This is a genomic window from Paenibacillus sp. GCM10027630 (genome assembly GCF_042676305.1).
Classification (GTDB): domain Bacteria; phylum Bacillota; class Bacilli; order Paenibacillales; family NBRC-103111; genus Paenibacillus_S.
Genome location: NZ_JBHTGY010000098.1, coordinates 288,357 through 345,509, shown reverse-complemented (window position 1 = coordinate 345,509; position 57,153 = coordinate 288,357). Strand labels below are relative to the sequence as shown.

The 57,153-nt window shown below is 45.4% G+C and carries 48 protein-coding genes (1 of these 48 cut by a window edge); 38 read left to right on the top strand and 10 right to left on the bottom strand.

Annotation, left to right across the window (positions count from 1 at the left end; translation table 11 throughout):
* Positions 1-650: 650 nt before the first annotated feature.
* Positions 651-2,909 carry an FAD-dependent oxidoreductase gene (locus tag ACFQ0C_RS39110; protein ID WP_379375368.1) on the bottom strand — a complete coding sequence of 753 codons (2,259 nt, stop codon included), beginning with the start codon at positions 2,907-2,909 and terminating at the stop codon, positions 651-653.
* Positions 2,910-3,081: 172 nt separating this feature from the next.
* Here ACFQ0C_RS39110 and ACFQ0C_RS39105 point away from each other — a divergent pair, with 172 nt between their 5' ends.
* The 15 genes from ACFQ0C_RS39105 (at position 3,082) to ACFQ0C_RS39035 (ending at position 21,753) form a co-directional block, all read left to right on the top strand.
* Positions 3,082-3,870 carry a helix-turn-helix transcriptional regulator gene (locus tag ACFQ0C_RS39105; RefSeq protein ID WP_379375366.1) on the top strand — a complete coding sequence of 263 codons (789 nt, stop codon included), beginning with the start codon at positions 3,082-3,084 and terminating at the stop codon, positions 3,868-3,870.
* A 56-nt stretch (positions 3,871-3,926) separates the two neighbouring features.
* Positions 3,927-5,195: a nickel pincer cofactor-dependent isomerase, group 22 gene (locus ACFQ0C_RS39100; RefSeq protein WP_379375364.1), complete on the top strand. Its 1,269-nt coding sequence runs from the start codon at positions 3,927-3,929 to the stop codon at positions 5,193-5,195.
* 79 nt (positions 5,196-5,274) lie between these two features.
* Positions 5,275-7,578 carry a helix-turn-helix domain-containing protein gene (locus ACFQ0C_RS39095; RefSeq protein ID WP_379375362.1) on the top strand — a complete coding sequence of 768 codons (2,304 nt, stop codon included), beginning with the start codon at positions 5,275-5,277 and terminating at the stop codon, positions 7,576-7,578.
* A 306-nt stretch (positions 7,579-7,884) separates the two neighbouring features.
* Complete coding sequence (locus tag ACFQ0C_RS39090; RefSeq protein ID WP_379375390.1) at positions 7,885-8,775, top strand: ABC transporter permease; 891 nt, start codon at positions 7,885-7,887, stop codon at positions 8,773-8,775.
* Between the two features lie 25 nt (positions 8,776-8,800).
* The gene (locus ACFQ0C_RS39085; protein ID WP_258213214.1) at positions 8,801-9,697 is read left to right on the top strand and encodes a carbohydrate ABC transporter permease; all 897 of its coding nucleotides are present in this window, start codon (positions 8,801-8,803) and stop codon (positions 9,695-9,697) included.
* Between the two features lie 67 nt (positions 9,698-9,764).
* Positions 9,765-11,441 (top strand): ABC transporter substrate-binding protein, encoded by a 1,677-nt coding sequence (locus tag ACFQ0C_RS39080; protein ID WP_258213213.1) that lies wholly within the window; start codon positions 9,765-9,767, stop codon positions 11,439-11,441.
* Between the two features lie 122 nt (positions 11,442-11,563).
* A complete protein-coding gene (locus tag ACFQ0C_RS39075) occupies positions 11,564-12,832 on the top strand; it encodes an alpha-L-fucosidase (RefSeq protein WP_379375359.1) in 1,269 nt (422 codons plus the stop codon).
* Between the two features lie 44 nt (positions 12,833-12,876).
* Positions 12,877-13,950, top strand: coding sequence for a Gfo/Idh/MocA family protein (locus ACFQ0C_RS39070; protein WP_379375357.1), 1,074 nt, complete (start codon positions 12,877-12,879; stop codon positions 13,948-13,950).
* A 155-nt stretch (positions 13,951-14,105) separates the two neighbouring features.
* Entirely contained in the window at positions 14,106-14,951 is an 846-nt protein-coding gene (locus ACFQ0C_RS39065; RefSeq protein ID WP_258213210.1) for an AraC family transcriptional regulator, read from the top strand.
* 330 nt (positions 14,952-15,281) lie between these two features.
* Positions 15,282-15,503 (top strand): hypothetical protein, encoded by a 222-nt coding sequence (locus ACFQ0C_RS39060; RefSeq protein ID WP_379375355.1) that lies wholly within the window; start codon positions 15,282-15,284, stop codon positions 15,501-15,503.
* Positions 15,504-15,734: 231 nt separating this feature from the next.
* On the top strand, positions 15,735-16,733 hold the full coding sequence (locus tag ACFQ0C_RS39055) for a hydroxyacid dehydrogenase (RefSeq protein WP_379375354.1): 999 nt from the start codon (positions 15,735-15,737) through the stop codon (positions 16,731-16,733).
* A gap of 70 nt (positions 16,734-16,803) precedes the next feature.
* Positions 16,804-17,616 (top strand): sugar phosphate isomerase/epimerase family protein, encoded by an 813-nt coding sequence (locus tag ACFQ0C_RS39050; RefSeq protein WP_379375352.1) that lies wholly within the window; start codon positions 16,804-16,806, stop codon positions 17,614-17,616.
* A gap of 19 nt (positions 17,617-17,635) precedes the next feature.
* Positions 17,636-18,724, top strand: a complete 1,089-nt coding sequence (locus tag ACFQ0C_RS39045) for a Gfo/Idh/MocA family protein (protein WP_379375350.1) — start codon at positions 17,636-17,638, stop codon at positions 18,722-18,724.
* A gap of 1,164 nt (positions 18,725-19,888) precedes the next feature.
* Positions 19,889-20,269: an SET domain-containing protein gene (locus ACFQ0C_RS39040; RefSeq protein WP_258213202.1), complete on the top strand. Its 381-nt coding sequence runs from the start codon at positions 19,889-19,891 to the stop codon at positions 20,267-20,269.
* 32 nt (positions 20,270-20,301) lie between these two features.
* Positions 20,302-21,753: a PstS family phosphate ABC transporter substrate-binding protein gene (locus ACFQ0C_RS39035; RefSeq protein ID WP_379375348.1), complete on the top strand. Its 1,452-nt coding sequence runs from the start codon at positions 20,302-20,304 to the stop codon at positions 21,751-21,753.
* 118 nt (positions 21,754-21,871) lie between these two features.
* Here the strand turns inward: ACFQ0C_RS39035 and ACFQ0C_RS39030 are convergent, their stop codons facing one another.
* Together ACFQ0C_RS39030 and ACFQ0C_RS39025 are read right to left on the bottom strand one after the other, a co-directional pair.
* The gene (locus ACFQ0C_RS39030; RefSeq protein ID WP_379375346.1) at positions 21,872-22,969 is read right to left on the bottom strand and encodes a glycine-rich domain-containing protein; all 1,098 of its coding nucleotides are present in this window, start codon (positions 22,967-22,969) and stop codon (positions 21,872-21,874) included.
* 42 nt (positions 22,970-23,011) lie between these two features.
* Positions 23,012-23,341, bottom strand: coding sequence for a winged helix-turn-helix transcriptional regulator (locus tag ACFQ0C_RS39025; protein WP_379375344.1), 330 nt, complete (start codon positions 23,339-23,341; stop codon positions 23,012-23,014).
* 141 nt (positions 23,342-23,482) lie between these two features.
* On the opposite strand from ACFQ0C_RS39025, the gene ACFQ0C_RS39020 reads away from it, so the two are divergent.
* Positions 23,483-24,346, top strand: coding sequence for an NmrA/HSCARG family protein (locus ACFQ0C_RS39020; protein WP_379375342.1), 864 nt, complete (start codon positions 23,483-23,485; stop codon positions 24,344-24,346).
* Between the two features lie 89 nt (positions 24,347-24,435).
* On the opposite strand, the gene ACFQ0C_RS39015 is transcribed toward ACFQ0C_RS39020, so the two are convergent.
* Together ACFQ0C_RS39015 and ACFQ0C_RS39010 are read right to left on the bottom strand one after the other, a co-directional pair.
* Entirely contained in the window at positions 24,436-25,146 is a 711-nt protein-coding gene (locus ACFQ0C_RS39015) for a cyclase family protein (protein ID WP_379375340.1), read from the bottom strand.
* A 75-nt stretch (positions 25,147-25,221) separates the two neighbouring features.
* A complete protein-coding gene (locus ACFQ0C_RS39010) occupies positions 25,222-26,385 on the bottom strand; it encodes an iron-containing alcohol dehydrogenase (RefSeq protein WP_379375338.1) in 1,164 nt (387 codons plus the stop codon).
* A 157-nt stretch (positions 26,386-26,542) separates the two neighbouring features.
* Between ACFQ0C_RS39010 and ACFQ0C_RS39005 the strand changes: the two genes are divergently transcribed.
* The 18 genes from ACFQ0C_RS39005 to ACFQ0C_RS38920 all read left to right on the top strand — a co-directional run bounded on the left by ACFQ0C_RS39005 (position 26,543) and on the right by ACFQ0C_RS38920 (position 46,394).
* The gene (locus ACFQ0C_RS39005; protein ID WP_379375336.1) at positions 26,543-27,277 is read left to right on the top strand and encodes an SDR family NAD(P)-dependent oxidoreductase; all 735 of its coding nucleotides are present in this window, start codon (positions 26,543-26,545) and stop codon (positions 27,275-27,277) included.
* A 20-nt stretch (positions 27,278-27,297) separates the two neighbouring features.
* Complete coding sequence (locus ACFQ0C_RS39000; RefSeq protein WP_379375334.1) at positions 27,298-27,921, top strand: SGNH/GDSL hydrolase family protein; 624 nt, start codon at positions 27,298-27,300, stop codon at positions 27,919-27,921.
* Between the two features lie 382 nt (positions 27,922-28,303).
* On the top strand, positions 28,304-29,257 hold the full coding sequence (locus tag ACFQ0C_RS38995; RefSeq protein WP_379375332.1) for an ABC transporter permease: 954 nt from the start codon (positions 28,304-28,306) through the stop codon (positions 29,255-29,257).
* Positions 29,247-30,194, top strand: coding sequence for an iron chelate uptake ABC transporter family permease subunit (locus ACFQ0C_RS38990; RefSeq protein WP_258213193.1), 948 nt, complete (start codon positions 29,247-29,249; stop codon positions 30,192-30,194). The genes ACFQ0C_RS38995 and ACFQ0C_RS38990 overlap by 11 nt, the downstream gene beginning before the upstream one ends.
* The gene (locus ACFQ0C_RS38985) at positions 30,191-30,949 is read left to right on the top strand and encodes an iron ABC transporter ATP-binding protein (RefSeq protein ID WP_379375330.1); all 759 of its coding nucleotides are present in this window, start codon (positions 30,191-30,193) and stop codon (positions 30,947-30,949) included. The genes ACFQ0C_RS38990 and ACFQ0C_RS38985 overlap by 4 nt, the downstream gene beginning before the upstream one ends.
* A 75-nt stretch (positions 30,950-31,024) precedes the next feature.
* Positions 31,025-32,014 (top strand): siderophore ABC transporter substrate-binding protein, encoded by a 990-nt coding sequence (locus ACFQ0C_RS38980; RefSeq protein WP_379375328.1) that lies wholly within the window; start codon positions 31,025-31,027, stop codon positions 32,012-32,014.
* A 168-nt stretch (positions 32,015-32,182) separates the two neighbouring features.
* Positions 32,183-33,196 (top strand): hydroxyacid dehydrogenase, encoded by a 1,014-nt coding sequence (locus ACFQ0C_RS38975; RefSeq protein WP_379375326.1) that lies wholly within the window; start codon positions 32,183-32,185, stop codon positions 33,194-33,196.
* A 128-nt stretch (positions 33,197-33,324) separates the two neighbouring features.
* Positions 33,325-34,002 (top strand): FadR/GntR family transcriptional regulator, encoded by a 678-nt coding sequence (locus ACFQ0C_RS38970; RefSeq protein WP_379375324.1) that lies wholly within the window; start codon positions 33,325-33,327, stop codon positions 34,000-34,002.
* 103 nt (positions 34,003-34,105) lie between these two features.
* A complete protein-coding gene (locus ACFQ0C_RS38965) occupies positions 34,106-36,298 on the top strand; it encodes a dihydroxy-acid dehydratase domain-containing protein (protein ID WP_379375322.1) in 2,193 nt (730 codons plus the stop codon).
* A gap of 37 nt (positions 36,299-36,335) precedes the next feature.
* Complete coding sequence (locus ACFQ0C_RS38960) at positions 36,336-37,271, top strand: U32 family peptidase (protein ID WP_379375320.1); 936 nt, start codon at positions 36,336-36,338, stop codon at positions 37,269-37,271.
* Positions 37,272-37,402: 131 nt separating this feature from the next.
* Positions 37,403-38,422, top strand: a complete 1,020-nt coding sequence (locus ACFQ0C_RS38955; protein WP_379375318.1) for a Gfo/Idh/MocA family protein — start codon at positions 37,403-37,405, stop codon at positions 38,420-38,422.
* Positions 38,423-38,587: 165 nt separating this feature from the next.
* The gene (locus ACFQ0C_RS38950; RefSeq protein WP_379375316.1) at positions 38,588-39,346 is read left to right on the top strand and encodes a response regulator transcription factor; all 759 of its coding nucleotides are present in this window, start codon (positions 38,588-38,590) and stop codon (positions 39,344-39,346) included.
* A complete protein-coding gene (locus tag ACFQ0C_RS38945; RefSeq protein ID WP_379375314.1) occupies positions 39,343-41,055 on the top strand; it encodes a sensor histidine kinase in 1,713 nt (570 codons plus the stop codon). The genes ACFQ0C_RS38950 and ACFQ0C_RS38945 overlap by 4 nt, the downstream gene beginning before the upstream one ends.
* Before the next feature lie 449 nt (positions 41,056-41,504).
* Positions 41,505-42,455 (top strand): ABC transporter permease, encoded by a 951-nt coding sequence (locus ACFQ0C_RS38940; protein ID WP_379375312.1) that lies wholly within the window; start codon positions 41,505-41,507, stop codon positions 42,453-42,455.
* 29 nt (positions 42,456-42,484) lie between these two features.
* Positions 42,485-43,378, top strand: a complete 894-nt coding sequence (locus tag ACFQ0C_RS38935; RefSeq protein WP_379375310.1) for a carbohydrate ABC transporter permease — start codon at positions 42,485-42,487, stop codon at positions 43,376-43,378.
* A 28-nt stretch (positions 43,379-43,406) separates the two neighbouring features.
* Positions 43,407-44,996, top strand: coding sequence for a type 2 periplasmic-binding domain-containing protein (locus ACFQ0C_RS38930; RefSeq protein WP_379375308.1), 1,590 nt, complete (start codon positions 43,407-43,409; stop codon positions 44,994-44,996).
* Positions 44,997-45,035: 39 nt separating this feature from the next.
* Complete coding sequence (locus ACFQ0C_RS38925; RefSeq protein WP_379375306.1) at positions 45,036-45,998, top strand: Gfo/Idh/MocA family protein; 963 nt, start codon at positions 45,036-45,038, stop codon at positions 45,996-45,998.
* Between the two features lie 48 nt (positions 45,999-46,046).
* Positions 46,047-46,394, top strand: a complete 348-nt coding sequence (locus tag ACFQ0C_RS38920; protein ID WP_379375304.1) for a cupin domain-containing protein — start codon at positions 46,047-46,049, stop codon at positions 46,392-46,394.
* 542 nt (positions 46,395-46,936) lie between these two features.
* On the opposite strand, the gene ACFQ0C_RS38915 is transcribed toward ACFQ0C_RS38920, so the two are convergent.
* From ACFQ0C_RS38915 to ACFQ0C_RS38895, 5 genes are all read right to left on the bottom strand, one after another.
* The gene (locus ACFQ0C_RS38915; protein ID WP_379375388.1) at positions 46,937-47,860 is read right to left on the bottom strand and encodes an AEC family transporter; all 924 of its coding nucleotides are present in this window, start codon (positions 47,858-47,860) and stop codon (positions 46,937-46,939) included.
* A 38-nt stretch (positions 47,861-47,898) separates the two neighbouring features.
* Positions 47,899-48,741, bottom strand: a complete 843-nt coding sequence (locus tag ACFQ0C_RS38910; RefSeq protein WP_379375302.1) for a sugar phosphate isomerase/epimerase family protein — start codon at positions 48,739-48,741, stop codon at positions 47,899-47,901.
* Between the two features lie 91 nt (positions 48,742-48,832).
* Positions 48,833-49,987 carry an MFS transporter gene (locus ACFQ0C_RS38905; RefSeq protein ID WP_379375386.1) on the bottom strand — a complete coding sequence of 385 codons (1,155 nt, stop codon included), beginning with the start codon at positions 49,985-49,987 and terminating at the stop codon, positions 48,833-48,835.
* Positions 49,988-50,084: 97 nt separating this feature from the next.
* The gene (locus ACFQ0C_RS38900) at positions 50,085-50,834 is read right to left on the bottom strand and encodes an MBL fold metallo-hydrolase (protein WP_379375300.1); all 750 of its coding nucleotides are present in this window, start codon (positions 50,832-50,834) and stop codon (positions 50,085-50,087) included.
* Positions 50,835-50,954: 120 nt separating this feature from the next.
* Complete coding sequence (locus ACFQ0C_RS38895) at positions 50,955-51,371, bottom strand: Lrp/AsnC family transcriptional regulator (protein ID WP_379375384.1); 417 nt, start codon at positions 51,369-51,371, stop codon at positions 50,955-50,957.
* A gap of 374 nt (positions 51,372-51,745) precedes the next feature.
* Here ACFQ0C_RS38895 and ACFQ0C_RS38890 point away from each other — a divergent pair, with 374 nt between their 5' ends.
* From ACFQ0C_RS38890 to ACFQ0C_RS38875, 4 genes are all read left to right on the top strand, one after another.
* The gene (locus tag ACFQ0C_RS38890; protein WP_379375298.1) at positions 51,746-53,401 is read left to right on the top strand and encodes a response regulator; all 1,656 of its coding nucleotides are present in this window, start codon (positions 51,746-51,748) and stop codon (positions 53,399-53,401) included.
* Between the two features lie 18 nt (positions 53,402-53,419).
* A complete protein-coding gene (locus ACFQ0C_RS38885; RefSeq protein WP_379375296.1) occupies positions 53,420-55,261 on the top strand; it encodes a cache domain-containing sensor histidine kinase in 1,842 nt (613 codons plus the stop codon).
* Between the two features lie 236 nt (positions 55,262-55,497).
* The gene (locus ACFQ0C_RS38880; RefSeq protein ID WP_379375294.1) at positions 55,498-56,466 is read left to right on the top strand and encodes an ABC transporter permease; all 969 of its coding nucleotides are present in this window, start codon (positions 55,498-55,500) and stop codon (positions 56,464-56,466) included.
* Between the two features lie 15 nt (positions 56,467-56,481).
* Positions 56,482-57,153: the 5' portion of a carbohydrate ABC transporter permease gene (locus ACFQ0C_RS38875; protein WP_379375292.1), read on the top strand. Its footprint extends 204 nt past the window's final position; only the first 672 of its 876 coding nucleotides appear in the window; the start codon lies at positions 56,482-56,484; its stop codon lies off the right edge, out of view.

Here is a 57,153-nt window from a genome sequence, read left to right as displayed (position 1 = left end):
ATCTCTTTGATTAGAGCGAAACATAGACATCACCACTTTCCAACTTATTTACTATATTATATCAAATTAACGCGGTGAATTGGTGAATTATATTAAAGAAAAAAAGACTGCCGAGACTTTCTCGACAGCCTGAAATCCTCACGCTAATCCAGCGTGGATATCGCCTGAAATCAATCTAACTGGAAAAACTAACTCTAATAGAGGTGAAATGGTCGATATCAGCCAAAATACGTAAAATTAGCATGAGGAATTCTAGCTATAAGACTTGGAACGCTATTTTCGGAATAACTAACTTGACATTTTCCTGATAATTGCACGGAGTGCGCCAGACTGCCCTGCAATGCCGTAACCGAACCATGAACCATGAACCACAAGTCATGAACCACAAGCCACAAGCCACGTGCCACGAAGCATGAACCACGAACCATGAACCATGAACCACGAACCACGAACCACGAACTCGATACCCGCGATGAGCACGCGCTGGAAAGCGACCTCATCTTATTCATCTCTAAGAATACATAAGAATGTGCAAAAGAGCCTTCAACTTTTAAAGTGGAATTGAGGGCTCTTTTGCTACCATCTATTCAGGATAAAATGGTGGAGGGGTTGTCTCAAAATGTCTTTTGGGACAGTCCCTTTCACGTAAGTCAGGAATAGACGCGGATCTCAATCAACTCGGCGCTCGGACTCCCATTGGTCGCCTCTGCTACAACACGCAGCCTGGATACCTGCACAGCACTGTTCAAGCGGTGAACGCGCTTGCGCTTGTGATTGTTTGTCTCCCGATGCAATACACTCCATGCCTGATCGCTATCTATCCATGCTTCAATGCGGTAATCGCGTACCAGCTCAGGAATGACCTCAAATTCAGTTCGGTGATGATGCAGATTGATCAGATCCTCGTTTACGTCATCGTTAAAGGTCAGGTGGACTTCACCAACAGTAACCGTATCTTGCCAAGTCAGCTCAACCCATGCCTCAATTCCAGCTGAAAGAGGTTCAGACATCCATAGATGCGGCCCTCCATATGGACGCAAGTAGCCATCAACAACGTTCTCAGCAGCAAACGCGGAAGTTTGAGGGAAAGCTCTGAAGCAGAATGGCTTGCGTACCAGCTTGCGCATGCTCCACAGAACAACGGGTTGATCGTGATGGTGATCCTCCAGCTCCTTCACCGTTCGAGCATCGGCGCCACGTTGGAACCCCAGGATACCGCTGAGCGGAGCTTTGGAGAGATACAATGAAATCGCAGGGTTTGCCTTGATGACAATGAATGCGTTCTGTGATTTCTCCGGCTTCCAATCCAAGGCCACTGAGACCCATTGGTTTTCACCTGCGGATACCTCAACTGTGCCGCTGACCTGAAGTGTATGCGGTACATAGTTCTCCGCGCGTCCGGTGCTCCACACCTCGACCTCCAGCGTCCCATCCACAGCTGCATCAATCAACAGCTCCAGCTTCTCCAGCGCCGTTGAAACCGGCATCAGCAAGCCGGCATCATGGTCCAGCGGGTACGTTTCCGCCGGCTCTTCCACTGAGAGCAGCTGCCGCGTGCTTGATGCGGTAACAGACGCTGCCGTCCGCGCCAGATCGCTAGCGTCAGCTCCCGCCAGACCAAGCACCGATGCATCCTGCCGCAGCAGTGTTTGATGCAGCTCCGCCAAATGCCGCTGATACACGCCTCGGGGCGTTGTGCCATGCTGGACGGCAAGCGCCGCTCCCGTACCTGCGGCCTCGCCGATTACCGCGCATGTTGCCATAACCCGCGTTGTTCCAAAGGCAACGTGGGAAGCGCTTATATTCCGCCCGGCAAATAGCAGGTTGGACACGTTGATCGAATATAACGAGCGGAAGGGGATATGGTAGCTGCCATCCATATGCATGTGCTTGGAGCCGCTTTCCGTCGAGTACATACCTTGAGGAGGGTGCAGGTCGATGGACCATCCGCCGAAAGCAACCCGATCTTCGAATTCCCGCTGTGCGATGATATCATTCTGATTCAATACATAATCGCCTACAAAACGGCGATATTCGCGTTTGCCGGGCAGAGCCCCAACCCATTCCAACGTCATGTTCTGGGCTTCGAAGTCCCCGGAATTTTTGATATAATTCCAAATTCCGTATATGACGGACCAGAGTTCATCGCGGATTCGCTCATTTTGATGTACCGTATCCAGTTCTCCGCCCCATTCTATCCACCAATAGGCGCAGCCGTTATCTCCGCTTCGTATAACGCGTTTAATAGGAATGCTGGTTTGGGTAATATCCTTGGCGAAGCTTGGAGGTACATACTTGACCGGATGCCCGACATCCTTGCTATAGAATAAAATGCTGCTCCCAAGCGTGATATCATCCGCAATTTCGGGCGCCCATTCTTCATTGTATTCATTGCGGGCCTCGCGCCCCAGCCGATATTCGGCTCCCGCCAGAAAACCGACGAGCCCGTCACCGGTACAATCGAGAAACATCTCACTCTCAAACCGAATGCGCCGCTCCGATCCCATCATCCATCCGGTTACAGCCTCGATACTCCGGTCATCCTTGCTGCCGCTAGCCTCCACTTCATGCACATCTGTGTTCAAGAAGAGCTGAATATTCGGCTCTGCCCGGACGGCTTCAAGCACAACGAGATCCCAGAAATACGGATTGCCATCCGGGTTCTGGAATTGATTCTCGACAAATAATTCGCCCATAATTCCAGTTTCACGGGCATAACGATGCGTACCGTGTGCTGTCGCTCCACACACCCATACACGTACCTCGCTGCTGGAATTGCCTCCCAGCACCGGCCGGTTTTGAATCAAGGCGACTGTTCGCCCCAGTCGCGCGGCGGCGATAGCAGCATTGACCCCGGATAATCCACCACCGATGACCGTAATGTCCGTTTGGATACTTTCAGTTTTCACCTGCAGCACACTCCTGTTCTTGTAATAAATTTCAATCCCTATTGATTTTTTGCTAAATCGCTTTCATACTCGGTATCAGCTTTATTTTAATAGATCGTATTTACTTTTTACATGCACTGAATTAACATCAATATATACAAAATTTCAATGACTAGAAGGGGCTGGATATCTTATGCTTTTGCCATCCTGCTTAGAGCCCTTAATAATTTCTCAAGTATTTTGGAAGCAGAAGAAAGCTTTTCAGCTGGCAGAAGACAGATATGCGGAATGGGTACTCTTTGCCGTGACGGAAGGACGCTTCCATTATCGAATTGGAGAGGCTCAGGGGGAAGCGGGATTTGGTGATTTGGTTATATGTCCGCCGCTAATGCTGTTTGAGAGGGAAATATTGGAGCCGTTATCGTTTCACTTCTACCGCTTTGAATGGAACACTCAGCCCGAGTCTGAGCTTCCCGTCGTAATTCCGCTTATGGACCGTAGTAGATTAGCATCCAACTATTACTATCTAGAGAGATTATCCGCTCAACCCGCTGATGATGTGAAGCTCGCTCGTACGGGGCATTTGCTCAAGGATCTATGGCAGATGGCCATGGTAGAGGCTGATCAGGCTCGTGCCAAACATCGAGGTCCAATTGAAACGGACGTATGTATAGAGTCGGCAGCACGCAAAATTAGTGAGCATGCCTTTGGCCGGGTGGTGTTAAAGCAGCTATCCGAGGAACTGGGACAGAGCCCTGTGCAATTCACACGCCGCTTTCAAGCTGTTTACGGGCAAACTCCAATGGATTATTTAACTTCGCTTCGGCTGCATAAAGCACAAACATTGCTGCTTGAAACAGAGCTGACTTTGGAGCAGATTGCTGAACAGTGCGGGTATGAGAACGGTTTTTATTTCAGCCGGATGTTTAATAAGAAAATAAAGGTTTCCCCTTCGGCTTACCGCAAGTCGCATCGTATCTAGTCTGTTATGATTAGTATTAAGTCTTTTATAAAACAAAATCAGGAAGAGGGGTTGTTATGGAATATCCAAAAGTGGTAAGAATCAAGCAGAAGCTGCAAGGGCCGATGATAGCCGTGGAGCATATCGAGAGTACGGTAATGGAGGAAATGCTGCGTATAGGGATGAAACCGCTCATCACTCCAGGTATGCGTATTGCCCTTACAGCAGGAAGCAGAGGTATAGCCAATATTCATCTTATCCTTCGTGCAGTTGTAAGCCAGCTTAAGAAATGGGGCGCAGCTCCTTTTATAATTCCCGCAATGGGCAGTCACGGGGGAGCAACAGCGGAAGGCCAGGTAGAGGTGCTGCACGGCTATGGAGTAACAGAGGCATTCTGTGGAGCTCCTATTGTTTCTTCTATGGAGGTCGCCCATATCGGAAGTACTTCGGCAGGGGTGGATGTATATACGGATCGGCATGCTTGGGAAGCGGATGGAATTATTATTATAGGCCGAATTAAAGTGCATACGGATTTTCAATCTCCACACGGATTTGAAAGCGGTTTAATGAAGATGGCGGCAATCGGCATGGGAAAGCATAAGCAAGCGCTGGCGCTTCATCACCATGGAGTCATTGGAATCCGGGATATGATGCCTGAAGTGGCAAAAGTCGTGCTGGAGAAAGCTAACATTTTATGCGGTATCGGGATTGTGGAGAATGCATTGGAGCAAACAGCGCTTATCGAAGCCATTCCTAAGGAATTAATCCCTGTGCGTGAAGCAGAATTGCTTAAACTATCCGCTTCATATATGCCTTGCTTGCCTGTAGAGGATCTGGATATATTAATGGTGGACCATATTGGCAAAAACTACAGCGGTACCGGCATGGATACTAATATTATAGGCAGAGTCAGGATTCATGGGGTGGATGACTTTGATAAGCCGCGCATTAAATACGTAATTGCAGGTGATTTAAGTGAAGAAAGTCATGGTAATGCTCTCGGAATCGGTTTGGCTGATCTGACTACCAAGAGATTATTCGATAAGATTGATTTTCAGAAAACAAATGAAAACGTTATTACGAGCACGTTTCTTCATCGAGCGATGATTCCTATTATATTGGAAAATGATAAGGAAGCTTTAACTGCGGCATTGAAGGCCAATTGGGGAGTGAAGTCAGAGCTGGCGCGATTTGCGAGAATTCACAGTACGCTTCATTTGGAACACCTGTATGTATCCGAATCATTGATACCGGAAATTAAGCAGCGCTCTGATATAGAAATTATTGGCGCACCCGAGCCGATGAGCTTCGATGAACAAGGGAATTTTACAGCTTGGCCTAACTGAGCTCTTATATCACCTCGTTGTCTGCTTGGAGGAAGTCTATTTCAATGAAATCAAGCTTCAACGCATGGAGGGAACCTTGATGTGGTATGTGAAACGTAACAGGACCGGTAGTAAGGGGATTTTCTTGCGCCTTCTGGTGCCTAACATGTTGTTATTACTGCTTCCCCTCCTGGTAGGTTGGGTTATTTACAATAAAACGCTGGTTGAAATGGAGAAGGAAGTAACGGCTTCTAATATGAATCTGCTTCAGCAAAGCAGGGATATTATGGACCGAAGACTGTCCGAAATATCCTCTATTGGGGTACAGCTTGCGAACGATACTCGAATTATGCAGTTCACGACCATCACAGAGCCATTCGTGGGCGCTAATACTTACCGTATCATGGAAACGCGCAAAAGCATTTATAATTACAGCTTATCGAATAATTTTATTTTCAACTATTTCGTTTTTTATAAAAATAGCGGCGTGGTATTAGCAGAAAATTCGACTTTTTTACTGCCCGACTTTCAGAAATATTTTAAATATACCAATATAGAACCGCAAGCATGGAAAAGTTTATTTATGGGTGAACAATATCACCGCAAGGTGCTCCCTGCACAGGAAGTCATGGTTAATGGAAGCCCTTATTCCTTACTTACTTATATACAGTCCTTGGGTTATCCGGGCCTTTCACAGGGATCTGTGGCGATCACCGTTGATAACCGGGAGATCCAAAAGCTGCTAGGAGGCCTGGAATTATCCGGCGGCGGATGGGCGTATATCATTAATGAGAGCGGTGAGGTAATAAGCTCCGTTTCGTCAGGTGATTCTTCTTATTTGATCGACAGGAGCAGCTTATCCGGGAAGCATGGAAGCATCATTCAGGATATTGATGGACAGAAGATGATGGTTACCTATACGACCTCAAGCTACAATGGATGGACCTATTTGGTTGCCCAGCCTGCGTACGTAGTATTGAAAAAAGTGTTGTATATTAAAAATATTACCTTCACTTTTGCGTTTGTCTTTTTGGCTGTCGGACTATTAATTGCTTATTTGATAGCCTACCGGAACAGCCGTCCGCTGAGAAGCATCATGGAGACGATAGTGGAGAGAACGAATGGCGACGGCTATTATGGTTCGGATGCGTACCGATTCATTCGGGACTCCGTCTCACAGCTGATCGATAATAATCAAGAGCTGCAAAAAAAGATGGAGAAGCAAGCTCCTCTACTGCAGGCGGCGCTCTTCGAGAGGCTGCTGAAGGGGGAATATGTGGCTCATAAAGAAATTTCTGTTTTGCTGCAGCATGTTGGAATTGAGATGCAGGGGAACTATTTTTTGGCGGCTATCCTTCAACTGAGGGGATATGATAGCGGTTTGGACAGGGATGTGCTGGAAGAGCTTGATGTCAAGCGCATCATGGTCAAAGATATTTTAAGAGATGAAATGGGGGCTAATGTACATTGGCATGATGTTGCCGAAGACCAGATTGCTCTGCTGTTCGCTTTCGGCAGTAACAATCCGGCGGAGCGCCGCGCTTATATAGAGGAAGTAATTGGCGATGTCAGTGATTTGATAAGCACCCGTTTGAATATGATGACCCGATTCGGAGTAGGAGATCCTCATGAGGATCTATTGAATGTTTCCCGCTCCTATGAGGAAGCCAAGCGCTCCTTAGAATATTTAACATGGAGAAATATGAACGGGATTATGCGCTTTGAAGAGCTGCCCAAAGAAAATAATGGCTACTATTATCCTTCAGATCTGGAGCACCGGATGAGTAATCTTGCCAAAGCGGGAGAGCAGACGGCGGTAGCTTCGCTACTGGATGAGCTTCATGAAATTAATTTTAATGAGCGCCGCTTATCGGTACCGATGCTACGGCTGTTCATGAATGAAATGTGGGGAACGGTTGTTAAGCTGCTGCCACAGGTCGGCATGGAAGAAGGCGCGGCCTTGGATCAGATGAAGCCGTTTTCGGCGGATTCAGCCTCCTATGAAGGGTTAGAGAAAAACTACCGTTCACTCGTATCGGTGTACTTTCAAGTTTGCGATTTCGTCAATGATCATAAGAAAAGTCAAAATGTGCAGCTTCAAGAAAAAATACTGGATTTGCTCCATGAATCTTATTCACAGACAGAGCTATGTCTGGATTCCGTTGCGGACAGGATGAACATTTCCAAAGGGTACTTGTCTCAATTTTTCAAAGAACAAACGGGTGTTAATTTCTCTGACTATTTAGAGGAGCTTCGTATGACTCATGCGAAGGAGCTGCTGTCAACGACGCAATTGCCGGTTTATGAAATAGCCCAACAAGTAGGATATAGCTCGTCCAACACGTTCTGCAGAGCTTTTAAGCGTATAAACGCGGTCAGCACATCGGAATTCCGCCGTTTATAAGCAAAATGTAAGCGTATTCTTAACTAATGCACATCACACACTCAACTGCACATCGCTTATCTGAAAGCCTGCACATCAAACTGCAGGCTTTCACATTTACACGACCCGGGTAACGGCTTATCGTAGGATGAGTAAGGATAGAGAGGGGGAAAACATATCACAAGCCCAAACTTTAAAATGTCCTGATTCGATTTCGGGGGAAGCTGATCAATTAAAGGAGGTGAATTTTTGGAAGCGCTTAAACAAACAACAGGAATTCAAACGAAAGTTAGTGCAAAGGCCAGAAGCAGCACTCCACTCAAGAAAATGAGGAAAGTGTGGCGTCTGTATGTATTGATTGCCCTGCCAGTTCTGTACATTATTATATTTAAATATATACCGATGTACGGCGCCCAAATAGCCTTCAAAAACTTTATAGTAACCAAGGGTATATGGGGGAGCGAGTGGGTAGGCTTTAAGCATTTTATAAGGTTCTTTGATTCGTATGAGTTTTGGAGGCTCATGAGCAACACAATAGTATTAAGTATTTACAGCTTGTTTGCCAGCTTTCCGTTTCCAATTATTCTCGCACTCAGCTTGAACTATGTTAAAAACCAATTTTTCAAAAAATCGGTACAAATGATCACCTACGCTCCACACTTTATATCTGTTGTTGTTATGGTTGGTATTATTCTGGAATTGCTTGATCCCAGAAACGGTATCGTCAATTCCATTATTAAAGGACTAGGCTTCGAGCCAGTCAGTTTTATGGGCATACCCGAATATTTCAAGTCCATCTATGTTTGGTCGGGAGTATGGCAAAGCGTTGGTTTTTCCTGCATCATTTATTTGGCCGCTCTTGCCAGCATCGATCCTTCACTGCACGAAGCAGCTGTTGTCGACGGTGCGAACAAGGTGCAGCGAATGTGGCACATAGACATCCCTGGTATTATGCCGATAGCCATTATTATATTAATTCTGAATACAGGCCATATGCTCGATATCGGCTTCGAGAAAGTGCTGCTTATGCAAAATCCGCTAAATATTCGGACATCGGAAGTTATCGATACGTACGTCTATAAGGTCGGTCTGGCATCACAAGCTATGAATTACTCGTATTCCTCAGCAATTGGCTTATTTAAATCCGTTATCAATCTTCTTCTTCTTGTGGCTGTTAACAAGATTGCGCAGAAGACCAAGCAGGAGAGCCTATGGTAAGAGGGGGAATGGAAAGGAGAGCACAATGGAGCATTCGTCAATCAGAGAATCACAAATGGATCGGCTGTTCACAATTCTCAACTATATCATATTATCCCTGTTTTTGGTAACCATTCTTTATCCGCTAATTTATATTTTAAGCGCTTCCATAAGCAGTTCCGAAGCCGTTGTATCGGGAAGAGTATGGCTGTGGCCAATCGATCCGACATTGGATGGGTATTATGCAGTTTTTAAACATAAGTTAATTTTGAGCGGATTCATGAATTCATTTTATTACACGGTTGTTGGGACTTTGATTAACGTTATCATGACGATTCTGGCAGCTTATCCTTTATCCAGAAAAGATTTTTACGGCAGAAATATATTTATGTTCCTGTTTGTATTCACACTGATGTTTTCAGGGGGCTTAATTCCGACCTATTTGCTCGTAAGGGATTTGGGTTTGCTTAATACTACCTGGTCGATGCTGCTGCCTGGCGCGCTAGGCATATGGAATATGATCATTACTCGAACCTATTTCCAGACAACTATTCCTGACGAGCTGCTGGAGGCTGCCCAGCTGGATGGCTGTACAGATTTTCAATTTGTATGGAAAATTGTGCTTCCTCTATCCGGTCCGATAACTGCGGTTATCACCTTGTTCTATGCTGTAGGGCACTGGAATTCATTTTTTAACGCATTGATTTATTTGAAGAGTCAGAATTTGTATCCCTTGCAGCTTGTGTTAAGAGATATCCTTGTGCAGAATGATGTGGATCTGAACATGCTTGTTGATGTACAGGAGGCGGCGAAACGAGAGGGTCTCAGAGAGCTCTTGAAATACTCGCTGATAATCGTAGCTACAGCACCTTTAATGATCGTTTACCCGTTTGTACAAAAATATTTTGTGAAAGGGATCATGATTGGTTCTTTAAAAGGTTAGTCATCCAGGGGAAGCATATGCTTACAATGCGGGTTTTGCTATCAGAAAAATTAGAGGAGGGTTTTATTTGAAAAAAGTTACACTCATTTGCTTATCCGCCGTATTAGGACTGAGCTTGGCATTGAGCGCCTGTTCCAGCGGAACAGAACCCGCAGTAAAAGATGACGGCAAGAAAGCGACCTCGAACGTCAATCCGGCAGGGCAGTTCCCGATAACTAACGAAAAGACAACAGTCAAAATATTGGTGAAGGGAAGCGCTTCGGTTGAAGACTTTTCCACTAACGAATTTACCAAATGGCTGGAGCAAAAGACCAATATAAAGATCGATTGGGAAGTAGCGCCTGAGAAGTCCGCCACGGAGAAATTAAACCTTGTTCTGTCCAGCGGAGATTATCCGGATGTCATTATGGGCTTCGGGGTTTCGCCAACACAGATGATGATTAATGGCAGTCAAGGTGTGTTCCTCCCATTGAACGATTTAATCGAAAAGTATGGCGTGGAAATGAAAAAGATGTTTAGCGAAAATGCGATCTACAAGGATTTGATCACTGCACCTGACGGGAAAATCTATGCGCTGCCGCAGGTCAACGAATGCTATCACTGTATGTATAAACAAAGAATGTGGATTCATAAGCCATGGCTTGATAAATTAGGTCTGAAGATGCCTACAACTACCGATGAGTTTTACGAGGTGTTGAAAGCGTTTAAGACGAAGGACCCTAACGGTAACGGAAAGGCGGATGAAATTCCACTCTCTGGCTCTATTCAAGCATCGGCAAGTAATTTATTCGAAACGCAAATGCTGGATTCTTTCATTATGAATGCGTTTACTTATGATCATGATACAAGAAAATTGTACTTGGATAATGGCAAGGTTACGGTGCCTTATAACAAACCTGAATGGAAGGAAGGCTTAAAATATTTACGCAAGCTTTATGCTGAGGGCTTGATTGATCCGCAAGCGATGACTCAGGATAACAATCAGTTGAAAAAATTGGGTGAAAACCCGGATACCGTAATCCTAGGTGCTTCCTCCGGCCATAACATGGGTTCATTAACGACATTAGGAGCGAGCAGCGGCAGATGGCTGACTTATGAAGCGGTTCCGCCATTAAAAGGACCGAACGGTTTCCAGAATGCAGCTTATCATCCTTATGTAGTAGGCAATGGGCAATATATTATTACGAAAAACGCAAAAAATCCGGAAGCAGCGTTCCGTTTGGCCGACTTCTTGTTTAACTCGCCGGATACAGCTCTTAGATGGTATGCAGGACGTGAAGGTACGGAATGGAGATACGCGGAAAAGAATGAAATCGGCATCAACGGAAAGCCTGCCATTTGGAAGCAGCTGACACCTTGGGGCGGCGTACAAAATGTAAACTGGGGTCAAACGGGCCCGAGCTATCGGTCGAATGATTTCCGTTTAGGGGAAGCACAAAATCCGGAACAGCCGCTAGAGGTTATTTTGTATAATCAAACGAAACAAAAAATGGAGCCATACCAAATGAAGATCGATAAGGTAATGCCGCCTGTGTTCTTTACCGCTGATCAGGCATCGGAGATTGCAGATTTGGAGAAAACGATTCTGGATCATGTCAAAGAGATGATGGCCCGCTTTATAACAGGAGACTCTGATATTGATAAGAACTGGGACGCTTATGTTAAAAATCTCGACAACATGAACATCAAGAAATACCTGGAAATTTATCAAACAGCTTATGATGCGAAGTTCAAGAAGAAATAAGGATAAAAATTGTAGTTGAAAGAAGCAGGCAGCATATGGTTGCTCTCCAATGAGACTTTGTTGGAGGGCGACCTTTATTTTGAGAGTTTTCTACGAAAAAGCGATATTCAGGAGGGGTAAGTATGATAACAAGATTTAAGGATGCACGCGATGTGTTTTTCGAAAGAAGGTTCGGCTTGTTCGTTCACTGGGGATTGTATGCGATTCCAGCATGGCATGAGCAAATCTTATGGCGTGGAGATATGAAGCGTAAGGATTACGAGAAGCTCATTCATGAGTTCAACCCGGTGGAATTTAATCCGGATGAATGGTTGGATATGGCGGAGCAAGCAGGGATGCAATATGTATGCTTTACGACGAAACATCATGATGGATTCTGCATGTGGGATACGAAGCACACGGAATACAATATCATGAATTCCGCTTACGGCAAAGACATATTGGGGATGCTGGCAGAGGCTTGCCATCGGAGAAATTTCCCGCTGAGTTTATACTATTCTTGTCCCGATTGGCATCACCCGAATTATCCGAACCAAGGAAGGCATCATGAAATGTTTGGCCCTCGTGCAGGCGATGATCCTGATATCGATAAGTATTATGAGTATGTTCGGAACCAGTTGATTGAACTATGTACGAAGTATGGTAAGATTTATCAGCTTTTTTGGGATGTCAATGTGGCTGAGCATGAGGATCCGAGCTTAAATGAGATGATCCGGGAGCTTCAGCCGGGAATTCTGATTAATGACCGTGGTCCTGGTAAAGGTGACTACAACACCCCTGAGAGGCATGTGCCCGAAGGAGGCTCTTTTACCAAACCAACCGAAGCATGTCAGGCGCTAGGCCGGGAAAGCTGGGGATATAAAGAGGACGAGGATTATTACAGCAATAAGTACATTATGCAGAGCATCGATAAGATTCTGGCAATGGGCGGCAATTACTTGCTGAATGTAGGTCCTAAGCCTAATGGCAGGATTGCTGAGGAGAATGTAGAGGCTTTAAGGAACATAGGGGAGTGGTACCACAGTGTGAAGGAGTCCTTCGGAGATGCTCTTCCGGCATCCGATATGATATTCCGTGATGAAATTACGATGGAAGGCTCCGCACGGCGAATGGTCCGAGATGAGGCGCTGGCGACTCGTCGGGGAAACACCCTCTACATTCATCTTCATAAAGACACTCAAAGCAATTCGATTGTATTGAAACCGCTCAATAAGGTTCCTAATAAAGCAACTTTGCTCAATGATGGAAGGGAGCTGGAGGCGACTGTAGATATGATTCCGTGGGCATGGAGGGAGAGACCTTACTTGCGAATTAGAAACCTTCCTGTCAATGAGCTTACAGGTACCGTGATGATTCTTAAGCTCGAGTTCGATGAAGCGGTAAGCGAGTAAACGTAATTGGGTTGACGATAGTACGAAGAGGAGACGAATTTATCATGAAAAAGATAAAAGTCGGAATTATCGGATTGGGCGAAGTCGCCCAAATTATACATCTCCCTATACTGGAATCATTATCGGACCGTTATGAGATTGCCGCAATATGCGATATTTCCAAGCAGCTATTGGATGCTATAGGTACAAGGTATAACGTAAGCTTAAGCAATCGATATCAGCACGCGGATGAATTAACGAAGCAGGAAAATTTGGATGCGGTGTTTGTTCTGAATAGTGATGAATATCATGCAGATTGCGCAATATCAGCCTTGAATAACAAGAAACATGTGCTGCTCGAAAAGCCGGTTTGCTTAAACGTTGAAGATGCAGATGCGATCATTCGAGCGAGAGACGAGGCAGGCAGACAGGTGATGGTTGGTTATATGAGACGATTCGCTCCTGCTTATGTGAGTGCTGTGGAGGAAGTTAAGCAGTTGGGTAAAATTAATTATGCCCGAATCAGGGATATTATTGGCGCCAACCGATTATTTATCGACCAATCTAGTCATGTGCTGCGTCCAACCGATATTCCGGAGGAAGCGTTGCGCGATAAACAGGAGCGCGCTGGACGAATGGTGCTGCAGGCAATTGGCGATGCCCCGGCAGCACATAAAGCCGCTTACCGGCTGCTCTGTGGCTTGAGCAGCCATGATCTGTCGGCGATGCGAGAAATTATCGGGTTTCCGAAGCGGGTCGTAGCCGCTACTCAATGGAATGGCGGAAGATTTATGAACGCTATCTTTGAATTCGACGGCTACAATGCTACGTTTGAAACCGGAGTGGACAACATACGGAGATTCGATGCGCATATTCAAATTTACGGCAATCAAAAGGCGATTACTATTCAGTATGACACCCCATATATCCGTCATTTGCCGACAACCAAAATCATTGAGGAGACGGTGGGTGAAGCCTTTAACAAAACCGTGGAGCGGCCGAGCTTCAAAGATGCTTACACGGTAGAACTGGAATATTTTCACGAGGTTGTGACGAAAGGGTTTCAGCCCAAAACAACATTGGAGGATTCCAAGGAAGATCTGCTGCTGTTCAAAATGATTATTGATGCATTTGAGTAACCGTATTGCCCTGTAGTTACCCTAGATAACATCTAAAAGCTGACTCCAACTTAGGGGCCAGCTTTTTTAATTGTTGCGTTTCCTACCTTATAGTATTTAAAATACAAGTAGTTTCATTTCTAGAGGTTATTTACATGGATACGGAGGTGTGAAGAGTGGAACATTCACCTGTTTTTCGGTATAAAGATTTTATGCAGGAGGAATTTCCAATCAAATTCCAAATCCGCAATGAAACCAATTATACTTCTGTCCAGCATGGGCATGAATATTTACAAATTTGTTATGTTCTAAGCGGGGTTTGCCGTCATGTGATACAGCATGAGCAGACGGACCTGATGCGCGGAGATCTGTTTTCTATTCCACCTTACACGATGCACTGCTTTATGCCGCTTGAAGGACATGCGTTTGAACTCGTACAGCTGGATTTCATGCCTTCACTGCTTGAGGAAACGATCCGGGAATTAGCAAGTGTTACTTTGAATCAGCATCTGCTGATCAACCTGTCGCCGCGTTCCCAAATTGTAATCGAGCGCTTGATGGAGGATATTAAGGGCGAGCTGGAAGCCAAGGAGTCCTACCATCAATATGCGGTTCGAGCAGATTTGCTGAAGTTTTTGGTTATCATCAGCCGTGAGGTTAATGGTTGGATGCGGTCCACTGAATCAGGGTATGAGCAAGCCATCCGGGAAGTCATCGATTATATGGAACAAAATATAAGGAAACCGCTTGCGTTGAAGGAAGCGGCAGCTAGGATTTCGGTATCGCCCAACTACTTCAGCTCGTTATTCAAAATGGTAGCGGGAGTAACCTTCAGCGGCTTCTTGTCGGAGCTGCGTTTACGCAAAGCAGGGGAGCTGCTGCTCCAAACGGAAATGTCCGTCGTTGAAATTTTGGAGGCTGTCGGGTTCAAGCATACAGGCCATTTTTATAAAATGTTTAAAAAGATGTATGGCGTAACCCCCTATGAATATAAAAAGAACGATACGAACATCGTAAGATAGTGTAGTTTTTCAGTAAGTTTACGGAATCCCGCCAACTTCAGCTTAGGTTATAATAAACGCATGACATAAAATGAATGCGGTTTCAATGTTTATTGCGTAAAAAGTGGAAATAATGCGATGAGAAAAAGGAAGTGTTACTTCAAATTATTAAGCGCTTATGTTCTCATAGTTTTGTATACACATCGCTTGTCACGAGTTGAGAAGCACGCTACTAATATTAAAAAATTTCTGCAGACCAACAAACGGGCAAAGGCTGGTTCGGTAAGTAAGAACAAAGTGGAGGTCATCCAATATTTGGACTTCTGATTTACACTGGAAGGTAGAAGGCTGATGAACTTCGGTATCGAAAGGGTTCAGTACGATATGAAGGACGGCAAGCCGATCTTCAAACCCGAGGTTTTGAACGGCCAAGAACCGGTTAATATGCAACTATGGGATATTGATGCCCAGCTGGATATCGGCTACGGCTACCCAATGGACCTTTCTTACAAAACGCAGTGGACCAGTCTAGTTGCTAACACGGGTATCCAAAAGTATATCGGTAATAAATAATTCGCACCGCAGTTTCTTCTGGTATCAGCGAGAAATGGCCGGCTATCGACACCTATATTAGAGAAATGTGAGCCAAAGTGGGTCATGGGAGCGGAAGTGGTGGAACCGAACTATGATAAATATTTGAAGCGACTAAAAGAAATGAGCATGGACTATATTGTTAAAATTTACCATAATTCTTATGGGCGCTATCCCCAAAATGCCTAGTACTAAATAACATGGAGATGAACGATGAGAACTTTAGTAACGGTGTGGAGAAAAGAATTGAGAGACTTGATGTTTAGTGAAGAGGTTATTAAACAAATGCAAGCCGTATCGGATGTGGATTGGGTTGCAATGGATGAACCCTATGAAGCGGAGCAGCTGCGTCAGGACATACATAAGTACGATGCCTGCATCCTTTCATGGGGTTCCCCGAAGGTAACGGCTGATATTTTGGCAGAAGCCAAGAAATTGAGATTTATCGGGCATGCGGCAGGTACATTAACGCCTTATCTGGACCCGGCTGCTTTCGCTAATGGCATTACCGTCGTTAATGCCAATACCGCTCTTGCCCGTTCAACGGCTGAGTTAACGGTATCGCTTATGTTGGCCGGCTCCTGGGAGATCTGCAAGTACCGCGATCAGCTACGCAGCGGGTCCTGGGGCGATAACGGCAATACCGTAATGGGCTTATACGGCCAGAAGGTCGGCCTTATCGGCTATGGAGAAGTAGCGCGGGAGGTCATCCGCCTCCTGCGCGGGTTTGGCACGAGTATTCTGCTCTATTCCCCTTACTGCTCGCAGGAAGAGGCCCGAGAGCAGGGGATATCGTTAGGCAGCATGGAGGAAGTGCTGAGCGGGTGCCGTATCGTGTCTCTTCACGATACGCTTACAGCATCGACACGCGGGATGCTCGGACAGGAGCAGCTTAGGCTGCTGCCTGACGGGGCATTGCTGGTCAATACAGCCCGCGGGCCGCTGATTGACGAGGCAGCGCTGCTGGAGCAGCTATCCGCAGGCCGTATTCACGCGGCTCTGGATGTGTACCATCGTGAGCCGCTTCCGGCGGACGACCCGCTGCTGAAGCTGCCTAATGTCATCTGCCTGCCGCATATCGGCGCCTATTCCGGCTATTGGAAATCTCAGCTGGCGGCTATGGTGGTGGAGGATCTAGTAAATTTTGCAACAGGTAAGCCTTTATTGAGAGAAGTGACGGCCGAACGGTTTGAACGTATGACGACGAAGTAAGGCTATGATGCTGTAATTTGAAGGAAGAGCTGCTGCTTAGAATAAATAGAATAAGCCGGGAGGAATACAAATGAAATTATCTTTTACGACATTGGGTTGTCCTGAATGGGAATTGGATTTGATCATCAAGAGAGCCGTGGAGTATGGCTTCGATGCCATCGATTTTCGCGGCCTTACTGGTGAAATGAATATTTATAAGCTGCCTGATTTTTCAAGTCAGCTCAGCCATACGCGAGATCAAATCATGGATGCCGGCTTGAAGGTATCTTGCTTCTCCAGCTCTGTCCATATGTTCTCTGCAGATAAATATGCACAGAACCTGGCAGAAATCAAAGAATATGCCAGACTATGCTCTTTCTTCGGAACCCGATATATCCGCGTATTCGGAGGAAGCATCGGAGAAACAGACTGGGCAGAGGCTATTGAAACCATCGTGCGTCATTTCAAGGAAACAGGAGCGATAGCTAAAGAGAATGGAGTTAAGCTGCTGCTGGAAACGCATGATGATTGGACCTCCTGCGCAGATGTTAAAGCAGTGATGGAGCAAGTCGATCCTGAGGCTGTAGGCGTGCTATGGGATCTTCACCACCCGATCCGGACACTCGGTGAACAACCTGAGGATACATGGGCGGCGCTTGGACAATGGATTGAATATACCCATGTGAAGGATTCCCGCTTGCTGCCGGATGCAGACGGCAAGTTCAAGTATTGCCTGACAGGAGATGGCAACATTCCGCTGTCCGATATGTATAAGCTGCTGGAACGGAACGGCTATGACGGCTATTACACACTCGAATGGGAGAAGAAATGGCATCCAGATATTGAGAATGCTGAGGAAGCATTCCCACAATATGTTCAATACATGCGCAATTTATCTAAGTAAGCGGAGAGGATGATTTAAAGTGAGTGCTGATTCAAGAGTGCGTGTGGCTATCATTGGACAGGGCCGAAGCGGCAGATTGATTCATAGCGACACCTTAAAACGACTTGGAGACAAATACGAGATTATTGCAATCGTTGATCCTCTGGAAAATCGCCGGCAAAAAGCTGTAGAGCTTTATGGCTGCGACGTTTATAGTGACTATAAAGAGCTATTTGGACGCACCGATATTGATCTGGTAATCAATGCAACGCCAAGCCATCTGCACGTGCCTGTGACACTTGATTTGCTTGCTAACGGCTTTCAGGTCGTATGCGATAAACCGCTCGCAAGGTATGCGGCAGAAGTTGACCAATTAATTGAAGCATCGGAGAAATCCGGAAACAAGCTCTTTGTGTTCCAGCAATCGCGCTTTCTTCCAGCGTTCGAACAAATCCGCAAAATTATCGATTCCGGTGTAATTGGCCGCGTTGTACAAGTTAACATAACCTATAATGGCTTCGCCAGAAGATGGGATTGGCAAACCATTCAAGAATATAACGCGGGGAATCTGCTCAACACGGGTCCACATCCAGTCGATCAAGCTCTGCAATTTATTGGGATAGACGCAACACCTCAGGTAACATGCTATATGGACCGCACTAATACATTTGGCGATGCCGAGGATTATGTAAAGCTGCTGCTCCATGCTCCAGGCAAGCCGGTTGTTGATGTCGAGATATCATCATGCTCTGCGTACCCTAACTCCACCTATAACATTCAAGGTACTCGCGGAGGTATTAAAGGCAATGTTACACATCTGGATTGGAAATACTACAAACTGGAGGAAGCGCCTGAACAGCATTTGACGCGGGAACCTCATGTTAATGCGGAGGGTGATCCTGCTTATTGCAGGGAGGAGCTTAAGTGGCATGAAGATAGCTGGGAATTTGCTGATGAGCATAAGCTAGGTTCTTTTGACCATATGTGCAGAGAATATTATGTCAGGCTGTATGACACACTTGCTACAGGAGAACCGCTTGGAATTACACTGGAGCAGGTTCGTCAGCAAATCGCTGTTATAGAGGAAAGCCACAGGCAGAACCCTGCACCTGAGCGTGTACTTTCTTAATGTTTTTGATTACAGCATATATGCATTCATGAAATAATTGACCCGACCCACATCATTCGATGCTGGGAGGGGTCTTTTTGTTAACATTATAAAAAGAGTGATAGCTAACTTTAACAGCAGCCGTAATTCCACATCCATCCCTCCCTCCAAACGCACAAGCGAATGAGTTTACATAAAAAGGATTGTCAGCATAATGGAGATCCTGACGGTTTTCTTAATTTATATTGGCGGGGAGCGAAGCTTACCCCTAATTTAGTTGAAAGTATAAGTTTTTATACTTGGAGTTGCTCAACTTGACAGATTGAAAGTCCAGATTGAAAGTTGGATTTCACTAAAAGAATTCTGACTTTCTACTCGCATGTAAAGTGCTCTGCTAAAGCACGAATGCATCTTCGTCGGACGGTAGCGAATAGTTAACTGGAATTTCTGGAGCTAATTCTTCCGTTACATGCTTGTTGAGGAACTTAACTGGAAAAACTCATTCTAATATAGATATATTTAGGTAAAATGCAATAAATCACCGGAATTAACATGATGATTTCCAGTTATTCTTCAAAAAAAGCCCCAACGCGTGGAATTAACGGGAGGATTTCCTGCTATCTATGGGGAGTATTCAGCTTTTTACTTTTTTCAAGTTTTGATTACTTTGGAACGAGTGTTCCCATCGTGGGAAGGTGATTATCATAGGACCACGACATCAACAGCGACTTATGATCTCACATCTATCCCATCCCAAGCAGAAGTCGGAACCCCAAATCAATCCCTCCCCAAGCAGTGGCCATAATCCCACATCCATCCATTCCCACGCGTAAATGTGATTGTACACCAAGCTGCTTTTAAGACACATATGCTAGCGAAATGGCTTCGAATAGAAGCTTATCTGATAATATTGGAGTATAAGTTGGAACCGGAGGTTCACCTTCTAATTTTGCAAGAAAACTTATTAATGAATCGCGGTTGCTCATCTATGAAAGACTTCGATATAGTTTTTTTTATTTTTATCCTGCTCATGTCAGCTGTGTAAAAACAGCATCCAATTTAGCGATAAAAACAAGGTTTTTAACATCTTATTGCTGTTTTAGTGAGAGTAAGTTAAAATTATTATTTTAAACGTAATTGAAATTAAGCAATAACAGAGACTAAAGAATGCGAAAGGTGACCAGCATGATTGAAATAAAAATTTCCAAGCTTAGCAACGGTGAGTTCAATAGAGGGGTATTTGCGACACGTGATATAGCACCAGGAGAGCTTATCCATGAAGCGCCGGTTATACCGTACCCAAATGAGGAGCATGTTTTCATAGAGAAAACGATACTTGACGACTACGTTTTTGAGTATGGTGCTAATCATACGGCTGTTTTATTAGGGTATGGCAGTTTGTTTAATCATTCTTATAAACCGAATGCAACCTATGATATTAACTTTAATAATCATACCTTTGACTTTTTTGCCTACACAGCGATAAATGCGGGGGATGAGATACTAATCAACTATAATGGCGAGGTTGATTGCGATGACCCTTTATGGTTTACTGAAGGAGATTGACCTTAGTATTGCATGGCAGGGGGTGACGTCTATTGAATCAGCCGAACTCCAATAACGAATTGAAGCTTCCTCGACAAACGGGCTCCAAATGGATGGGGGCAGCCGCGCAGAGGAGCATGTTATTTTTTGTTAGCTATGTTTTATTTGAAGTTTTGCTGATCGTGATCGCAATCAGTATAGGCGGAGCCATAGATCGGATATTTGACATTCGAGCGTTGAGTGACTTTGGCCTGACTATGCTAATGCTGCTCTATCTTGTTATTACAGCGCTTCCATTTGTGGCATACGGCTTTCTAGCAGCTAAGAGGTTTCCAGCAAGCATACAAGTTCACATCGTTTCCTTACTGCCAGTAATAATAGTTGGATCCTATATATGGTACGCTACATTCACAAGCGCGGTTGGTGCAAAATCTGATTTTGGCGGAATCACCTGGTTGCCTTATCAAATATTCGTCTTGTGGGCTTATCCCTTATTTGAAAGCATTAAGCACTATATTACAGACAGCAGCGATATGAAGATGACAGCTCTACTGGCCTCTTTTTGGCCGAGCTTATCTGTACTGGCGGGTATTTTTGTCCGTAAGGCAATAGCAAGTAATCGAGGAACCAGAATTTTCAAGACCGCTGCTATTACGGCAGCTTCCCTGTGGCTCGTTATGTTCACTCTATCCTCCCTCTGGCCTAAACATACGATGTTCACAGCTGAGACCTACCCCCGAATCGATGGGGCTACAGCGGCTATTCCGTTCGGAAAAATTTTGATGCAAGAGCTGACGGGAACCAACAAGCCATGGGCGGAACAACATGTTTATTTTAATACCACCCATGCAGCCTATGAAAATTTAATTGCCAAAAAAGCGGATCTGATCTTTGTGGCAGGACCTTCAGACGAAGAGCTCAAGCTCGCCGAAGCCAGTGGTGTGAAGCTGAAGCTTACGCCAATTGGTAAGGATGCTTTTATTTTTTTAGTTCATACTGACAATGAAGTTTCCAATCTTTCAGTACAGCAGATCCAGGATATTTATGCAGGCAAGATTACTAGCTGGAGTGATGTCGGCGGGGAGAACGAGAGGATCATTGCTTTTCAACGCGAAAAAAATTCCGGCAGTCAGACGTATATGGAGCAGAAGGTTATGAAGGGGTTGCAGCTGGCTGAGCCGCCAAAGGAGAAAAAATCGTCTGGCATGGGGGGGCTCATTGACGCTGTTGCCGACTATATGAACGGAAGCTATTCGCTGGGCTATTCCTTTTACTATTTTGCCAATGAAATGCATAAACGTGAGCATGTAAAATTTCTTTCTGTTGAAGGAATCGAAAGCAACAAAGAGAATATCAGAAAAGGCACTTATCCTTATACGGCACTTTTGTATGCTGTAACCCGAGAAGGCGAATCGGAAGATAGCTCCGCGAGCAGGCTGCTTCAATGGCTGCAAAGCGATGTGGGCAAAGCTGCGATCGAAAGAGGCGGCTTTGTGCCTAATTAAGCCCCAATGTCCTTCCCGCTCGTAGGTTCTTCAAACAATGAGATAATACTTATAACGAATGAGAGCTTGAGTCAATCCCTATTGGAGTTGGCTCAAGCTCTCATTGTCATGTAATTCCCTAGTCTCCGCCACCGCCGCAGCTGGAAGATGAACAGCTGGAGGAAGAAGAGGAGGAGCAGCTCGAAGAAGAACCGCCGCTATCGCTTCCCCCGCTGGAGTCACCGCTACCGCTATCACTACCACTTCCGTGATGACGATTATTGTCGTCGCTCCATGAAGAAGAGCTGCAGCCGCTGCCACTGCCGCATGAGGCATTGGAGGAGCCTGCTTCCTGAGCCCGCCGCTTGAGTTCCTCTTCGGCGAAATGCGGCTCCATGAGCTCCTCGAAGTTGGCAAACTCGGCTGCCGAGTAGAACATTAAGGCTCCGGCTAAATAAGGCATGTAAGCGGCCGACTCATGGACTGGCCGCTCCGCCGCATAAGAAGCTCCCTGCACAGCGCCATGAGCTTGCTCCTTGGCCTTGTGAATCAGCAGCGATACCGTATTCCGGATCTCGGGATATCGTTCGGCCGCGGCCCGGTTGAATCTGTTGGCGGTCAGCTCGGATTCGCTGCCCTGCCGCAATTCATCGAGCAGCCTGGGATCGAGCGGATGCCGGAAGAATGGCTGCCATATGTGGGTAGAGTAGGGTGTCGGAACGAAGAGCTGGGCATACACCCAATCGAACCATGCCCGTCCATGGGGATCAGGTTGACCATCAGAATGCGGTCCGTGATGTACAGGTGTGCCGATGAACGTTTCGCCAAACCGCGAATATTCTCTAGTGAACATCAGCATCTCATGCCAGATGTCATCTACTGACTGGCTGAACATAGGCACATCCTTTAATAATGCGGTCATGAGAAAATATCGTTTCAGCTCCAGCAGCTTCCAATTGAATTCTGCTACGGACATTTGCGGGTTCTGCCTCAGAATTCGTTCGCGCAGCTTGAGCATGAACTCCTCTGGCAGTGCTTGTTCAAGCCGGACTACAGCAGGCTTCAAGTGAAGCTGCGGCTGTATGCCTAGCAGATCGGGCAATGGGGCATCATCATAAATAGGTTTGGGAGGTGCCGTATAATTGCGTTTACCTCTTGGATCAGCTTTCCTATTGCTGGATCGGCTAATAATTGCGATAAGTATGAGGACAACTAAGATGATAATAAGTACAGTCATGCAATCCCTCCTAAAAGTTTTCGTGTAAATATAATTAACAGCTTATTGTTCCGACCATTTTTGGCGCCAGCTATGCATTTCATGGAGCACTTTCTGAAAATCTCTTCCTCTGTCGGTCAGCGAGTACTCCACTGTTACCGGTACAGTCGGAAAAACTTGCCGCTGTATAATTTCATTTTGTTCCAAATGCCGCAATATATCAGTTAAAGATTTGGTGCTAATATTATCCAGGTTTTTTCGAAGCTGATTGAAGCGCTGCACCCCATTATTAAAAAGCTGCCCCAACACTATAAAAGACCATTTGCCACCCATGATTCGGAAAACCTCTCCAATAGAAGCCAAGCACTGTTCTTCATTTTCAGCTCTGGTCACATCTATTCCTCCTTACTTAAATTTAGTAAGTTCATAATCTGAAACAATGTAAAAATAAAGTGCCTACTTTAAATTTTATTGGTTCATCTTTACAATATCAATAGGGCGCCCGAATCAGCAATACTAAAAAGGAGAACAACTATGTATTCGGTTAAACCAAAAGTCCTGATTATTGGGGCAACCGGACAGCAAGGTGGTGCGGCTGCAAGACAATTGCTGGACGAAGGCTGGGCTGTTCGGGCAATGGTAAGGGATTTGCAAAAAAAGGAAGCCATAGAGCTGCAAAAGCTTGGCGCTGAATTAGTATGGGGAGATCTGGAGCAGCCTACTTCAGTTGAGGAGGCTATGAAGGGTGTTTATGGAGTTTTTAGTGTTCAAGCTCTTCATTTTGACGATCTGGACAGGGAAGTTCGCCATGGTAAAATAGTTGCTGATGCTGCTGAGGCAGCGGGAGTATCTCATTTCGTTTATAGCTCAGTTAGCGGTGCAAATAGGAATATGGGCATTCCATCATTCGAAAATAAGGGAGATATCGAGCGTTACATTCATAATTTGAGTCTGTCCTCTACAATCCTTAGACCCGTTATGTTTATGGAAAACTTCAAGCCGCTGCTTGAACCCGCCAACGAACTAATCAATATTCCCTACATGGGAGCGGAAGAAAGCAAGCTTCAGATGATTGCTGTGCAGGATATCGGTGTCATTGCCGCTATAGCTTTTAGCGAGCCCGATAAGTACATTGGAAAAGCTCTTGAAATTGCGGGCGATGAATTGACCTTACTTCAGATTATTCAAATGATCAGTAAGGTTTTCGAATCTCATACCGTTGCTTACCAAGCACCGCCAATTGTGCAGGAAGCTGTTAACGAGCATGATGGGACGAAAGCAAATGCTTTTTTTCAGAGGGAAGGTTATTTGGCTAATATTCAAAGCGTACGCGCAATACATCCGAAGCTGCTGGATTATGAGGCTTGGTTGCGTCTGACCAAGCTGCAGCTCCAATAAACAATTCATAAAAACACCTCCTGAGCCGTTCGGTGAACGGGACAGGAGGTGTTTGCAAATGGATTGACCTCTGGCAGCGTGCACCAGCTTTACTTATAAGCTACAGCCCGGATCGGCGAGCCTGAGCCTTGTTTGATCTTTAACGGAAAGGCAATCATATAGGACTCGCCTATAATTGCCTCCAGCTTCGTTAAGTTTTCGATAATGTTGATCCCATTGCCAAGAAGGGCGTAGTGGGCGGGGGCTCCTACCGCATAATAGCTATCAATGGCCAGTACATCGCAGCCGACGGCTTTGATCCCCTTGGAAACCAAATATTCTGCAGCTTCGCCGCTGAGACCCGGCCAAGATTTGCTGTAAGTTTGGCTTACCGAGCGTGGCTCCCAATAGCGGTCCCAGCCGAATCGAAAGTTGACAATATCACCTTTTTCGATAACATGATGCTCTTGCTCCCACTGCTGTATGATCTCCGTTGTCACTAAGTCGGTATCTTTGAAATAGGATACATCCAAAGTCAGTGCGCGACCAAAACATTGGGTAACCGGAGTTTCGTCCATATACAAATGCTCCGGGTGATCCTCTTTGAGGAAATGGGCGGTGGCATCGATATGAGTTCCGCAATGTTCGTTAATGATAAGCTGATATAACAGCGCCTGGCTTCCGGTGTCGAATGAATCCCAGATGGTATGGAAATAACGTGAATGCGTCGGATAAATGGGCATGTCTTCCTCTAATGTGTGGGACAGATCAATTGCTTCCATACTTTGCAGCAGAGTGGATAATTGTTTGGCTTTGGACACGGGGCTTCCGCCTTTCTTGTTTCGAATCAATGAAATTGGATGGAATCTTATGAAACTCTACGAATTGGATGGAATCTAGTTTAGTCTGCCATGATAGGCATTTTCAATAATAGCCTGGATATCGCGAGGTTTGGTAAGTCTGGGATTGATAAGAACATTACCGCTTTTCATCGCGTCAGCCACCATCTTGGGAAGCTGGTCCAAGGTGACGCCAAGCTGCTGGATGTTAGAAGGAATGCTCAATGCAGCATTAAGCTTGACGACAATCTCAATGGCCTTCTCAGCGGCTTCCTCTGAAGTTAAGCTGCTCGTGTCTGCTCCAAGCACGGCGGCAATATCCCGCATTTTTTCCGGGCAAGCAGGCAGGTTGAACTTCATAACATAAGGCAGCAGCGAGGCATTAGCCACACCATGTGCAATGTTGAATATTCCTCCTAGTGTATGGGAAATGGCATGCACATTACCTAACCGGGATTGTGCGAACGCTGCTCCTGCCATCATAGAAGCGATAAGCATCCCTTCTCTGCTCACCATATCATCCCCGACAAAATAAGCGGGTTTCAGATGCTTGCCAATCATTGCGATCGCTTCCAATGCGAACGCACGGCTAACCGGAGTTGAACCCTTGGAGGTGTACGATTCAATTGCATGCGTCAGCGCATCCATTCCAGTGGCGGCGGTAATATCCGGCGGTAGCTTCTTGGTCAGCTCGGCGTCCAGCAGGGCCAGCTTTGGAAATAAATAAGGGCTTATTACAGCAGCCTTAAATAGAGTTTGTGTATTAGTAACAATAGTGGAGGCTGTCACTTCACTTCCTGTACCTGCCGTAGTAGGAATAGCGATAAGCGGATACCCGGCATTCTGAATTTTACCTACGCCTTCGTAGTCCAGAATATGCCCTGTATTCGTAGCCATAATAGCGATACCTTTGGCAGTATCGATACTGCTACCTCCGCCGATGGCGAGAACATGCTCTATTCCCGATGCCTTCAGCTTCTCAAGACCATTCATAATACTACTTGCGCTTGGGTTGGGCTCGGTTTCATCAAAGATCTCAAAGGCAATGCGCTGATCATGGAGGCATTGTTCAATGGGCTCCAGCAGCCCGGCCATTCGAATTCCACGATCCGTCACAATGAACACACGGTCAGCCTGATAGGATTGGAGAATTTCACCGATTTTACGGCTTATGCCTAAACCGCATTCCACAGTAGTCGGCATAGCATATTTAAAATTCATCTACGGAACCATCCTTCCTCTATTGGACTAACTAATAAGCTTGATTTAATTTTAGTATGAATTTCGCTAAGAATCACTACAAATTTTGCCATAGATCGCTTGAATTATTGTACTATAGAAAATAGTGATTTGATTAAACTAAAAGGAGAGATTCACGATGCTAGGTAAAGCTGCACTAATTACAGGAGCTGCGACAGGAATCGGTAAAGCGATTGCACTTCGTTTGGCTAAGGAAGGCGTACATATTACGATCAATTATTCCAAATCCGAGAAAGAAGCGTTGGAAACAAAGAAGGAGGTTGAGGCGCTTGGCGTGAAATGTTTGCTGGCTCAGGCAACCGTGTCGGACGATCAGCAGGTGAGATCCATGGTTAAGCAAACTATCGAAGCTTTTGGACGTTTGGATATATTGGTCAATAATGCGGGAGTTACCGACTTCGTTAAGCATGATGACCTGGAAGGCTTGAAGGAAGAATATTGGGATCGGGTTATGGATGTCAATGTTAAAGGCATGTTCTTCTGCTGCCGCGCTGCTGAATCCGAATTGAGGAAGCAGCATGGCTGCATCGTGAATATTACATCCGTGGCTGGACTAACAGGATTAGGCAGCTCTATCGCTTATGCGGCTTCTAAGGCTGCGGCGATTAGTGTAACGAAATCGTTGGCGAGAGTGATGGCACCCGAAGTGCGAGTAAACTCGGTTGCCCCCGGCATAGTTCAGACCCGTTGGATCGAAGGCCAAGGGGAACATGTTTCACGACTGGCGGAGGGAACTCCTCTCGGAAGAATTGCAACGCCTGAGGATGTGGCGGAGGCAGCTTATTCGTTAGTCGCTCATTCCTCTTTTATTACCGGGGAAACGATTAAAGTTGACGGCGGAATGTTCATCTAAAATTAGTTGAGGAGAAGGGGATGGGTGGATATATGAAGCGCAGTGTGTTTGTAATCGGTGATAGCATCTCGATTCAATATGGTCCCTATTTGCAGGCTGAAATAAGCTCAAGCTTTGCCTATGACAGGAAGCAGGGAACCGAACAAGCGTTAAAGGATTTGAACATTCCGGTTGGCGCTAACGGTGGGGACAGCGGAATGGTGCTGGCGTATATGAGAGAGCAGCAGCAGGAAGGCGCGCGATATGATATTTTGCTGCTTAATTGCGGATTGCATGATATTAAAACAGATCCGGTAAATGGCAGCAAGCAAGTGACCGCTGATCAATATGAGCATCATATTCAACAGATTGCTTCCTTGGCGCTAGGCATGTCCAATCAGGTTATTTGGATTCGAACCACTCCTCTTATAGATGAAGTGCATAACGAGCTGAATCAATCTTTTCACCGGTTTCATAAAGATGTTATAGATTATAATTCAATAGCAGACCGAATAATGGGACAACATGATATCCCAATGCTGGATCTGTACACTTTTACACTTGAGTTGGGGCCGGATGTTTATTGTGATCATGTTCATTTTAAAGATGAGGTAAGGAAGGAACAAGCTGTTTATATCGCTAAGCAGCTGCTGGAGATGGTTTAAGTTGAGCGGCTGCATTATTTAGAGGAGGCCTACGGTCCTTCTCTTTTTTGCGTGTATAGATTTTATATGTTTGGGGCTCCCCGCAAAGTATATGATTCAACTTCGAAGCAAGACCCACTTTGTAGGGATATTTTATGCCATCCTCCGCGCAAGCGGCAGGAACAGAATCGTTAGAGCCATAATGTTGTGTCAATTTAGGGAAATAAACACTTGTTGCAGAAAAGTCCATGCTCAGAAATGAAAAGTCTATTCATGTGAAGAATCGGTATCGAGTAATATAATACATGCTGATAATGATTATCACTTTCATGATACTCAGAATGATTATCGTTATTAATTCAAATCAGACAATCCTTCTGTAAAGGAAGAGTAAGGATAGGCTATGAAAAAAAGGTATCTTCTTATCGCGCTAATCATTTTATCCATATGCTCTGTATTTATAGGAGTAAAAAATATATCGCCTCTTGATATTTTTCATCTGACTGAGGATCAAACGGATATATTGCTAATCAGCAGGCTACCGCGTTTAATCAGTATCATCATTGCTGGAGTCAGCATGAGCGTCATTGGTTTGATTATGCAGCAGCTGACCAGAAATAAATTTGTTTCGCCTACTACTGCGGGAACCGAGGATTCAGCAAGGCTGGGTATACTGGTATCGATGATCCTGTTTACTACGGCGAGCCCGATGGAAATGATGTTTGTTTCGTTTGCATTTGCTCTTCTCGGCACCTTTATCTTTATGAAAATTCTTGAGAAGGTTAAGTATAAAGATGTTATTTTTATACCCCTTGTAGGTTTAATGTTCGGAAGCATCGTAGGATCGATTACTACTTTTTTTGCCTTTAAGCATGATCTTATTCAGAGTATATCTGCATGGCTGCACGGGGATTTCTCAATGATCATGAAAGGCCGATACGAAATGCTGTATATCAGTATTCCTATCGTCATCATAGCGTACTTCTATGCAGACCGATTTACAATTGCCGGCATGGGAGAAGAATTCTCTGTCAATTTGGGTTTAAATTATAAACAGGTGGTCAATATCGGGCTGGTTATCGTAGCGTTAGTGACTTCAGTTGTCATCCTCACCGTCGGTATGATTCCATTTCTCGGTCTGATCATTCCTAATATTGTAACTATTTTTAAAGGCGATCATCTTAAAAAAAGCTTGTCACATACCGCCCTGCTGGGAGCTGTATTTGTACTGTTTTGCGATGTGCTTGGACGCATCATTATTTATCCCTACGAAATTGCGATTGGTCTTACAGTCGGAGTGATAGGAAGTGGTATATTTCTGTACTTGCTTATGAGGAGAAAGGCATATGAACATTAGAACGAAGCTAAGCATTCTGGCCGTTGCGGCTTTAGCATTAATTGCGACTTTTTTATTCATCAAGCTTGGAAATAATTGGGGATATGCTCTCGAGAGAAGGGGAATCAAGATTCTGGCCATCGTTCTAACCGCTGGAACTATCGCCCTATCGACTATGGTGTTTCAGACCATTACAAATAACCGGATATTGACGCCCAGCATTCTCGGATTGGACTCCCTTTATTCTTTGATACAAACGTTTGTCATCTTTGCTTTTGGATCAACAACCCTAACGATGATGAATAAAAACATCAATTTTGCTTTGTGCGTAGGGGTTATGGTGCTATTCGCGGGAGTGCTCTACAAAATTATTTTCAAAAGAGAAGGGCAAAACATTTATTTCCTTCTACTGGTCGGTATAATATTCGGAACATTGTTCCAGAGCTTCTCATCATTTATGCAGGTGCTTATTGATCCCAACGAGTATCTACGGCTGCAGGACAAATTGTTTGCCAGCTTCAATAATGTGAATAAAGATCTCTTGTATATATCCATCCTTGTGCTGATATTCATCGGGTTCTATTTTAAGAGATTCGTCAAATATTTGGATGTGCTGTCGCTTGGAAAAGAGCAAGCTGTGAACCTGGGCGTCGATTATGACTACGTTGTAAAAAGACTGCTTATTATCGTTGCCATTCTTGTGTCCATATCTACCGCTTTAGTTGGGCCTATCACTTTCCTTGGGCTTCTAGTAGCGAATGTAACTCATCAGTTAATTGGGACATACCGGCACAAACACTTGATTCTTGGTTCTGTGCTGATCAGCATCATTGCGTTAGTTGGAGGACAGTTAATTGTTGAGAGAGTGTTCACCTTTACTACAACGATAAGCGTGGTCATTAATCTCGTCGGTGGCTTGTACTTCATCTATCTCTTACTAAAGGAGAATAAATCGTGATAGAAGTAAAGAAGGTAACGAAGCGGTATGGAAATAAAAATGTAATCGAGGACGTATCCGTAACTATAGCAAATGGCAAAATCACCTCGTTTATCGGACCCAATGGAGCTGGTAAAAGCACTTTACTGTCTATGGTAAGCCGCCTTCTCACGAAGGATAGCGGAGAGATTATGATTGACGGCAAAGAGCTTCGCGAATGCAAAAGCAATGATTTGGCCAAAAAAATCTCGATATTAAAACAATCCAATCACATTAATGTACGTTTAACTGTCAGAGAGCTAGTCAGCTTCGGACGATTTCCTTATTCTCAAGGCAAGCTGAAGGACGAGGACTGGAAATTTGTCGATGAAGCTATTCACTATATGGAATTGGAAGAAATGCAGGATAAATTTCTGGATCAATTAAGCGGAGGTCAAAGACAGAGGGCTTACATAGCGATGGTTATTGCTCAAAATACAGAATATATACTGCTGGATGAGCCGCTTAATAATCTGGATATGAAACATTCCGTACAAATTATGAAGGTGCTCCAACGAATGGTTAACGAGCTTGGCAAAACGATTGTTATCGTTATTCATGACATTAACTTTGCCTCCTGTTATTCCGACTATATCGTAGCTCTCAAGGATGGGAAAGTCGTCAAAGAAGGAACAACCGATGAGATCATAACCCAGCCTGTATTAAAAGAGGTTTACGATATGGACATACAAATAGAGTCGATTAACGGCAACAAGATATGTGTATATTTCGCTTAAGGAAGCTGTCGTTTCACTAATTCCGATTTGAAATTATTTCAAATAGCATGAACAAAAAAATTAGGGGTGATTAGATTGAAAAGGAAATTATCAATGCTTTTAGTAACGATCATGATTATGTTGGTAGCTGCGGCTTGCGGTACAACGAGCTCCAATACAGGTTCAGGCAACACAACAGGAGGTGCGCCGACTCCAGCTCCAGAGGCTGCCAAAGCGCCAACTGAGTTGACTTTCAAGCATCTATTGGGTGAAACCAAAGTTAAAACCAATCCGAAAAAAGTGGTTGTATTCGATTACGGTATTCTGGATTCATTGGATAAGCTGGGTCTGGATGCTGCTATAACAGCAGTACCGCAATCCAGTCTGCCTCCGTATTTGGCCAAATATAAAGATGCAAAATTTAAAAATGCGGGTACTCTGCAGGAGCCGGCTTTTGAGAAAATCAACGAAATGAGTCCGGACCTTATCATTATTTCCGGCAGACAGCAAGCCCATTACGCAGAATTAAGCAAAATTGCTCCAACCGTATATATGGGAGTGGACAACAAGAAATATATGGAAACCTTCACTGAAAATATGGAAAGACTTGGTCAAATTTTCGGTAAGGAAGCTGTTGTAAAAGAAGAGCTTGGCAAAATCAATGCTTCAGTTAAAAAAGTGAAAGACGCAGCGGCAGCAAGCGGCAAAAATGCGTTGGTTACATTGGTTACAGGCGGTAAAGTTACAGCCTACGGACAAGGCTCCAGATTTGGTATGATCCATGATGTGCTTGGAATTACGCCTGTAGAGAAAAATATAGAAGTATCTACCCATGGCCAAAACATCTCCTTTGAATTTATTGTAGAAAAAAATCCGGACTATTTGTTTGTAGTTGACCGTGAAACAGCGGTAGGCGAAAGCAAAACAACGGCTAAACAAATTATCGAAAATGAACTGGTTAAGAAATCCAACGCATTTAAAAACGGCAAAATCATCTATTTAGATCCTAATTATTGGTATTTGTCCGGTGGTGGATTGGTATCTGTAGCGGCGATGGTCCAAGAAATCGAAAAAGGCTTTAAATAAATAACAAAACGCCTTCCTGTGAACTGAGTGCACACTCAAGTTTCGTAGGGAGGCTTTTTTTATAACTTATTGCAATAAAAAAGGCATGGGATATTTCACTAGGCGAGCCAAGATTGTACTGTTATAATAATGATGTTCATGACCTGAAATAATAGCGGGAGGCGCGTTATGAAAGTAAAGGCGATATTTTTGGCTGACAGCTGTGATGCGAGGATCGAAAAGGCATATGATGAAAGCGTTCGCAATAGATTGGCGGAAAAGGTTGATTTGCTGCCTATCTATATCAACCAGGAAAATGCGGAGCTTCATATTCATGATTTACACGATGCAGAAATCGCTTTTTCCACTTGGGGAGTACCGAATTTCTCCGAGGCTGAGTTGCAGCGTTTTTTGCCGAATTTGAAAATCTTATTCTACGCAGCAGGTTCCGTTCAACGTTTTGCACGTCCGTTTATGTCCCGTAATGTAATCGTTATCAGCGCTTGGGCTGCCAATGCAATTCCGGTTATTGAATTTACGGCAGCGCAAATACTATTGGCTAACAAAGGCTTTGCTCAATCGGCAAGGTTTTATAAACAGCATGGCGATTATCGTCAGGCACAGCAGATCTCAAGAGCATTCCCAGGTAACTATAGTGCCCGTGTCGGCATTCTGGGTGCAGGAATGATCGGCAGAGGCGTTATAGAAATGTTGAGCAAGCATGAGCTGGCCATTGATGTATTCGATCCGTTTCTTTCCGATGAGCGGGCGGCGGAGCTCAAGGTTCGTAAGACGGATTTAATCGATATTTTCTCAAATTGCGATACGATATCCAACCATCTGGCCAACTTGCCTGCGACGGTAGGCATTTTGAACAAGGAACATTTTGACCGAATGCTGCCTCATGCTACTTTCATTAATACAGGGCGGGGCGCGCAGGTAGTCGAAGCTGATCTGATTAAGGCTTTGCGCGAGGTATCGACGAGAACGGCTATATTGGATGTAACGGCTCCTGAGCCGGTTCCTGAGAATAGTCCCTTCTTGCAGCTGGATAACGTTCTGCTTACACCCCATATCGCTGGAAGTATGAATAAGGAAATTTATCGAATGGGCCTTTATATGGAGGAGGAATGCGAGAGGTATTTAAATGGGACTGCCATGCGCTATGAGGTGAAGCTGGAGATGCTGGAAACGTTAGCTTAATGCGCATTCCTTGGAGTTGTGATGAAAACGCTTAAAAAAGTCTCCTGTCAGGAGGCTTTTTTTGTTGTCTGATTAAGGTTCAAGTGATAATATGAGTATAAATACATATCATATGAGTTGGTGGGCTTATGAAAGAGCTGGTAAGCACGAAGGTTTTGAACGAGCTGACAAAGCGGATCGAGCAGGAGGATTGGAAGCCGGGTCAGAAGCTGCCTTCATTAGCGGGACTGGCCAAAGAGTATGAGGTCGGTGTCTCAACGGTAAGGGAAGCTCTCCGAATTATGGAGAACAGAGGCTACCTGATTATTGAGCATGGTCGTGGAATGTATGTGCGCAGCCGAAATTATTGGAACAATCATTCATCCACTGAGCTGGCTCAGCTACCGATAGGCGATTTGTCCTCACTTCTGGAGTTTCGCGGCGTACTTGAGCCTGAAATGGCGGCATTGGCAGCCGAACGGGGGTCACCGGGGCAAATTAGCGCTATCAAAAAGGCGGCTTCTGTCATGATTGATGATTTGGAGAAAGGCAATGACTATTTTTCAGCCGATATTGCGTTTCATGAGTACATTGCGGAGGCATGCTCCAACAAGGTGATGGCTAAGGTTATGAAGGGTATTTCCGATCTGCTGCTCGAAAGCCGCAGACAAACTAGCAGGATTCCAGGAAGCGCGGAGAAAGCCTCTCATTTTCACATGCTGATTGCATTAGCGATTGAGCAGCGGAACGCTTCTCTTGCCAAGGAGATGATGAAAGCTCATCTTGAAGATGTGAAGCAGGACAGTATGATACTGAAGGAAATTTGAAGGAAGTCTGAAGGTAGCGGTGGAACAAATGCCCAGTGATTATCAGAAGGTGTGGGGGCAGAGTATTCTGGGTAAAATCGTAACGAGAAGGAGAGCTGGCGCAATGACAACGATTAACAATCCAATCAATTCTTATCGTGGAAATGTGCAAGGCAAAGCGAATGAACCGATTACCGTTGCAGGATTGCTGGACAGGGCATGGCGCGAACTTGGAGGCCAGTATGAAGGAGGGGGACCCGATTGGACGCTGGATAATATATATGACCGACTGGAGCATAACGCGCCAAGGATTGCTATTATTGGAGGTTCGACCGATCATCCTGCACACATATTGGATCATGAGACCGTATGTAAAGCTGCGTTGAAAATTTGGCTGGAAGGCGGAGTGCCGTTTTATTTCAGCACACCCGTGCTTTGCGATGGAACCGCTCAGAACAATATCGGCATGTCTTATTCCCTGCAGAGCCGCAATGCCGTAGCGGAGGTTGTAGTCAATCAAATGGAAGCGCATTCATATCATGCGGCTTTTGTTATTCAAGGCTGTGATAAGCAGCCCCTTGGCGTGCTGAGTGGACTGGCCCATCTCGATCGTGTACGGAGATATCGCGGCGAACATCCCGTTTATGCAACCTTCAGCCCCTCCCATGTGCTTAAGGGGGGAACCATTCCTGATGACTTGAAGCAAGAGTTGATGCAGCTGGCTGCTCAAGCGAATTCCAGCGGCTTCGATGATATCGCCGCAGACATCGATGAGGCGGTTAGCTATATACTGCAGTGCTCCTCCAATACATCGTTTCAAGGTGTGTTTCAGAGAGCAGTAGAATGCGGTTTACTTACAGAGGTACAGCATAAATATTTTGAGAAAAGGCTCGCCGTTAACACCTGTGATTCCAAAGGCGGTATTTGTGCCTTTCATGGAACCGGCAACAGCTCCCGTGATGTAACGGCCGGATTCGGTGTGGTTTGCCCGGAGCTGGAGCTGCTTACGGAGCCTCCTACCCAGCAGCAGGTCAATAAGGCCGTTGAAGGCTTGTTTGCAATTCTTCCGAGACCTGAATGCAGCGTAAGTGAGTTAGTAAGCGCCAATATAGCCAACACGATTCGTATTCACAGCGCAGGCGGGGGCTCTACTAATCTGATGATGCATATCGTAGGAGCTATGATTTATGCAGGCTATGATTTCTCATTGGAGGATTTGGAGCACATTGCCAATGAATATCCGATTCCAGATTTATTTGATTACAGCCTTACAGAAGGCAGGGACATCTATGTGCTGGCGCAGCAATGCTGTTCAGGGGACATTCGCGGAATGGAGACATTAATGTATGAGCTGAACCGGAATGGCGTGCCGATGGATCTGGATGCGCCGACTGTGACTGGGCAGACCTGGAGGGAGCGGCTATCGGATACAAGAGGGCTCAGTGCGGATGGAGTGAAAGAGAACCCGATCATATTGAGCAAGCCGAGACGCAGCTTTAGCGGAGTCGATGTGCTGCGGGGAAATTTCTTCAACAATGCGGTAGTCAAAATCAGTGGCATGCCAACGAAGCAGCTGGACCAGTTCGATAATAAAATGGCTTTCGTGCTTTATTACGAGAATGAAGATGAAGCCAATCATCATCTGCTGGATGTCGGTCTGTTGGACGGCTTAAAGGCAAAAAAGCAATTTAAGCTGGAGCAGATGAGGCAGATGGCTGCGCATAACGCCTCGGTAACGTTGGATGAGCTGATTGGATTGAACTATGACGAGCTGTTCGATCGGATGATCTCGGAAGAATGGATCCGGCTCGCGTTAATTATTGCAGGTCAAGGACCGGAATCGTTCGGCATGCCGGAGATGTTCACACCGATGCAGCATATTAATGCCCATCGTCAGCTGAAACGACTCACGACTCTAATAAGTGATGGCCGCTATTCAGGTGTTACCTTTGGAGCGGCTGTGGGGCATGTGACACCGGAGGCTTTTCATGATGGTGGCCTCCTGTACATTCAGGAGGGCGATCTGCTGCATTTGCAGTTCCGCAATAAGCGCATCGATTTGCTGGACGCTGAGCAGTTCGAATCCGGCATAGTGCTTCCTTATGCCGGTGATCTTCGGGCGCAGCGCAGCGAGCTGGGCGTGCAGCGGCTGCAGAGGCTGCGCACGCGGCAAAGGCAGGTCGCGGCAACGAACCGGCTGCGAGATTGTACAGATGCGGCGCGGGGCGTAGTGCCGATGGCCGTGGCATTGGATGCGGAGCTGCCGTGGCGAGAGCTGCGGGAGAAGCTGAGGCAGGAACAAGCGTCTGCTAAATGAACTTAAATTCATAGTTTAGAGAGGGAGAACGGATAGCATGGATAAATCGAAAGCTTTGTTGAAATCTTTAGGATTCCTGGACAAGGAGGCCTATGATTTGCCGGATTCCGCCAAGCGATTTCCGGATGGTGCACAGTATCGCTTGGAAATTCCAAGCGTGGAAGGGCCTGGAGCGTTAAAAGCTGTATTTGAGGAAGCAGACAAATACGGGCTAACCGTTCATCGCGTCTCGCAAGGCAGCGGCATCATGCTGCTGACGGATGAAGAGATCACAGAAATGGTGGAGCTATGCGCACAACGCGGGGTTGAGCTCAGCTTATTCGTTGGACCACGCGGTACTTGGGATATCAGCGCTTTGCCGCTGACTCCCGCTGGCAAGGTTGTCGCTTTGCGGCATGAGGGCATCGACCAGCTCGTCTATGCGATGGAGGATTTGCAGCGGGCTAACCGTCTTGGTGTCCGTGGAGCGTTAGTGGCGGATGAAGGGCTGCTGCTGCTGACCAAGGAAATGAAGAAGCAAGGATTGATCGCACCTGATTTTGTAATCAAAGTGTCTGTTCAAATGATGGCTGCGAATCCGGTATCGATTAAGCTGATGGAGGATATCGGCGCCGATACGTATAATGTTCCTACTGCGTTAACGCTGCCTAAGCTTGCTTCGATCCGTCCTGCCATTGATATTCCTATCGATTTGTATGTAGAAGTGCCTGACGGTCTCGGAGGATTTATTCGACATTATGAAATTCCTGAATTTATTCGGATATTGTCTCCGGTTTATATTAAGTTCGGCTTACGCAATCATCCGGATGTATATCCTAGCGGCATTCATTTGGAGCAGGTTAACATTAATTTGTGCCGGGAGCGCGTAAGAAGGGCCTATATGGGGATGCAGCTGCTGAAGCAATATGCCCCCGAGATGGTCACCTCGGAATTGGGTGCGCCAGGCTTGGGTGTTCCAGTTCCGCAGAAATAGCAAGGAGCAGCGCCATTCATCCTTCGAATTACAGCGAAGGATAAGTGGCGTTTGTGATACAATGAGCGATATACAAAAGTTTCTATAAATGGGGCGTTCAAACAATCAGGGCTATTGGAGGAGAGGTATGTATGGGGAAAAACCTCAAATTTGCGATTATCGGAACAGGCATGGTCGGTGCTATTCATGCTCAGGCAATTCAATCGGTGGAGGGTGCAGAATTAGTCTATGTACATAGCCGCAATGCCGAGATGGGGAAGGCTTTTGCTGAAAGATTCAACTGTACTTATGCGCCTGGCTTGCACGAAATCCTTAGCAACGAGGACATTGACGCGGTAGCGGTTTGTACTCCCAGCGGCAGTCATGCCGACCTGACAATTCTCGCTGCACAGCATGGTAAACATGTGATGGTCGAGAAGCCGATAGACATTGATCTGGGAAAAGCGGATCAGGCTATAGAGCAGTGCCGCCGCAGCGGGGTCAAATTGTCGGTTGTCTTTCAACTGCGCTTTATGCCGGATGTGGTTATAGCCAAGCAGATGCTTGAGGATGGCTTACTCGGTAAATTGATCGAGGCAGATGCCTATCTTAAATTTTATCGGCCGGAATCGTATTATCGCAGCAGCCAATGGAAGGGGACTAAGCAATGGGATGGCGGAGGGGCCCTGATGAATCAGGGTATTCATGGTATAGACCTTTTGCTGTGGCTCGCAGGACCGGTTAGCTCTGTAACCGCACAAGTACGCACGTTGAAGCATGATATTGAGGTGGAGGATACCGCAGCGGCGATTATTAACTTTGAAAAGGGTGCGATGGGTGTTCTCCAAGGTACGACCTCCATTTACCCTGACCATCCGCAGCTGCTCACATTCCATGGTACGAACGGAACCCTGGAGCTTGCCGGAACCGAGGTTCCTTATATACGCCAATTAGTACTGCTGGACCGCCCAGAATTGAACATATCGAACGTACAGCCGCCCAAAGACCAGCTTGGTGAAGCGCATCGCTTGCAATATATGGATTTTATCGATGCCATCCGTCATGATCGCGAGCCTTTCATTAACGGCTATGAGGGCCGAAAAGCATTGGAGCTTGTAAGAGCAGTTTATATGTCGTCTGAAAAGAACGGCGAGATTACCCTTCCCATTTGATTTGAATCCAATAGTGTACGGAACATCAGGCTTCCCGTGGGGAGGCTTCTTTGTGTTCAATAAAAACTGAAAGGTAAAAAAAGTCATGTCAAAGTAATTTGGCGTAATGTACCATATATAGGTATACTGTATGATTAAAATAGTCGAGCTTGAGAGGTGATGTTGTTGTACAAAGTATTAGTTGTGGATGATGAGAGAATTGAACGTGAGGGTATCAAATTTTTGATCAGTCACTACGATTTTCCTATAGAAATTACAGAAGCAGAGAATGGTCTTAAAGCATTACAGGTATTGAAAGCTGAAAAGGTTGATATTCTGTTTACCGACATCAGAATGCCCTTCATGGATGGTCTGCAGCTGATTGCGGAAGCCAGGGCGGTTCAGCCGGACTTGAAAGCAATTATTTTAAGTGCTTATGGGGAGTTTGACTTTGCCAAGGAAGCGATTCGGCTTCAAGTTGCTCATTATTTACTTAAACCGGTTGAAACCGAGGAGTTTCATGAGGTATTCTCCAATGTGCTTGGTATAAAAGGAAAGCCAAATGCGGAGATGCTATTGGATGCATTGCCTGACAGAAGTAACAGCAGTACTGGAAGCACCTCAAGAAAGGTGATAGAGGAAGTGCTGCAGCTGATTCATAATCATTACAGGGAATCTATTGGGCTGGACTGGATTGCGGAACAGGTCTATTTAACACCGAGCTATTTGAGCTATTTATTTAAGAAGGAGATGGGCGTTAATATCGTTAAATATATCGTTTCTTACCGGTTTGAGAAGGCGGCGGCGCTTCTTTGCGGCACTAATATGAAAATCATCGATATTTCTGTTGAGGTGGGCTACGAAAACTATCCGTATTTTTGCTCTCAATTCAAAAATTATTTCGGAACAACGCCAGCAAAATACCGGGAAGGACAACGCAAATGAAGCCATGGCCGTATTCTATTAAGCATTTGCGGTTTCGTCAAAAGCTCATATTATCTTATATAGCCGTAGTGCTGGTTCCGCTGCTGCTGCTTGGACTTTACTCCTACTACCAATCCCTTGAGTTATTGCAGAAGCAGGCGATTCAGGGAGTCAGAGAAACGGCTGGCACTGTTGCGGGCGGAATCAATAACAATATGATTCGTTATGAAAGGATATTTGACTCCATCGTGCTAAATCCGGAAATTCAACGTTTTTTTGGGAGAACTTATACCGACCTGACTGAATTATCGAGTGATTTGAAAAAAAATGTGGACCCTTTTTTTACGATGGTAACCCATTTAAACAAAGATGTAAGTCAAGTTACAGTGTTCACGAAGAACGATATTCCGGAATATGGGAATTATATTCAGTCTTTTGATAGGGTGCGAGAAGCCGTATGGTATGACCAAGTCAGCAAGCAAAAGAAAACGTTCTGGTATTACCGCTCTGGCGAATTTGCAGCTGTAAAAAAATTTCCTAACATTTACGTTAACGAGGATACGACATTGCTGTATTTGAAGCTAGACCCGACGCATTTGCTGGATACGACAAACATAGGGAACGCGGATCATTACGGCTTCGTGGTGTCCGATAGCAATCACAACATTATTTTGGAAAAAGCGATTCCGGACGCAGCCCAAAGAGGAATTAAGCCTCAGGAATTAATAACAGAAACGGATGGTTTTTTTGTTAAGGACGGTGTTTCGTACATTGTGCTCACCCAGAGTATTCCCATTCCGGGCTGGACCCTCCATTGCTACATACCGGCGAAGCAGCTTTCCGTTGACGCCACAAGCATCATTAAAGCAACGATCGTGGTGGTGGCCGTCTGTACTTTGATTTTATTCGGATTAATTTGGATGTTCTCGCGAACTTTGCTCTATCGGATTCAATTATTACATAGATGGGCTAAGCAGGTGGAGCTCGGTGACCTCCGTGTTTCCGTCGTAAGTGATGATTACAGGGATGAAATTGGGGAGCTGACCCGACGTTTCGGTAAAATGCTTCAGAGGATCAATGAACTTATTAACGAAACCTACAAAAACAAAATTACGCAGAAGGAATTGCAGCTGAAAGCATTGCAGTCTCAAATTAACCCGCATTTTCTGTACAACTCCTTGTCCATAATTAATTGGAAGGCCGTGCAAATCGGGGCCAGGGACATCAGTCATTTTGTAACTACGTTGTCGAGGTTTTACCGAACTGCATTAAACAGGGGGGAGAGTCTGACTTCCATCCGCGATGAAATCACGAATACACAATCGTACGTAGAGATTCAATCCATTATGCACGACTATGAATTCGAAATCGTTTATGAGATCGATGAAATAATTTTACCCTATGCTACGGTCAATTTGACTCTGCAGCCTCTGGTAGAAAATGCAATCCTGCATGGAATAGATATGAAGGCGGATGGAAAGGGCAGGCTTATCATTCGTGGCAAATGGAACAACGGGACTATTGAATTTTCGGTTGAAGATAATGGACCTGGAATTGATGAGGTTTTGCAAAAACAGCTGCTATCTATGCCATCCAAAGGCTACGGCTTGAAAAATGTGCATGAACGCATCCAAATTACATTCGGTGAGCCTTATGGGCTGCAAATAGTTAGCGAAAAGGGTGAGGGAACCATCATGAAGTTGATTATTCCGGCAAAAGAATATGAATAACGTGCAGCTGCATAAAAAAACGAAATATTTCCAAAGAAACTGAAGATTCCGTCTAAGTTGAGCTGTGATATAGTGAATTCATTGAAATGAATGCGCATTCATTTTGGGGACATAGGAGTCTGTCCGACGATTTGATTTTCGTGAATATTTATTCATGTGGTTATGGAGGGATAAGGGAATGGTACGGAAAGTTTACGGCCGCCCTGGTCGTCACCTTCGGTGACTGCTCGGGTATGCAGCCTACCTTTGAAATGAAGTTGTTACCGCAAGGTAAATTAAAGACCCGGGGTCCCCGCAAAGTATTCGGAATCCTCTCCAACGCATAATCTTCACTTAGTGGGGGGGGGGAGCGGTGGAGTGCCATCCCTTTCCTGCAATAACCACAGTAATGAATAAATATTTACGGACTTACTTCCGTCGGACAGACTCATAGAAGGAGGAAATGGGCTATGGATACCTCGCTAACCGGTAAGATAGCCGCTACAGCTAAGCTACGGCTGAGAAGAAGAAAGTTCTATGAATACAAGACGCTTTATTGGATGATGCTGCCGGGGATATTGTATTTTATAATATTTCATTACATCCCGATGTATGGTGTTGTTCTGGCATTCAAAAATTTCTTTATTTTGAAAGGAATCATGGCTAGCCCCTGGGTCGGATTGGATCATTTCCGCAAAGCATTTGCCGATCCGTATTTCTTTAATGTCTTGAAGAATACGCTTGTCATCAGCTTCTACAAGCTGCTGTTCGGATTCCCGATCCCAATTGTCTTTGCCTTACTCTTAAGCGAAGTCACTCACATGCGGTTTAAGAAGCTGGTACAAACCGTATCTTATTTGCCTCACTTCATATCGTGGGTAGTATTGTCAGGAATTTTCATCAGCCTGTTCTCCATGGAGGGTCCGCTTAATCTGCTCATGAGCTTGTTAGGTATGGAGCCTGCGGTTTATATGGCCGATCGAAGATATTTCAGAATCATTTTGATCGTTACTGACATTTTCCAAAGCTTTGGATGGGGCTCGATTATTTATTTCGCCGCCATTGCCGGTATCGATCCGCAGCTGTATGAAGCAGCTATAATTGATGGCGCAGGCAGGTTCAAGCGGATTTTGCATATTACGATTCCTATGCTGATTCCGGTTATTTCTATCCTGCTTATTCTTAAGATGGCTCATATTCTTGACGCCGGCTTTGATCAAGTATTCAATATGTACAACCCTATGGTTTACGAAGTGTCAGACATTATCGATACCTACGTATACCGGAAAGGGTTAGTTGAAGCCAATTACAGCTACTCTACGGCGGTAGGATTATTCAAATCCGTGATTGCACTGATTTTGATAGTGATTGTTAATAAAGCGGTTAAAACGATGGGCGGTAAAGAACATACTTTATGGTAAAGCTTCAAGCAGTTGGAGGTTAAACGGACATGAATCATATTAAGGCAACCATGGGTGAGAAATGGGCACAAGCAGCGCTTTACTTGCTTATGAGCACCATAGTGCTGGTTACAGTATTTCCCTTCTGGAATCAACTGGTCGTTTCATTAAGCACGAGTTCATCCCACGCTGTTTACTCTACGGGGACACTGCTTTTTCCAGCGGGCTTTACTTTAGACAGCTATAAGTTTGCCTTTCATTATGACAGTCTTTGGAAGGGCTATGGGAATACGCTGCTTAGAGTAACGCTTGGCGTTATATTGAGCCTTGTGTTTACCTCACTTCTGGCGTATCCGCTATCTAAGGCCGATCTACCGGGCAACCGGATCGTCACCGCTCTGATTCTGTTTACGATGCTGTTCAGTGGCGGGCTAATTCCTCATTATTTGCTTATAAAAAAGCTGGGTCTGTTTAACAGTGTCTGGGCGCTCGTTCTCCCGAATATGATTGGCGCGTTCAATGTATTGATCATGAGAAATTTTTTCAAGTCCATACCGGATAGCCTGCAGGAGTCGGCCAAGGTAGACGGGGCTGGATACTTTCTTATATTTCGCAAGATCGTGATACCGCTTTCAAAGCCTGTTCTGGCTACGGTAGCCTTGTGGGTGGCGGTAGGACACTGGAATGCGTGGTTTGACAGCCTGATCTATATTACGGATTCGAACAAGCAGGTGCTGCAGGTTGTATTGAGGAAAATAATTGTCGATAACAATATGGATGAAATCAATGCCATGCTGTATCAGAGCAATCAATTCGACGCCTTTTCGAGCCGGCAGCTGCAGTCCACTATCATTATGCTCTCTGTCATTCCGATGCTGGTAGCCTATCCGTTTGCGCAAAAATATTTTGTTAAGGGCATCATGCTGGGAGCAGTCAAAGAATAACAGATTAGTTAAGAGAGAAGGGGTACTTTTGGGCAAAAAAAAGCGTGTGGTTTCGGTTGTGTTAGGCTCGGCATTATTAACGGGAGTTGCGTCGGGCTGCAGTCAAGGCAGCAATGAAGCTGGCTCATCGGGCGGGGCTTCTGAACAACGTACTTACAAAATGACCTATTTGAACCAAAACTATGATAAAACGGTTAAAGACAGCTATGCGATCAAAGTGGTTGAGGATAAATTTCATGTAAAAATCGAGCAAGTTCCGCGTTCCAAGGATAATTTCAAGGAAGAGCTGTTAGTGAAGGTAGCATCGGGCGAAATCCCTGACGTCTGGGTGGATCTTCCTTTTCCGGAGTATGATAAGCTTGTAGAGCAAGGTGCGGTTGCTGAAATACCGAAGGATTTAATTGATAAGTACGCTCCTAAATATATGGCATGGCTGAAAAAACATTTGGGCGACAACCCTCTGCAATATACGATGAGAAACGGAAAAAATTATTCGATGCCTATTATTTGGACCTTGGGGCCGACTTCCAAGGTTGTCGGAATCCGGGAAGACTGGCTGCAGAAGGTGGGTATTAACAAAATACCGGAGACGCTGGAAGAGCTGGAAGCTGCCATGAGAAAGTTCCGTAATGATGATCCCGACGGTAATGGAAAGAAGGATACTTATGGTTGGACAGGAACCGGAGGGAAAACGGAAGAAATTTTCTCCCCCGTATTCGGTGCGTTTGATGTGTATCCAGGGATTTTTACAGAGGATAATGGACGGATACTAAGAGGCGAAATATTGCCAGGCGCTAAGGAAGCACTTACTGTGTTGAATCGTTGGTATAAGGATGAATTAATCGATCCGGAATTTATAGTTAATAAAAGCAAAAACGTTGACGACAAAGTTATTTCCGAGAAATCCGGGGTAGTTGTTGCTTCTTGGTGGAAATTTATTCCCAAAGAGGCGTTCATCGGCGGGGAGTATTATGCGATGAAAGACAAGAACCCTAATGTTAAATGGGCAAGCTTCGCAGGTCCCAAGGGCCCGGAAGGCAAGCTGGGTACGATCCAGGGGAGCCCGATTCCGAGCTCTGGCGCACAATTTGGCATTCATATGGAAAAAGATCGCGATAAGATGATCAAATATATCGAAATCGCGGAATCCACGGCGTTTGATAGGGATATTTTCGAAAAAATCGTATATGGAGAATTAGGCAAGACTTACCGTAAAACGGATGACGGCGGCTTCGAGTATCTTCCTCCTTACGATAAGGCAGAGGAGCAAATCAAATTCGGAATCGGCCAGCAGTATACCTTTGTGGGCAAATCCTTTAATGATTACGAATTCCAAACGCCATATATGACCAAAAACAGTCTGGTCTCAGTGCGTCAAAAAGCGGAAACGACCGGTAAAGGCAAGTATGATGTATTGAAGACGATCCAGCTTCCCCAATATAACCAGAATAGCGATAAATTGGAGCAGCTGACGATCAAAAATTATGTCGACTTTATTATTGGCCGCAGACCGCTTAGCGAGTTTGATAAATTCGTAGATGAATGGAAGAAGACAGGCGGAGAGCAAGCGATTCAGGAAGCCCAAAAGAAATACGATGAAAATTTTAAAAAGAAATAGAACTTGCTTAAAGTGAGAGTTCGAAAAGGAGTGGGGAAGTTGAAGGCTGTTTTAGTCGGTCTTGGGAACAAGGGTTATTCATGGTATAAGCGGATTCGCCGGGATCACCCTCACATTCAATTAGCGGTTGTGGAAGTGAATGTAGAGCTGCAAGCACGGTTAGCAGATGAGCCCGTTCCGTTCTACACGTCTGTGTCAGAGGCAATAGAGAAGGAACGGCCGGACATCCTTATTAACGTAACGCCTCCAGCCTTTCATTCAGTAGTTAATGAACAAGCGTTCGAGCATAGTCTTCCTGTATTTTGTGAGAAGCCGATTTCTAATAACTACGCGGAATCCGTCCGAATTGTAGAGCTGGCAAGCCAGAGGAACATCCCGTTTATGATAGCAGAAAACTATCGCTGCTTCCCCTTTATTCGTCATATGAAATCGCTGCTAGAACAAGGGGAGATCGGAAGCATCTCAACCATTCAAATTGATTTCTGCCGTTACCATCCAACGGATATTCCTTATTTCCTTGCTCTCAAAAATCCGCTGCTGGAGGATGTAACCATTCATCATTTTGATCTGATACGTTATTTAACCGGGCGGGAGGCAAAGAGCATTTATGCTTTCAATTATTGTCCGGTCGGGAGTTGGCTGCAGGCTAATGTCAATCTGAACTTCTCTCTTGAGATGGAGGATGGGGTAGTTGTCAATTACATTGGCAGTATGACAGAGAAAGGACAACAAACAGGCTGGAGCGGAGACTGGCGTATTGAAGGGACCGAAGGCGCCTTGCTGTTGATCGAAGATCGTTTGTTTCTGAATAAAGGGGAAGGCAACATTCCGGTCGACAGCAGCAGTATACCCGACTTGTCCTGCTTCCATCATTTTCTGGAGGCTTTAAGCGAAGGCAGAAATGCGGAAACTTGCGGAGAAGACTACATCAAATCTGAGGCGCTCGTTCATTTTGCCAACCAATCGCATGATCTTCAGCAAAGAGTGCAAATCACTTCATAAACCACTGTACAATAGTACGGCAAAGCATAAATAGGAGGGATGATGTCCATGTTCAACCGTAATTTTCTGGAAGCTCAATTAGTTACTGAGCAGTGCCATCGCGGGATAGGTACAGTCAATCATACGAGTATTTATAAGAAAGAGGATTTTGATACGGCAATCCAATTTATTAATTACGTTGAAATTCCACCTGGTTCATCCATCGGATTTCATCGGCATCGTGAAGATGAGGAAGTTTACATTATTCTTGAGGGCAACGGCATTATGAAAGTGAATGATGAGCAGACAAAAGTGAAGCCGGGGGATATTCTGCTAAACAAGCCTCACTGGGGACATGAATTGTTTAATGATTCCAACGAGATGCTGAGAGCTATAGTATTTGAAGTATTGAAATAGAAGCGGGTTGTGAAAAAGGTACGAGCAAGAAGCGAACGTGCAAACGGGGCTGTCCCAAAGTAGCACCAGCCAGGGGCAGCCCTTTTTGTACGTTGCATAAGTGATGGCGCGTGAACAGATGGGTTATGTCATTGCATGGTAGTATGGCGAACTCCACGTAATTATCAGGAAAATATCACGTTATTTCCCCAAAAAATAGCGTTTCAAGCCCAATAACTGGAATTTCTCCTGCTAATTCTAAGGATTTTGGCTGATTTCAGCCCTATTATCTAGATTAGCAGGAGTTTTTCCAGTTAGATTGCTTTCAAACGATATCCGGGCTGGATTAACGGGAGGATTTCCATCTATTGTCTTTCTTTCGGCAGCCGCCCGAAAATCCCAGTCTCCTCTGGAATGAATGAAAGCAAATTTTGTACCGAACTTAAACGCCGATGCCCAAGATTAGCACGGGTTGGAAAGTTAATTCATCTTTGCATCGCTGAGAATACCCAAGAAGAGGCTGCCCTTCCTTTGACAGCCGCTTTTATAGCTTTTTTAACCTGTTATTGAAGTAACAGCAAGATTACAGGCAATACAAGGAAGGAGGCAAGTGTGGTCCAGAGAATGCACTTGGATACGAACTGCGGAGCCGCATTGAATTGTTCGGCTAACAGAACGGCGTTAACTGCGGCCGGCATGGAAGCCAGTACAAGGATGACCGAAAACAATATGCCCTCGATACCTAAGCAATACAAGGTGAGGTAAGCGAGCGCCGGCGCTGCAATCAGCCTTATAAAAATACCGGACCAAAACGCTTTTTTATAGATTGTCGGAAGTACGGTGTTTTTAACACTTACCATCTGCGCTCCCAGTATCGCAAGGACCACTGGAGAATACGAATCCGCCATCAGAGTGAATCCTTTATATAGCGCTTCCGGGATTTGCAGCTCCAATGTTTTGGCAATGGTTGCCAATACCGCCGCATAAATAGATGGCATTTTAAATATAGATAAAAGCGCGGATTTTACAGAAAATTGGGAACGCGCCGCGAAATATATACCGAGCGTATTGACGATAATCATTTGAACGATGACATATAAGGAGGCTTTATCGAGACCTGCTTGTCCGAAAGCTAATAAAACCAAGGGAAGACCATAATTCACGCTGTTAGTGAAGGTTGAGACCATCGTTAGCCCCGCGCGTTCAGCGGCCGGCAGAGCAAGCATTCTACTGATTAGGAGAGCGATTGCCCACAGCTCCAAAACATTAATGATCGAAAATAAAATCGTATTCGTTATGTCGTCCCACGATATCCGGGCATTGAACAAGGCAACAAATATAAGCGCAGGACTTAATATGTATAAGGCAAGCATAGATATCGGCTTTGTGTCCATCCCACGGAAGCGCCTAAGTAAAGCGCCGCCGATCACAGGAAGGGAGATAGGAAGAAAGACATGATAGATCGTCGAGAGAAAGGTTTGCAGCAGCATCATGGGTTGGGACTTCCTTTCAAGCCGCCCATTTGCTATTTATTAAGACCCTTCAAATAGTGAATGACCTCATTCATCTCGTGAGCATCCGTATCTTCTATGGAAACATCGACGAATGGCTTGTACTCATAGAGCTTCTGCAGGAATCCCGCTGTGTCAAACACACCCGTACCTGGCTTTACGGATTTGGGACGTCCATCACGTTCGTTGAATGGAGTCACAACATCCTTAAGATGGGCCAGTACGATTCGGTCTCCAAACAGCTCGAAGGATTCGTTAACAACCTGCTTCCGGCGCTCAAAGTTCGTACGATCAAATAAGTTGCAAGGATCGAGTACAACTCCGATATTGCGGGAGGGGACTTCATCTATGATGCGCTTCATTTTCTGAGGTGTGGTAAGCGTATGTGTGCAGACAGGCTCAAGACCTACATAGGCGCCCCATTTCTCCGCTTCCTCGGCTAACTCTTCAACAGTGCTGCGCAGAATCGACCACCCAATCTCTTCATATCTCTCAGCATCCTGATTGCGGTATGTTGTGAGATCGCCTGTTTCAGTAGCAACGATGGTTGTGCCAAACTCACGGGCAAACCGCAGATGCTCTTTGAAGCGGTCGATTTCGTACCTTCTTTGTACAGGATCAGGATGGACCGGGTTAATGTAGCAGCCCAGCACTCCAATGCGAATGCCTTGCTTGTCAAATTGTTCGGCAATATGGTTGGCCAAGCCAGGGCTTAACTTGCCCAAGGACGTATCAATATCGCCTATAGCCTTCGTTAGAGCGAGCTGTACGAAATCAATTTCAAGCTCACCTAATTTCTGTGTTAATTGCAGCAGCGGCAGTGTGCCGACTTTGTGAGCTAATGTTCCGAATGCCATGTTGTTCTCTCCTCGCCTTGTCTTAATGTTAAAGTTTGTTGATCTCTCATTTCTAATGACATCATACTATTTTCCAGGAACGTAGTCGATCCTATCCTAATGTATTAGCTTTGCGTTGCGCTCCCTTTTCATAAAAGCTCAGCCATATAATACAGACCGTGCAAGCTGCGGCAATCCATCCATTGTAATAAAAAATATTTTTCATACCGAAGGCATCACTCGCAATCCCTCCGCCAAAGCTGCCAATAATACGGGCGATACCTGCGCTAAGCAGTGCGTTTAACGTCTGGCCGCTGGCTTTCAGTTCCTTCGGAACCTCTTGATTTATGTACATAGCCATAGTGACCGACAGCACGATAAAAATCAATCCATGCAGCACTTGAGCGGGGAGTACCCAATAGGGATTGTCGGTTAAGGAGAAGGCAAACCAGCGCAGGGCAGTGGCTATACTGGCAACAAGCAAAATATGTGTGATTCGAACGCGCTTCATAATTCGCCCTGAATAGAGCAGAAAAGGAATTTCGCTTATGGCGGAAATGACCATCGACCAGCCCAATAGAAAGCTGTTTCCTCCCATATTGTGAAAATAGACAGGGAAGAACGTATAATAATAGCCCAACGTAATTTGTAGGACCAGATTAATGCCCATGTAGATCATGAGCTTGCGATTTCGGAATAAGACTCCGATATTTATCTTTTTGCCTGATGATTGATAGCCTGTAGTAGCGGGGAATTTGGAAAGCAGAAGGACACTGATGAACATAATAATAGCATAGACGACAAATAAAGAATGGATGTGGCTTTTGGCAATCCAGCCGAACAAGAGAGACATAATAGCGAATCCGATAGTTCCGCCTAACCGGATCGGACCAAAAGACCAGCGTTTCTGCTTGTCGAGCTCTTCTAAGGTAATAGCATCGCTTAAAGGGGCGATTGAAGTTTGGAAGAAGGTAAACAAGCATACCATTATTAACAAATAATAATATTCCGTTGATATCGGGAAGAGTAGAATAACTACCCCTGTGCCAATGATGAGTACGCGAAGCACGGAATTTTTTGTCCGGGCCCGATCTCCGATTGAACCCCAAACAGGCTGTGCCAAGACCGCGACCAAAGGTCCCAGACTTAGCAGCAGCCCTATTTGTGTGGAGGTTGCGCCGATGGATTGGAAGTAAACTGGAATGAACGTTCCATAAACCGCATTCGCCATATAAATGACCGTATAAAAAAGCAAGAATGGGAGCATACCTTTCAAAGCAACCGCTTCTTTCCTCAATAAAATGTGAAGTATGGTGCTAATTATCACATTAATTCGGCTTGGCGTAAACAATAAAAAGCAGCATTTAATGGATGGATTCTCCATCTTCTGGAATGAAGACCTGATCCTGAAGCTGGTGCTTCTCGACAAATGCTTTTAGCTCCGGTCGTTTCAGGAAGCAGTGGTTCCATGTCTCCATATGAGCAACCACAATACGAGTATTCGGGCTGTGCAAGCATACTTGCCGAATGTCCTCTGAGGTCATCGTTATCGGGCCGCCTTGCAGAAATTCAGCTCCTCCCGCGAATACGACTGCAACTTCAGGTTGATATTTGGTGAGAGCTTGCGCTACATCCTCACACCAAATCGTATCACCGGCTATATATAAGGTCGGCTCGTTTGGGGCCTGAAGAACAAAGCCTGAAACAGGTCCCATAAGCCTACCGATTTCGCCAACCCCATGCTGACCGGTAGTCCGTGTGATGCGGATGCCATTCCATACAAATTCATCCTCAATCGGCGTAACCTCTTGAAAGCCCTGCGAGCGTATCGTCTCCACATCCTGCGGCTGGCACAGGAAAGCTATATCTTTACGCAAGAGCTCAGCCGCAACACTGTCGAAATGATCTCGATGTGTATGGGTTAGGAGTACGGCGTCAGCCTTGAGCAATTCTTCAATGTTGATCTTTAAATTGACGAGGGGGTTGGAAAGTGTATTGGCTGTGTTTGGAACAGCTGCCATCGCCCCGGCTGGGCTGAGCATAGGATCGATTAGCAGTTTATATCCGGCGTACTGAATGAATAAGGTACTGTGACGCACGAGTTGAATGTTCATAGTTTGCAGCTCCTCTAAAAGCGTAATTATTTACTAATTGTAGCTCCTGATGAAGATGAAGAAAAGCTGCTGATGAAAGGGATACTAGCGACAAACTTTCACGATGAAACAATTGGTTAGTTAAATGATTTTACCAAGGGATAGATTGATCTTATAATTAGCGTATTGAAGCACTTTATCAAGAAAATCATTGAGCTCCTCTTGGTTGGCAGTGCGTACTTTGAGCGAGTAGCAGCCTTCGCCAGTGATCCGATGGGCTTCTGTAACAGCGGATTGAGTTTCGAGAAAGCTGCGAAATTCATTGTGGTTATTGCTTTTCATAAATATGGTTACAATCGCAACTAAAGGCTTTCCTATTTTAGCTTCATCCACCTCAAGGGTGTAAGCTTGAATAACTCCGGCTTCCTCCAAGCGTTTGATTCTATTGCCTACGGCTTGCCCGGTCAGAAATACTTGTTCCCCAAGATCCCGCCATTGAATCCGGGAGTTCTTCCTCAGAATTTCAATAATTTCCCGGTCTGTTTGATCTAATTCCATCATTCAGCGCATCCTTTTTCTGTATTGTTAAACCATTGAGTCATAGAAATTATAAGCTTTGTACCGCAGCCTATACAACAAGTAAAGTTAGAATCGCCATGGTTTCGTTATGCTGCCTGTTCGGGTAAAAAAGACCAATCATCCGAAAGGGGTAAGAAACGGCTGGACCATACCGGTCACAGCATGAAGTGGTTGCTGGAAGCTCTTCAGGAGCAGGGGGCCGCTCGGATCGAGGATGTGCTGTATGCAGAATGGGATGAGTCTAAGGGGATGTTTTGCCAAATGAAAAAATAAGATTATTCAACCTACTGCTTGTTCCATTGAAACCGATTTCATGTATAATGATGAAAAATGGCTTAGGGGGAAGACGTTGGATGTACAAGCTTGTTATCGTTGATGACGAACCGACCGTTCGTTATGGTCTGCGTAATTATTTCGACTGGAATACTTTTAATATTGACTTCGCAGGCGAGGCTGATGATGGAGATGTAGGTTTGGACCTAATTGAACGAATCCAGCCTGATTTGGTGCTGACCGATGTGCGTATGATCAATATGGATGGGATACGCATGTCCGCCCAGATTCGCGAGCGGTACCCTCATATCAAAATTGTTTTTGTAAGCGGTCATGATGATGCGGATTATTTGAAGTCTGCGCTTCAGGTCAACGCTGTCGATTATATATTTAAGCCTGTCAATATGCAGGAGCTAAGAATGGTAGTTGAGCGAGTCGTCGGAGAATTACAGAACGAAGCAAAGGAAAAAATGCTGATTGCAGATATGCAGGTCAAGCTGACCCAAAGCATGCCGTTACTTCGGGAAAAGTTTCTCATGTCGCTGATCCGCGACGGAATCACCCAGCCTGGTGGCGCACGGAACCGGATGGAGTTTCTACAGCTGGACCTGCCGGCAGATGCATCGTATTGGGTCATTGTGGTTACTATTGACGACAACGCGGAGGTAGTCGAGCCACGCTCAGAGAGGGACAAGCAGCTGTTGTCCTATGCTGTGCTTAACGTATGCCAGGAGTTAATTGACCGGCACATGGGCGGGTATGCATTCGAGAACAGGAGCAGCGAATATGTCGGCATACTCCGTGTGCGCAATACCAACAATAACGGAGCTGTTGGCGGCATTGGGGACGAGGAGGAGTCTCAGGAGGATCTGCTGTTCAGCCTGGCTGAAGAAATCCGGGAGAATCTGCAGCGTTGGCTCTCGATCACGGTGACCATCGGGGTTGGCGAGCATGTATCCAACCTTCAGGCATTGCCATGGTCGTATATACAAGCGCGTGAAGCAGCGGATCAAAAGTGGTACCTTGGCAAAAATCGCGTCATTTCTATGGACAGCCTCGAACACGAGGAGCAAGGTTTGCACAGGTTTGATCAAGTTCAAAGCGAACGCTTCTTGTCTGTTATGAAAGCAGCGGAGCCTTATCAGCTGTCGATAGAGCTCAACGATTTATTCGAATGGTTAGCAAGAAACCGCCGTGAAGGGTTGAAGTACTGCCGTAATGTTTGCCTGCAGTTGATATTGCTGTCCAATCGTTTGTTGCTGGAGCTGAATATACAAAGCCGTGACCTGGAAGAAAAGGAGCTTAGCTTGTGGGAACGCGTGTTTAAGCAGGAGACGATAACGGATTTGAGGTTCACCTTGGAAGCTTATCTCATAGAAGTATGCTCACGGATTCAAGAGAAGCGCAGCGGGAAATCGAGCAATGTGATAGAGCGTATACGCCAAGTCATTGAAGAACGGTTGGCAGATAGCTTGACGGTTTCGGATATAGCGGAAAGCGTCTATTTAAGCCCTACCTATGTCAGCTTGCTCTATAAGCAAGAGACAGGAGATACGGTCTACGAATATTTAACCAAAGTTCGGATAGAGAAAGCCAAGGAACTGCTTCGGGATACAACAGTCAAATTATATGAGGTTTGCTATGCTGTCGGTTACTCGGATCCCAGCCACTTCAGCAAGCTGTTTAAGAAGGTTACCGGCTTTACGCCCAGCGCCTACCGTGAACAGGTTCTATAAAGGGGGGAAGCTCGTCGGATGAAATCCATGCTCCATAAGGGTGCCCGCTATTCGTTATTGCTGCTAAAAGAGCTGGCGGCCGCCAGAACCTGGCTGCTATGCTATGTTCTATTGATTTTACTGCCAGCATCTTTCCTCCTGTATTTTTATTACGAGCGTTCTTCCGTAATATTGGAGAAGGAAGTAACCCGCTCCATGCTGCAGACGATGAAGCAAACAGGGATCAATCTGACCTATCAATTTGAACGTGTGCGTGATACGTCCAATTCCATTTTTATGAATCCTAATCTATATAAGTATTTGGATCAATCTGAGGCGACGGCACCTATCGGTCAACAGCTTGTTGTGCTGAAGGATTTGCGTTATATGATGGATACGGCAGAGACGAATGGCAACGTGTTTCGCGTCAGGCTGTTTGTGGATAAGTCCAGAATTTATGCTGGAGAATTGATTAATTTCTTTCCAATGGACAGCTTGAAAAGTCGGCCTTGGTACAATAGTGTCATTGAAGCCGGCGGTTCAATCGTATGGGTAGGAGCTTATCAGGAGAATTATATCGACAGGGGCAGCGCTTATGTGCTTTCCACAGCCCGGATGATTCGCAATGCTCAGAAATTCGACCAGATGACGGGCGTGCTCGTCATCGATATGACAGAGCAAACCGTAAGAACGATACTTGATGCTGTAGAATTATCCAAGCAGCAGGTTATTTATATGGTTGACTCCGCTGGAATAGCTGTATCGCATGCGGATCAATCTTTGCTTGGCAAGCCGGTCCTGAGCGCTGATCTAAGGAAGTCGATTACAGAAATGGACGAGGGCATAATTAAAATAGCCGAAGGTGACGATGCCAAATATGCGGTATTCACAACCATACAATCCACAGGCTGGAAGCTGGTGGCTGAGGTGCCGGCAGCAGAAATATCTCGTCAGGCCGTTACGCTGAATCGGTTTTCCAGTGTCGCGACATTGCTTGGGGTGTCGATTATGTTCCTCTTGCTGGTTTTCGTTCTGTTGGCTTTTATCATACGCGGCATGAACCGACGCGTTCAGCTTGTCATTCGAACTATTCATAAGGAAGGCTTGGAAAGTCTGGATGACCGCAATGCAGCATCCGATGGTCATATTAATGTTCTGGAACGGAGCGTTGATCATTTAATCGATAAGGTTAGAAATCTGATGGAAGAAACTTACAAGACGAAGGTGCTGGAGCGGGAAGCTCAGCTTCGCGCCTTGCAAGCTCAAATAAATCCGCATTTTCTATACAATACGCTCGATACGATCAACTGGATTGCTATAGGACGCAATGCGCATGATATTAGCCAAATGATCGATGCACTGGCCAAATACTTCAGGCTTAGCTTAAACAAAGGCCGTGACAACGTCAGTGTAGAGGATGAATTGAACTTAGCCAAAGTATATTTGGAAATCCAGCAAAGCCGGTTTCCCGAAAGCTTTGAATTTACGGTTGAGTCAGACCCGGCAATTCATAAACATTACATGCCCAAGCTGACCCTTCAGCCTATTGTGGAAAATGCGCTGCTGCATGGAATTCGTAAATCCAAAGCTAAAAGCGGCCATATTCGAATTGCGGCTCATCAGGATGGAGAGGAGCTTGTGCTGTCCGTCTCCGATGACGGAGCCGGAATGGAGGAGGAGATTGCAAGGAAGCTGCTTAGTGAGCCACGGCCAGAAAGCTCCTTCGACAGTTCAGGCAGCTCTTATGGTTTGTACAATGTAAATGAACGCATCAGGCTATACTCGGGAGAGGGCTACGGATTGTCCATCCGATCCGCACCAGAACAAGGCACGACAGTTACCGTCCGCTTGCAGATTATTCGTGAGGAGCAGGTGTCGTAGCCGATGAATTCTTAAGGATAATAAGCCCACACTAGGTAAGCAATTATTAGATCTTATAAGAAAATGGCGCTCTTAACCCCGCTTATGCCCGGGAATAAGGGTGCCATTTGTGTATTATTGATTAGTTTTCGACAAAAGGCAGTAGGATTAAACCAGAAATCATAGCTTTACCCTCTACTGAGCGTTTTTCAAACCCGATATAATGACATTACAAGCACAGGGAGGTGACAACAATCATGAATACAACAACGACTGCAAACTTAGAGAGTAAAGAGATCAGCCCTGAGCTTGCCGTCAAACGGGACAGCCGTTGGAAGCTGTTTCGCAGCAATTTGGACATGTATGTTTTGTTGGTGCCTGGTTTGCTTTTTTTACTGCTTTTCAAATACACGCCGATGTATGGGGTTTTGATCGCCTTTCAAGACTTTAACATTTTTGACGGTATAGCGGGGAGTAAATGGGTAGGCCTGGAGCAATTCCAGAAGCTGGTCCACTCCGATGAATTCATGCAAGTGTTCAGCAACACGTTATTGATTAGCTTTTACAAAATTATTTTGTTGTTTCCTATCCCAATCGCTGTCGCGCTGCTATTAAATGAAGTACGCAGAATGTTTTTCAAACGAACCGTACAAACCATCATCTACTTGCCCCATTTCTTGTCTTGGGTAATTATTTCGGGCTTGTTCATCAACATTTTGTCTCCTTCAGGCGGTTTGCTCAATCAGCTCATACAATGGTTTGGGGCGGAGCCGATTTCGTTCCTGCTGGATAATGGATTTTTCCGAAGTGTTGTCGTTTTCACTGCAGGGTGGAAGGAAGTAGGCTGGAACGCTATCATCTTTATTGCAGCTATTGCGGGTATTGAGCAGGAGCAGTACGAAGCGGCAGCCATTGACGGAGCGGGGCGCATTAAGCAGATGTTTTACATCACGCTGCCAGGCATCTTGCCTACCATCGTACTAATGTTCATTTTACGTATAGGCCATCTGTTGGATGCTGGAACCGAGCAAATACTGACACTGTACAATCCGGTGGTGTATCAGACGGGGGATGTAATCGGGACCTATGTATACCGCATGGGGCTTGGCAAAATGGATTACAGCTTCAGCACAGCAGTAGGATTATTTAACTCAGTGGTTGGTTTTCTACTCATTATTTTTGGCAATATGCTCAGTAAAAAACTGCTTAATCGAAGTATATGGTAAAAGGAGGCGGGAACGATGCGTAGAAAATCAATAGCTGACCTGAGCTTGGATGTATGTGCTTATACATTTCTCCTGCTTATGGCGGTGTCCACACTGCTTCCGTTTGCCAATGTGCTTTCGAAATCGATCAGTGAGGAATGGGCTGTTGTCTCAGGCAAGGTAGGTATATTTCCAGTAGGCTTTCAGCTGCACACAATGGAATATGTGGTCACATCCGCCCAATTTATTCGCTCTTTTATGGTTTCTGTTGGAATCACAGTCGTAGGGACGCTGATCTCGATCTTATTGACAGCGGTTACAGCTTACCCTTTGTCGAAAAGGCATCTCCCAGGCATTAGCTTTATTATGGTGCTATTCGTTTTTACGATGATGTTTAATGGGGGCATTATTCCGAATTACTTGCTGATGCGCAACTTGAATTTGATCAACAGCTTATGGTCGCTTATTTTACCTGCGATGATCAGTGTTTTCAATTTATTGGTTATTAAAAGCTACTATGAGAGCTTGCCGGAGGCGCTTGAGGACTCAGCCAAAATGGACGGTGCCAAAACCTACACTATTTTGTTCCGGATCATTCTTCCGCTCAGCGGACCGGTACTTGCGACGATTGGGTTGTTTTACGCGGTTTACTTCTGGAACGACTTTTTCAATCCGATGCTCTATATAAGCGATGCCTCTTTAAAGCCT

What these genes read in the sequence shown, in the direction of transcription:
- ACFQ0C_RS38885 (WP_379375296.1), top strand. Translation starts at nt 53,420, where the DNA reads ATGAAATCCATGCTCCATAAGGGTGCCCGCTATTCGTTATTGCTGCTA.
- ACFQ0C_RS38975 (WP_379375326.1), top strand. Translation starts at nt 32,183, where the DNA reads ATGAAAGTAAAGGCGATATTTTTGGCTGACAGCTGTGATGCGAGGATC.
- ACFQ0C_RS38895 (WP_379375384.1), bottom strand. Translation starts at nt 51,371, where the DNA reads ATGGAATTAGATCAAACAGACCGGGAAATTATTGAAATTCTGAGGAAG.
- ACFQ0C_RS38965 (WP_379375322.1), top strand. Translation starts at nt 34,106, where the DNA reads ATGACAACGATTAACAATCCAATCAATTCTTATCGTGGAAATGTGCAA.
- ACFQ0C_RS38995 (WP_379375332.1), top strand. Translation starts at nt 28,304, where the DNA reads ATGAAAAAAAGGTATCTTCTTATCGCGCTAATCATTTTATCCATATGC.
- ACFQ0C_RS39020 (WP_379375342.1), top strand. Translation starts at nt 23,483, where the DNA reads ATGTATTCGGTTAAACCAAAAGTCCTGATTATTGGGGCAACCGGACAG.
- ACFQ0C_RS38935 (WP_379375310.1), top strand. Translation starts at nt 42,485, where the DNA reads ATGAATCATATTAAGGCAACCATGGGTGAGAAATGGGCACAAGCAGCG.
- ACFQ0C_RS38900 (WP_379375300.1), bottom strand. Translation starts at nt 50,834, where the DNA reads ATGAACATTCAACTCGTGCGTCACAGTACCTTATTCATTCAGTACGCC.
- ACFQ0C_RS39030 (WP_379375346.1), bottom strand. Translation starts at nt 22,969, where the DNA reads ATGACTGTACTTATTATCATCTTAGTTGTCCTCATACTTATCGCAATT.
- ACFQ0C_RS39095 (WP_379375362.1), top strand. Translation starts at nt 5,275, where the DNA reads ATGTGGTATGTGAAACGTAACAGGACCGGTAGTAAGGGGATTTTCTTG.
- ACFQ0C_RS38920 (WP_379375304.1), top strand. Translation starts at nt 46,047, where the DNA reads ATGTTCAACCGTAATTTTCTGGAAGCTCAATTAGTTACTGAGCAGTGC.
- ACFQ0C_RS39005 (WP_379375336.1), top strand. Translation starts at nt 26,543, where the DNA reads ATGCTAGGTAAAGCTGCACTAATTACAGGAGCTGCGACAGGAATCGGT.
- ACFQ0C_RS39075 (WP_379375359.1), top strand. Translation starts at nt 11,564, where the DNA reads ATGATAACAAGATTTAAGGATGCACGCGATGTGTTTTTCGAAAGAAGG.
- ACFQ0C_RS38970 (WP_379375324.1), top strand. Translation starts at nt 33,325, where the DNA reads ATGAAAGAGCTGGTAAGCACGAAGGTTTTGAACGAGCTGACAAAGCGG.
- ACFQ0C_RS39000 (WP_379375334.1), top strand. Translation starts at nt 27,298, where the DNA reads ATGGGTGGATATATGAAGCGCAGTGTGTTTGTAATCGGTGATAGCATC.
- ACFQ0C_RS38890 (WP_379375298.1), top strand. Translation starts at nt 51,746, where the DNA reads ATGTACAAGCTTGTTATCGTTGATGACGAACCGACCGTTCGTTATGGT.
- ACFQ0C_RS38990 (WP_258213193.1), top strand. Translation starts at nt 29,247, where the DNA reads ATGAACATTAGAACGAAGCTAAGCATTCTGGCCGTTGCGGCTTTAGCA.
- ACFQ0C_RS39090 (WP_379375390.1), top strand. Translation starts at nt 7,885, where the DNA reads ATGAGGAAAGTGTGGCGTCTGTATGTATTGATTGCCCTGCCAGTTCTG.
- ACFQ0C_RS39085 (WP_258213214.1), top strand. Translation starts at nt 8,801, where the DNA reads ATGGAGCATTCGTCAATCAGAGAATCACAAATGGATCGGCTGTTCACA.
- ACFQ0C_RS38945 (WP_379375314.1), top strand. Translation starts at nt 39,343, where the DNA reads ATGAAGCCATGGCCGTATTCTATTAAGCATTTGCGGTTTCGTCAAAAG.
- ACFQ0C_RS39060 (WP_379375355.1), top strand. Translation starts at nt 15,282, where the DNA reads ATGAACTTCGGTATCGAAAGGGTTCAGTACGATATGAAGGACGGCAAG.
- ACFQ0C_RS38905 (WP_379375386.1), bottom strand. Translation starts at nt 49,987, where the DNA reads ATGCTCCCATTCTTGCTTTTTTATACGGTCATTTATATGGCGAATGCG.
- ACFQ0C_RS38940 (WP_379375312.1), top strand. Translation starts at nt 41,505, where the DNA reads ATGGATACCTCGCTAACCGGTAAGATAGCCGCTACAGCTAAGCTACGG.
- ACFQ0C_RS39040 (WP_258213202.1), top strand. Translation starts at nt 19,889, where the DNA reads ATGATTGAAATAAAAATTTCCAAGCTTAGCAACGGTGAGTTCAATAGA.
- ACFQ0C_RS39105 (WP_379375366.1), top strand. Translation starts at nt 3,082, where the DNA reads ATGCTTTTGCCATCCTGCTTAGAGCCCTTAATAATTTCTCAAGTATTT.
- ACFQ0C_RS39050 (WP_379375352.1), top strand. Translation starts at nt 16,804, where the DNA reads ATGAAATTATCTTTTACGACATTGGGTTGTCCTGAATGGGAATTGGAT.
- ACFQ0C_RS39055 (WP_379375354.1), top strand. Translation starts at nt 15,735, where the DNA reads ATGAGAACTTTAGTAACGGTGTGGAGAAAAGAATTGAGAGACTTGATG.
- ACFQ0C_RS38910 (WP_379375302.1), bottom strand. Translation starts at nt 48,741, where the DNA reads ATGGCATTCGGAACATTAGCTCACAAAGTCGGCACACTGCCGCTGCTG.
- ACFQ0C_RS38955 (WP_379375318.1), top strand. Translation starts at nt 37,403, where the DNA reads ATGGGGAAAAACCTCAAATTTGCGATTATCGGAACAGGCATGGTCGGT.
- ACFQ0C_RS38880 (WP_379375294.1), top strand. Translation starts at nt 55,498, where the DNA reads ATGAATACAACAACGACTGCAAACTTAGAGAGTAAAGAGATCAGCCCT.
- ACFQ0C_RS39010 (WP_379375338.1), bottom strand. Translation starts at nt 26,385, where the DNA reads ATGAATTTTAAATATGCTATGCCGACTACTGTGGAATGCGGTTTAGGC.
- ACFQ0C_RS39100 (WP_379375364.1), top strand. Translation starts at nt 3,927, where the DNA reads ATGGAATATCCAAAAGTGGTAAGAATCAAGCAGAAGCTGCAAGGGCCG.
- ACFQ0C_RS38960 (WP_379375320.1), top strand. Translation starts at nt 36,336, where the DNA reads ATGGATAAATCGAAAGCTTTGTTGAAATCTTTAGGATTCCTGGACAAG.
- ACFQ0C_RS39070 (WP_379375357.1), top strand. Translation starts at nt 12,877, where the DNA reads ATGAAAAAGATAAAAGTCGGAATTATCGGATTGGGCGAAGTCGCCCAA.